Source organism: Ruminococcoides bili (genome assembly GCF_040093295.1).
Taxonomy (GTDB): Bacteria; Bacillota; Clostridia; order Oscillospirales; family Acutalibacteraceae; genus Ruminococcoides; species Ruminococcoides intestinale_A.
The window spans coordinates 1-45,735 of the sequence record NZ_JBBNJY010000016.1 but is presented as its reverse complement, the minus strand read 5'-3'; the positions used below and the strand labels follow the sequence as shown (position 1 = coordinate 45,735).

The following is a 45,735-nucleotide window of genomic DNA, read 5'->3' as shown; positions in this document are numbered from 1 at the left end:
ATACCCGCAATTTTTGAAAAAATTGAGTAAACTTTTTTGTTTTTGGGAGGATAATTTAGCGTTAGCTAAATTTCAATCCCCAACCGACACTATGCTAAACCATAATTTACCCCAACTATTGACATAGAGCCTATAAATTTTATAACAATATAAATAAAAAAAGCAGTATCCTCATTAACTGCAGATACCACTAAAACATATAAGATACTATCAAATTTAAAATTAAATCTCGTTGCCTAACATCTTGCTCCCTCTCTCTTTAAACATCAATATTGCCGATTACTCAGTTTTTATAAATCTCAAGATGTCAGGCAGAACGGATTTACATCAGTATGAGGAAATATGAATTTATCAACGCTATGTGCTCCGGTATCTGAAATTTTTTCAGATTATCGGTGTCTTCGTCCCCACCGAGCGCTAATAAAGGCATATAACCAAAACACTCTATATACAACAAATTTCCATGTTCATTAACAGCTTTATAATACTGATTCAAGGAAAAAAATTCGTTTAAAAAGCTCTTGTCTGCAAGTCTTTTTAAAAAGAAATCAAAATCTTTGAGCATCAGTTCACATTTTCCGTAGCGAAAATACATTATACTTATATACTCGCCGCTTTCCAAGGTAATTATGTCACCAAATGCAGTTACAAAAATTGGAACTGCGTCTTTATACGGAAAGTATGAATTATCAATTATACTTTGATAATCATCGGGATTAATCACTTTAATATATCCGTTCATAAAAGTGCCTAATCCGTAATTTTGCCAAATTTTAAGCAAAGTTTCAGGAATTTTATTCTTGAATTTGTTAATAACATTGTCATTAACTTTTGCATATGATTAAAAATCCTGTAATGCAACTGTATTCAAGAGTATTTCTCCCTTTTTATTTTATACAAACCTCCGTACCGTTGCACAGCACCGCTTTACTTCACACATCATATCGCAGATGTATGAAGTAGCTGTGAAGTGCCATAATCAAAACCGCTAAATACAAAACTTCTAAATGTACTTGTTTTTCCTCTATTTACTGTTTTTATTATAGCACAAGGATTTTCATTTGTTACAGTTTGGGCAAAAACGCATTAAAAAAAGTCAAAAGTGATGTTTTTTATATGACAAATTAAAAATTATGTTGTATAATATCTTCTAAAGGGGGAATTTCGGTGCTTAATATTCTGCTTTGTGATGATGATAAATCAATACTCGAAAAAGTACGGTCACTTATACGTAATCTTCAAAAAAACTATAAAATAGAATTTAATATAGATATGCGTACCTGCGGTGATTTTATTTTTAAAGAAAAACATTCTTACGACATCGCTATAGTCGATGTTCAAATGCCTGCCGTAAACGGACTTGAGGTATCGGAAAGATTAAAACAATTAAACCCTGACATTATTATTATGATTCTTACCTCATATCCGGCTTACCTTGACAGTGCAATGAAAATTCAGGTTTTCAGATATCTTTCAAAGCCGATTGACACTGAAAGGTTTAACAGAAATTTTCTTGAAGCCGTTGACTATTACAAGAAAATCAGTAAAAGTATTATAATAGAAAAATATGACGAAATTTTCACCGTAAAAACAAGGGATATTCTCTATATTGAAAACAGAAAACACGGTTCACTTATCGTTACTAAATACAAATCATACGAAACCAATAAGAAACCTGCCGAATGGTACGAAATAATCAATCAGCCTAACTGCTTTGTCCAATCGCATAAAAGCTATATCGTAAACTTACAGAATGTAATTAACTTTGATAAAAGTTCAATTACATTTCAGGGGGCCAATGAGAATCTTATGGAGCATTGCATTTCGCAAAGAAAATACGCAGAATTTAAAAAAGCCTTTTTTGATTTTGCGGGAGGTATTGTATGATAATTTTCAGCTATGCGACGGTAACGGTATTTGGGGCAATCATTTCTTACATATTTATTTCCAGCAAATTTGCTCAGAAAATGAGCAATATGGGTTTATTTTTATGTTTTTCATTGTCTGCTGCACTGCAATTTATAATAAATACGGTAGGTGTCGAATATTCAAATATTGTAGCATTTTTAGCTTGCAATCTGTTGCTGTGTATTTTTTGCTTTAACACAAATGTTTTTCAAGCAATATTTACTTCAATTCTTCTCACATCTATAACTCTCATAACAAAAATGACTCTGCTGTTTCTTGTAATGGTAACTTTTAATATTGATATTAAAGGAATCACTGAGAACGGTATGATATTTTTCTTATTAAGCGGCAGCTCGCAGTTATTTTTCTTCTTTATTGCATACTTTGTATCTAAAATTTCCGTCAAAGAAAATAAAGAAAATTTGAAGCTAAATAAAACAGATATGCTTTTCTTTCTGCCGATGGCGTCAATACTTATAATATGCGGTATGTCATACATTTCGCTTAACTATAAACTTGACGAATTTACATATGTTTTGTTTGCGGTAGGCGCTCTGCTTTTAATGTATTCAAATATAGTTGTTTTTCTTGTACACGAAGACGTATTGAAAACTCAATACGAAAACACGGCGCTAAAGCTGCAAAAGCAAAAATCAGAAATTGATACCGAATATTACTCTATTTTACAAAATCAATACGAAAATTCTAATATTTTAATTCACGATATAAAACGCCACTTGCTTTCAATAAAAGAACTTTCAAACGAAAAAGACTTTGAAAGCATAAACAAATACATTGACAGTCTGTATGAAGATTATCAGATTAAATACTTAAAGAAATACAGCGATAACAAACTTATAAATGCAATCATAAACAGATATGTCAGTGCTTGCAAAGATAAAGAGATTGACTTCTACTGCGATATTCGAGATATAGATTTTTCTTGCATTTCAAATAACGATATAACATCATTACTTGATAATATTCTTGAAAACGCTCTCGAGGCAACGCAAAATGCCGATAACAAAAAAATTGAGCTTACAGTTAAGCAAACGAACACAAACTATATTGTAATCAACATATGGAATTACTGTGCAAGTGCTCCTAATCTTAAGGACGGCAAATTACAGACAACCAAAAGCAATAAATTTATTCACGGCTACGGAATAAAAAGTATAGAACGAATAGCAAAACAATACAACGGTAATGTAAGTCATAATTTTGACCCCGAAAATATGAAATTCACTCTCGCAGTTGTTTTGAAAATTAAATAAAATAATAACACAAAAAAGCGATGACTGATAAAAAAAGTGGTTCATCACTATTTTTGTGGGATGGTGAACGGACAGAAGGAATATAAAGATAGCGAATCAAGGTAAAGAAGAAGTCATCATCAAGCCAATCATTAATGGTATCGTCTATTGCCAAAGGAAAACGAGCCTATAAGCTTCCTCATAGGCTCGCAAAGCTATTTCAGGAACTACAATCAAACAGCTTTTAAAATCACTACATCTTAGATTCGATATTGCTCAATCAGTGGGACTTGATGTATTCAATAAACTCTTTACAATTAATTCTACCATAGATACTATCATTTCCAGCAGTCATAATACGTTTAAGGCATTCTGGAACACCGTCTTCACTTCTGAAATGAATTCTGTCTTCAGAACCCCAAGCACCCTGATTCTGATTATCCTCATGAATATTATAGTCAACATTAGCAGGAGTGTTCTTAATATATTCAATAGCTTCGTCACGTTCTTCCACAGAATCAAAATGAACTTGACCGTTCTTACCGAACACAAGTTTTTCCATTGGCTTTTCACCTCCGTTCTATAATAACATCTGATTGTAGTCAGGAGAATATCAAGTTGAATAAGCTAAGTTTATCGCAGTAACTAAGCCGTCATAATCACCGTTTTCAATTTGACTAAATGAATCACTTTCAAGACCGATGAACAGAACATACAAGAACTTTTCAAAAGAGTAGATTGGTTCGGAATGGTGTTCTATATCATATCTTATTGTATCAGATTTTGCTAGCAAGCAGATATGTTGATATTCACGATTGATTTTTTGAGTATTTCCATTTGGGTGGGCATAATTCAAGTGTTGCGTAGGCGTTAATGCAATCAAATTTTTGATATAGTGGCAGATCGTAGGATAGTCAGCTTCGGGGAATATGTGATGGATATGCGTTGCTATATCACCGATATGCTGCTTGTCATAAGTAACTTCTGTATTGCCTGCACGGAACTGATCGTTATAAATGCGAACAATTTTCTTCGCTTTTGCAGACATATATTTTGTAAGATTTTTGTTTACACTGATTTTTGCAGTTTTCTCATATTCTGAACGAGTCATATCTTTGGGCTTATCGGAATAAATGTCCCTGAAGTTATCACGATTATACATTAACATATCGTAAGTAATCTTATGCTTAGAGAGTCTGCCTTTTTCCGTCCCCTCTGTTCCATGAAGAAACGCAAGAGGGTTAATAACTTTAGTGAAAATTCTTCTGCACTCTGTTCTTCCATTTATAGGAGTATAAGCGATGATGAAATCTTCATAGTTTTCTTTGAGATTATCAAAATCCTCTTTACTTGTATTGTTAAAAAAGCCATTAAATAGCTTCATTAATCCTGAATCAGTTAAAACCTTAGATATATAACACTGCAAAAAGGTCAAAGCATTGTAATCACGCAAGGATAGGTATTCCATAATCTCCTCATTAGCAATGCGATAAAAGTTTCTGTTTTTATTCTTTTTCTTTTCAAGGATACCTGCGTAAGCCATCAACTCCATAGGTTGCTGAAAGAATTTATCATATTCATTTCGAGCTTTTGATTCATCAGGATTAGGTTTCTTGAAAATGTTTTCTACATATTTAACGGTGTAGTCATTATGCCAAATATCCATTGACGAGAAGAAATCATTGCCTTTTTCAGCAACATAATTCACAATGCAGTCAGCAATTATGGAGATAACATCAGGAGTACACTTCTGATCAATCCACCTTGCGTTATGTGATAGTCGGATGTCATAATTTTTTTGAGAAAGAAATGAATTAATCTCCTTTTTACTTAAAAATCTCATATTATACCTCTTTTAGTAAACCAAAGAAGAAAACTGAATTACTATCAACATTGAGGGAACGAGTTTGATAATTTCGTGCTATCTTATAGAATGCTCTATATTCTTCTGTTGAGAAATATCCTCTTTGGGTGTCATTTATTGTATAACCATCTTTTAGCGTTAATATTGCAACCGAACCATTAACAAGCACATATGGGGGCTTTTTTATCAGACGTGGCTTATAAGTCATATTGGGGGTTAGGTATACTGTGTCATTTTCATAATAAAAGTAAACGCTTAACCTCCTAGCATCTTCCGAAGATATATAGGAGTCATAACCCTTTATATCTTCAATTCTGGTTCCAGAATCGTTGATATTACGAGATTTGATAACTCTTATATCACCCTTATCGGAAAGTAATTTATTAGTAATTTGTCGATCTCTAAACACCCTAAAAACATCAAAAACAAGTCTTTTGGCTATGGTATCAAAAAAATCATTTCGATAGATTAACCAATATGGAAAGTGATGATCGGTAATGTAACTCTGCTTTTGAATTATGGTTATTTGCTCAGTTATTGACCGTACAATTGTTTTAGCTCCTAATTCCAAAGTATTAACATTAACGCATATTGTTTCAACCAAAACGCCTTTAAACCCATTTTCTCCAAAATCAATTATAGAATCTATACGTTTTTTTTCCAATATCTCTCTTGTTTTCTTGAATTCGGGGGTATTCAAAAGAAATTTAGGAACGATTAAAGAAACATAGTTACTGATTTGTACTGCTTTCTCCAAAAAGAAAGAGAAAGTATTGGTTGTATCTGTGTTTACCGCCTGTGCTTTATATAGTTTCAAAGTACTATTATTTGAGCTTAATTTATTGAAAGGAGGATTACCAATCACTAAATCATAATGAGTATTAAACTTATGAAGCAAGAAATCATCATTGATGAAATTGATTGTTATATTAGCAGGGAGATTAAACTTGTTAATAATATATTTTAAGACCGAAATAACACTAGAATCAATATCAACAACATCAATTATGATTGATTTGGCAGAAGCGTACTTTTTGATAACGAATGGTATGAAATTGCCTGTTCCAACGGAAGGCTCAAGAATATGAATTACATCTTTGTTAATATCGGGGAGATACTTCATTATCTCATTAAGTATAGACTTATCTGTAAAAAAAGCAGCATTATGCTCACGCTTAGCATTTGCATACTCAACAACCTTTGAAATAGATGATATGCCAACTGTATCAAAATTAGCAGAAATATAGCCAATGATACTATCGAGTGAACTTAGATCTGTTGTGTCAATCAGCTTTTTAACCTCTGCATCGACGAGGTGCTGCTTACTGAAAAAAAAAGCAATCTTATCAGCAATGCTATCAAAAATAGCTGTTGGCACAGCCTCTCCTAAGCATTGTCTAATTTTTATCTCCTCTTTTTTCAGAAAAGCTCGTTTTTTCTCAATAGAGAGGGAATTAAGTGTTTGTTCAGATATATTAGTCCACCTAAAAGAATTAGGAATTGTCATCATCAGCATTAGTTCTCTAATGCTGAATACTCGATCATCACTTGGGTGTATAGTATTCTGACTTGCAAGCTGGTCATTCCTTGTATGAATACACGGTCCAACCTTATCCCAATATTGCCTACGATATTTATCTCCGTTTTTGCGAATATTTACAACTATCTCACCATTTACGACTTTATGGGGAACTTTGTGTATATCGGACTGGTCAAATGCGGATTCACCCTCTTTTAAGTCGGCAATCCAACTACGCATATGTTCAGGATATACCCGAAAAGCGTGATATATGTCGGTATTACTTATTTCTCCAAAATTTTTCAGAGCTGGCAAGTTACCTATAACATTTCTCAAAGTCTTTTCTTCTTGATAGTCAGGGAATAACTCAAAGGGAGAAATAAAGTCTGCCAAGTCCTTTCGAACCCCTATGACAATAGTTCTCGAACGACTTGAACACGCTCCATAGTTCTTGAAGTTGATGACTTGTGAGTAAGTAGCATATTTAACTCCCAAGTGTACATCTATTGCTTCTGATATTTGCTTTTCTGTCCCATCAGTATCAGTACATATAGTTTTCATAAAAGAAGGAACATTTTCAAATATGAAGAAAAGAGGATTGATCTCCTCAATAATTTTTATAGACTCAATAACAAGAGAGTTTCTGACTATCTCATTATCAGCCTTTTTATGATTAGCTACTGACATTCCTTGACACGGAGGTGTAGATATAATAACAGTCACATTGTTGATTTTTTCATTTTTTTTCCAACGCTCAACCTCGCCGAGTAAATGCTGTTTAACGCTATTTTCTGTAATATCACCACAAATATAGCCAGTTTCATATTTACACTTATTATTAAACTTCTGTACATTTATACGGCGCTCAACAATTTCATTTGTTGCGATACACTCAAATCCGTGCATCTTAAATCCATAGCAACCGACACCTGCACTGCTAAAAAGGCTAATATAGGTTAATATATTATCTTTGAATTTTTTCATATCAACCACCATTCATATACTTGCATTTAAAAAAATATATAAAATATAGCAGCTTAACGACTGCAAGCTATATCTTATTATTATACTATAATAAAGTGCTGAAGTCAATGATTTTTTTCTGAAATTCACACATAATCCATCTGCGTTGTGAATAGATGTGACCCAATTTGTGCAAAAAATAAAAGCAGTTCTATGGTACAATGTTTTTGTCCGCCTTTGGAATGGAGCGTAGCGGAACGGAAAAGGCGGACAAAAACTTCGGCTCACGCCGCAAGTTTCTCTGTCAAGATCTGATTTGGACTCTTGTAGCCAAGCGCCCCTCTCCTCTCATAGGCTTTGTCAAGAAAAGTGTGCAAGCTATTTCTTAACTTACACACTTTATTTTACAAGTTCTTATCTTGCATTTCGTTCAGAGAAGCCCTGTTACTCAGACTCTCTTTTCTTAACTATGGAAAGAGAACCTATTACATCAAATGCAATAAAAATGCTATTCCAGCGTTTAAAAATTTCATCAGGCATAAGTCTGCTGTATCCGCACTTGTTAAGACATACATTTGCAACGAATTATATTATCAGGGCGGTAATCTTGAAGTACTCAGGGTCCTACTCGGTCATAGTTCTATCTCAATCACTCAAATATATATTCATTTGGCTGCACAAATGCAATTAGTGAATAATAAGTTTGATAGTCATTTAGACACCTTGACTTAGACCCCTTGATTTTTTAACACTCCAAAAAGAAAAGCACCGACTTCAAAAATCGGTGCTTATGGCTGGGCTGGCGGGATTCGAACCCACGGGTGACGGAGTCAAAGTCCGTTGCCTTACCGCTTGGCGACAGCCCAATATATAATTTTTGTGTAAAACGCTTATTCTAATCAGCGCAACTTAAAAAGTTGTTTGTGCAAACTACCGACAGTGTCTTTTACATTTATATAAGTAAAGCCGCAAAGGCTATATACCTTGCGGCTTTATGGTGACCCATCGGAGATTCGAACTCCGGACACCTTGATTAAAAGCTACCACTATATTGAGCCAATTTATTATCATATTGACAAAATAATTTATCAATATGACTATGATAACGCTGATTTAGTATTCTTTGTTGTGTAGCTAAATGCACATATTTCATTGTCATTTGTAAACTTGTGTGTCCGAGCAATATTCGCAGTTCTTCAACATCACCGCCATAAAGGATATAGTTAGTCGCAAAAGTGTGGCGAAGTAAGTGAGGGTGCAATCTGATAATTCCTGTGCTTTCTTTTAAATCTTGAAAATACATCTTGATTGTATTATCGGTAATCGGTGTACCATCTTCTTTTTGGAAAAAGCGTTTTTCATATTCGTTTCTCATGTGTGAATAACGATTAATATATCGCTTAGTTTCTTCACCAAAAGGTACTAATCGCTCTTTTTCTCCTTTACCTTGCACTAACATAGTGTTGTTATGCATAAATATGTTTTTTGATTCAAGACTTACTACTTCTCCTCTTCTCAGACCTGAATCAAGCATAAACATTACCATTAATTTATTGCGAATACCAAAGTATGAGTTATCAAAATTATTGAGAAGTATTTTTACTTCTACATCTGACAAAGGAACTATATTGGCAATTTCAGCTTTAATAAGTTTCAACTTACCCACATTTTGAATGAACTCATTTTCATTTAACCATAATAAAAATGTTTTCACTGCTCTTGTATAAGTTTGCAGTGATATTTTTTTAGTACCGTTTTTATTTTCAATTAAATAGAGTTTGTAATCTTCAAATAAATGAGTATAAACATCTTCGACATTTTCTATTTTGTTATCTACACACCATTCAATGAACTTCGGTAAATTATATTTATAATATTTTAAAGTTTGTTCAGTTACACCTTCAGAAATTTTTTCTTTCAAGAACTGCTGATAAGCAGCACATAAAGTCATAAAATACACCTCGTAAGCAATCAGGTAACAATATTGTAACATATTGTAATAATATGGTCAATATTCAACAACTTTGTTTATGAGGTCTTTTTTATATAAAAAACAGGAGGCAGCTATGAGTATATTAAGTTTTGAAGAACCATACACAGACAATGAGGTTGTCGGATATTATGAAGATAAACTTATTGTCAAGCGTGAGGACGGCGAATTATTTTTCTGTGAAATACCCGAAAATCTTATTGAAATAGGAGAAACTATTTCTCCAAAAGATTTAACAAGTATTGCAGAATTGCCGTATGATGTACAAAAAGGGATTATAAATCAATATGCAGATTGAGAGGTGTTGAATTTGGCTTACGATCCGGCAAAATCAGAACAGACAAAAGAAGAAATGAAACAAAAGGTCATTGAACTTGCTAAGAACTTTAAAGATAATCCGCAGAATATGATTGAATACTTGCAATTTTCAACTCGTTTTTATAACTACAGTTCAAGAAACACAATGCTTATTTATCAGCAAAATCCGGGTGCAATGTTTTGTAACAGCTATAAAGCATATCAGGATATGGGTTATTCGGTTAAGCGTGGCGAACACGGAATGAAAATACTTGTGCCAACTATAAAGACATACCTTAATATTGACGGCAGCCCTGTTCCTCTCAGTAAAGCTACAAAAGAACAGAAAGAGGCTTACAAGCAACATAGAATTGAGGCAGAGCAACGAATACATTTTAAAGTCGGTACTGTTTTTGACATAGCACAAACAAATTGTCCTAAAGAAGATTATCCTAAATATTTCGATCTTGGTTACACATCAGAACAGCATAAACAGCTATACGAACTTATGAAAACATATTGCGAAAAAGAGTTGAATTGTAAAGTACACGAAAATCAATTTAATTCAGTATCACTGCGAGGCTTCTTTGATCCTGCAAGCAATTCAATTTCGCTTAGCGGTATGTTTGACGATTCAACAAAATTATCAGTACTTACACACGAAACCGCACACGCTATTTTACATAAAGAGCTTGATAAAACTCAAATTAAAAGTGAAGCTCAAATGGAATTTGAAGCTGACGCAACATCGGTAATGTTGCAGTCATACTTTGGCTTGCAAATACCTGAGAGCAGGCAAAGACATCTTGCCGATCAATACAAAACAATGTGTGCAGACAAAAATATCTCTTCGGCTGACATTACAAAATCACTTGATCACTCTCATAGAGCATATAAATCAGTTGCGGATAATATCAACAATAGTCTAAAACCTGAACTTACACCATCAATTAAAAATGTTCAGGCTGCACAGGTGACACAACCCATTTTACCAAATCAAATAGCAATGCCCGATATGGGAATGGCTATGATGATGTAATTATGACTGCTTTTTCGAGCAGTCTTTTTATATTATTCAAACTAACAAGTGTCCCACGGTGGGACACTTAGTAAAAAATTTATCATTTAATCGGGGGAACGAAAAATGAAAGAAAATAACAAAGCAATAAAAATTGCAGTATCAAATCAAAAAGGTGGAGTAGGAAAAACTACAACTGTATTAAATCTCGGAGCAGCACTTGCTGTTAATGATCGCAGAGTATTACTTGTTGATTGCGACCCACAGCACCATTTATCAAACTGGCTTAATTGGGAAGCCGATGGCAAGCCTACAACATCCGATATTATTTTCAGCACAGTTACAAAACAAAATGTAAATTTTAAAAATTGTATTCGTTATTGTGAAAAAGAAAACTTTGACTTTATACCGTCAATTAACTTGCTTGCCGGTATGCTTGGAATTATTGCTGCAGATGATAACAGTTCAACTGTAATTTCAAGAATTTTTGAGAATGACTACTTTAACGAAAATTACGATTACATTATATTTGATTGTCAAACTGCTCTTGATTTGCTTGTTACAAATGTTCTCAACGCTTGTGATAAGCTGCTTATTCCTGTTCAGGCAGATTTACTCAGTTATGAGGGCGTAGAACAAATGCTTGACAGTTTTATGCGAATTAAGAAAGATACCGATATTCGTAAATATCTTCTCGGAATGCTTGTTACTATGTATCAGACTAATACAAGACATTCCGCTACAATTTACAACGCACTTAAAGAAAGTTATAACGATCTTGTTTTTAATACATATATATCATATAGAACAGAAACAAAAAACTCAGTAGGTTTTCATCGTAGCAGCGTTTCAGACTGCAAATCAGTTGTAGGTGCTCAGTATATAGAAGCTGCACATAGGATTATGGAGGAATGTGAAAATGCCTGATTTTTTTAAACCCAAAAAGCAAATATTAAAAACACCGGAGCAGGCATACTCTGAATTGCTCGGTGGAAGCACGGAAAATCAAGTTGTAGAAATTGACATATCATTGATTGATGAAATAGATGACCAACCGCAGAGTATACATCAAGATAAAATAGATAATATAGCAGAAAGTATGAAACACATAGGACAGATTGACCCTGTTACTGTTGTGAAGTCAAAAAAAGAAGGCAGATATGTTTTACTTGCAGGCAGGCACAGAAAAAGAGCATGCCTACTGAATGGGCAAAAATCTGTTAAAGCAATAATAAAAAGCGAAACCGACCCGGACAAGCAAAGGCTAATCTTATTGGCCACTAATAATGACCGCAATACAGACTATCTCCCTTCTGAACTTGCTTTCAGTTATGCGGAACAATCCGAACTATTAAAAAAACTTGGCAGTAAATCTACCGTATCAGCTATAGCAGAGCAAAACAACACAAACAGAAAAGCTGTTCATCGACACATCAGACTTACATATCTCATTAAACCTTTACTTAACAAAGTTGACAGCGGAGCAATTACAGTCGGTGCAGGATATGAACTTTCATTCCTTTCAGAGGAACAACAAATCTCATTGCTTAATTTTATTCTTAATAATGCCTCGGTTTGCCAAAAGATTGATAAAGACATTGCAAGAAGAATAAGACTTGAACCTGACAATCTGCAAGAAATCTTTTATCAAAAAGTTGATGTGCCGGTATTATTTGAAGAAGAAGCTGATATTGAGGAAGAAAATATTGAAATTGAACCTCTTAAAGCAGAGAAAGAAAAAGTTAATAATTCATCTGAAAAGGCAATTAATCCTGAACCAAACAACCACAAGTGTCCCACGGTGGGACACTTAAAGGAAAAAGAGCAGTTACCGAACGAACTGACTATGACCTTATCAGCTACAGTTTTAAACTGTACAAGCTCGGTATTAAAATATTACGCAACTGCATTTCCTACCACTGCCGAATCAGTTAATATGTTTAGTCAACGATTTAAGAATTTTTCTGCAAACGGTAATACACAAAATTATGTTCCATATCAGGAATATCAAAATTGCGAATACAAATTAAAGTTTCTTAAAAAGCAGCTTGAATTTTATCTTAACAATAATAAATATACAGTTGCTTACAATGAACTTGATGAGTTTATACGCAGATATTTAAGAAAATTTTTCCCAAAAGAAAGACTCATTGAAGTTATATCAAACACTTAAACAGCTTTCTTCTCATCGTTCCCCGATGATAGAAATACAGGGCTGTTTCAAAACATTTGGAACAGCCCAACACCCCACAAGGAGGTAAATATGAAAATCAAAAGAATAATTTGTGCTTCATTAGCAGTACTTAGCTTATCAACAGCATTATTATCATCACCGGTAAACGCAGCACCGAAAATGGGTGATGTAAACCTTGACGGAATTATTAATGTTGTAGATGTATCATTAACACAACAATATCTTACAGGAGATAAAAAAATAAAATTCTATCCTGCTTACGCTGACTTTGACCGTAGCGGAATATTGGATATTAACGACATATCTTTGCTACAACAATATCTATCAAAATCAATCATTGTATATGGTGATTTTATATTTCAAATGAGCAGTAATTCAAAGTTGATTTCTCAATCATATTTTGGCAATGATACAAATGTAACAGTACCGGGATTTCTCCCCGGCTACAACTATGTAGTTACCGAAATCGGTTCTAATACATTTTCAAACAATTCAAAAATCGCAACAGTAACTTTGCCTCAAAATATCGGAAAGCTTAACGATAAGGCTTTCAATAATTGCAGCAAACTTACAACTGTTTATGCTTATAATAAAAACCTCAAGTGGAGCAATTCATTTTATAATTGTCCAAAATTCAAGTCAATTCAGTTTAAGTGAAATTAAAGAATAAACCGCACCTTACATACCCCTTCTCCTTTTATTAAAATGAAGAAACACTGCAGTTAGTGCGGAACTGCAGTGTTTGTACTAAACTGTTTTTATTGCAATTCTTATATTCTTTTATTACTGCGGATTATATAAAAACTATCAACAAACAAATTATTGACAAACAAAAATGTTAATTGTAGAATAGAGGTGAAATATATGCACTTTGATATAAATAAATTGATAAATTGGAGCAATATGATGGATTGGGTTGTTTTTTGCAGTTGCCTTGTACTTTTAACCGGAGTTATCATTGATATAGTTAAATCAGTAAAAAGCAACAAGGAGTTATCTAATGAACATAAATCAATAAAAGAAGGCCAAAAAGATTTAAGTACTGACAACGAAAAAGTTAAGGACTTAATTCGTAGCGAAAATAAAGATACACAACAAAACATAGAAAAGGCACAAAAATCATTAGAAAATAATGATAACCAAATTTACAGTTTATTAAATAATGTCGATAAAACGCTTATTAAAGAAATTGAAAGGAGTAAATATAAATATGAAAATCTAACTGATGAGCAACGCAGCATAAAAAATTATGTGGAATCTATCAACAACTTAATGAAAGAAGTTGAACGATTGCAAACACTATCTGTTGAGCAACAGAAACAAATACTTGAATTGCAGTCAGAATTAAATCAAGCACAACATTTTAACAATAATTTTACACAACATATGTAATACCTGCCATTCAGCCTAAAGGCTTTATGGAGTAGTTGCAGAGGATATAAGGCGGTTAGCACTCCCGAATAAGGGGGTGATATGTATGACCGAGTTAGTATTACTGATTATTTTGTTAGTAGAACTTCTTGAGATCATTAAATACATAAAAAAATAATCGCCCAACAGCCCGCTAAAACTTGTTGAACGATTATTTTATAATTTAATAAACAAATGTGGCTAACCGCTTTAAACGGTTTCCTCTGTAACTACATTATATATTATAAAAATTTAAAAGTCAATATGACAACACATTAATAAAAAGAGGGATACTATGAATGAACTAACTTCCGGAATTGTAAGCAGTGCAGTTTGGGATTTAATAAAGAAGGGAACTTCTGTTACAAAAGACTTTCTCAAAAATAAATTATCAAATTGGATACTGGACGATAAATCACTTGATAAAATATGTAAATATATAAATAATACACCTGATGTATATTTGAAATCCGAAGGATTACTTAAAGAATATATTAATATTGACGAAGAAATCCAAAAAACATTAGAATTTGCTAAATACATAAAGCCAACTGTTTCTCAAAATATAGGTGTTGTAAACGGTAATGTATTCGGTAATATTGAAGGTGATGTTATTAATAATTATAATAACTCACAAAAGCCCAAAGAAACAAATAACAGTACATTTTATCTTACCGATAGATTTAATGAATATTGTCCAATACAAATTGTAAAATCGTATGATGTAACAAGAGATATTTGTAATATAGAAAACGAAAGTAACGGCCCTGTTATTAAAGCAAAGATTACAATGCCCGAAAAAGTAAAGCAATTGCCCGGATGCCAATTTGCAATGATTTTACTTTCTTTTACCCCTTTTATAAATTTAGAAAATTACTACGATGAAAATTATAATTTAGAATTTTCACTTGATACTTCTCAAAGTATTAAATTAGTACAATTTCAAATAAAGAATGTACAGCAAAGTCAATTTATCGACTTTCCGCTTGAAAACAAGCATCACATTATACCATTAGCAAAAATGTCTTCCCGGGATTCATGGAAAGAAATAAAAGAAATTTGTTTTACCGTATTTGCCGATGACAGATATATAACAGATGAAATTGGATATATTAAAATTTCAGGATTGCGTTTAACAAAATAATTTTATATCACATTTAAGCAGTTAAGTATTAAAACTTGACTGCTTTTTTATTACAATTCTTGTATTTCTTCCAATACACATACTATTACTGCGGATTGTATAAAAACAATTAACAAACAAATTATTGACAAACAAAAATGTGAATTGTAGAATAGAGGTGTAACGATATGAACTATTATTATGTTTCAATAATTATATTCGCTGCTTTTGTAATATTTGCAGCAGGTACGATAGTTTCATTATCAATAGAAGTGTTCAACACTGTAATAACAGTAAAAAGGCAGAAAAATAAAGCTTTTTATCAGATAACACTGTTAGCACATATTATTGAAATACAAATACATCTATCGCTGTTATGTTTTCAAGCAGTATGTATTATACAAATGTATAATAGTATAGCGGGAGGAAATTATGATATGGGGTTAATGACCGAAATATTTATAAATATCGGTTGTAGTATTGCTACATCGGCTATATTGACTGTTATTGTATATTTTAAATTTTTAAAGCATATTCCGGAAGAAACAAAAAAGAGTATTGATGATTTACTAAACTCAAGATTAGGATACGAAACTACAAATCATAATGCAAATCTTGAAAACACTAATATTGCAAAAGAATCATTGTCACGAGAACACAGCGAAATCAAGCAAAATATTTCTACTGTAAATAATAACATATTTACAGTCAGTAAAGATGTTATCCGCATAAAAGATGAAATTAGAACTGACAGGAAATTAAAAGATTTACAGTATAACTATTTAAATGATAATGACAAAACAGTCATTGAAAGCATAAATAAAATCAAAGTTCTCGGAGATAGTTTGCAAAAAGTAAATTATGAAAACCAAATTCTTAAAGCCGAGAACGAAAAACTCAAGTTGGAAAACGAGCAGCTTAATTTGGCACTAAGTATACAACAAACGCAAACAAACAATTTTAAACCACATATGTAACGCAGCCATTCAGCCTTTTGGCTTTATGGAGTAGTTGCAGAGGAGTTAAAGGCGGTTAGCACTCCCGAATAAGGGGGTGATATGTATGACCGAGTTAGTATTACTGATTATTTTGTTAGTAGAACTTCTTGAGATCATTAAATACATAAAAAGATAACCGCCCAACTGCCATTGGACGGTTATTAGAAATATAGCCTGATTACGGTGGCTAACCGCTTTAAACGGTTTCCTCTGTAACTATTATATATTATTAAAAAATAAAAGTCAATATACCAATCGGAGCAGTTAAGTGAAAACTTAGCTGCTTTTTTACACATCTGAAAAGGAGTTATCTCATATGAAGTACGAATACCATAAGACAATTTGTGAAATATTAAATGATTATTTGCAAGAAAATTATCCAAATGGTTGTCGTAAAGGAACAATAGAAAAAGCTACCTATAAAATTTATGATTATACCGAAGGAGCTTATTTCTCGTCTGACTGTTCCAAAGTTCCTATGACTATGATAAATGGTTCGATTGAGTTTTCTCCAAGTTATGATGAGTTACTTAACTTGGATTTTATACTTTTTATTTGTGGTAATGAAATTATGTATATGTATGATGATTACTATTAAATTAATAACTAATATTTTTCATTTTTAAAAGCATTTTAATAACTTTATTTGATAATACCGTTTTTTTGAAACTTAACAAAATATTATTTTCTGATTTTATCATTTTAATAATTTCTTCTAATTTTTGTTTCTCCTTTTTGTTTTCACTTTGGATTGATAATAATTCGTTGTTTTTATTTATCAAATTATTTAATTCTGATTTAAGTGTGTAATTTTCATTTATACACTTGATATAATTAATGTATTCATTCGACGATGGATTTGACAGAATTTTTCCATATATTTTTTCAGACAACATATTTGTTACAAAGTTTTTCCTATCTATTAATTCTTTACTTGATGTAACATTTTCAAATGATAATTTTTTACTTATGGTATGTTCAAAAATTGGGATACCTTCATAATAACAATTTTCTTTCTTTATTGTATCAACAGCGTGTGTGTGGTTAATTTCAAAGCATAGTCAGCCTTTCCATTTATATAAGTATTCAGCAGGTTCTGATTTATTAAACATTATATAAACATCTGCAATGTAAACTTCACCATTAGCTTTAAATCTATATTCTATTTCTGAGAAAGCCGGATATATTTTAACAATTTGTCCATCAATAAACAAGTTTAGCACTTCTAACTCACTTATGATGTCTTTGTATATACTGTGAGATATAGTTTCTTCTCTTGATACATATTGATTAACATTTGTTTTATCATATTTAAAAAAGCAACTTTCCGTAGGAGTTCTTTTATGTACAAATGACATTTTTAATTTGTCATGTTTGTGTGTACTATATAATTTATCTTTATAATTGTTTTTGTAATAATCCTCTATTTCAAGTTTGGTATTAGGATTTCTTTGACAAAATTGTTTATAGTTATCTATAATATCAAATACACTTATTAGCTTATATTTTTTACAATCTTCACTATAATTGGCAAAAAGCTTCATTATTAAACTCCTTTATTATATATATAGTTTATCATAACAAAAACATTTCATTCAGTCAAACAATATTTAATAATAGTTATTCTAAGCGAGGTTTTAAGATGGAAAATAAAATAAAGACAATATCACAAAAAATATTAAAAGAATACTTACTAAAACACTATTCGAAATCATATTGTAACGGCGTAATAAATAATTCATCTTATAGGATCACTGAATGTAGAAAAGGATATTTTGTACCATATGATAATATTAGTATGGGAAATATAATTTCTGCTAATAGTAATATGAATATCCCTGTTAATATGATGAATGGCGTAATAACCTATTCACTTAACAAAAGTGATACAAAACACCTAAAATTCACAGTGTATGAATATAAGGAAAAAATTATGTTCCTTAAAAAGATTTAATAGTTAAATGGAAAGCGGATAAGTATTTTATTGTTAAAAAACTTAGCTGCTTTTTATACTTTAAGGAGATTAGTTTTATATGCAAGAAGAAACGATTTTCAAAGCACTTTTTAATGCAATAGCACCTTATCTTTTGATTATAGCAAATTTCATTGTATTTGCTTGTATCTTAAGAACATTATGGATTATAATTAAAAACAAAAGTAGAACAGTTAGTTCTGAAACCATTGCTTTCTCCTGCTTATGTCAGTTTTTTTATTACATAATGATGGACTTAGACTTACACTTATGGTTATCTATTATATTTTTATCAGCGTATTTAATAGTTTATAATAGTGTTAAAAGATTACAAGATGGAACATACACTTTTCCAACACTGTTATTGATGACATTTGCTATGTATTTATCTATAAGTGAATCAATTCCAATATTTTTTGTTGCAATACTTGTATCTCTCCCCATTCAAATAAGAACGCTATGGATTGAAAACAAAGATAAAAAATGATATAATTTGTCCAAAGGTGATGAATTATATGATGAATTTTATTTTTATGTGTTTTGATATTCCTTTTACATTTATATGGAAATTTCAAATTAAAATAATGCAGTTAAGTTATCACTTAAAACCTAAAATAGAAAAGATTATATCAAATAATAAAGTTAGAGCAGTTAAAAAAATATTGCTTGTCCTTTTAGGTTTAACAGTAGCAATATTGGGCTGTTTCAAAAGCTATAAAGGATTCTTAATAAGTGGTATTATTTTTTTCTGCTATATTTACCTATTAGATATTTTTGAAAATCTATCAAAGTATATTATTACGCCGTTTACATCACTAAGAATGTTCATAATTGCTTCTATACTTATTAATTTTTTTATTTCAATAATAGTTATGAACTACACTAAATCTTTATATGTTTTTCCGATACTCTTCATAATAATTAACCTTATTGCTAATACAAAGGTAGCAAAAACTTGCAATGCTATAATTGAAATTTCATTAGGTGTAATTTCTTTAATAAAAACACCTCTTGCCTATTTTATTTGCAACAAACAGTTTCCTTCTATATTAGATTATCATATAAACAATTATGATCTGTTCTCATATGTTGAAAATGTTATAGTTATAAATATGGATATTATATTATTCCCATTATTGGTTATTAACGGTATTGCTTTATTAATATGCGAAATTCACTCTTATTGGATTGATAAGTACAACGGAGGCAAAGAAATTACACACGATATTAAGAAATTAAAAGAATACATAAAAAAATAAGTATTGCAAAATCTCAGCTTAGAAAATTCTTTGCTGAGATTTTTTGAATTTAATAATTAATATTTGACAAACAAAAATGTGAATTGTAAAATTAAGATATAAAGACATATACGAAAGGGGTCAGAAGTATGACTACACAGGAAATGAACACAAACATTACAAATACGAATGAATCAGCAGAGAAAAAAACGAATAAGAAAAAGGCTATTGGTATTGTTGCGGTTGCGGCAGTAACGGTGGCGGCGGTCATTATTGCTATGCTGACCGCTTGCGGAAATAAACAGCCTACGGCAACGGCAGACGAAGTTATCGGTACATCTGTTCAGACTGTTACACAGGTTGTGACGGACAGTCAGGGCAATACACATATTGAAGAAGAAACTAAGGTTGTTGAGGTTAAGCAGACACAGCCTGCGGAGAAGTCGGAAAAAGCTACGGAAGTTAATGCACAGAATGCAGCAAAGACCGACAACAAGCAGAACAACGGCGGTCAGAGCAACAATAACAGCAACGGCAACAGCAATCAGAATAACAACAATAATAACAATGCCGGCAACGGTCAGACAAGCAAGAGCAACGGCTCATCAGGCAGCACAAATAAGCCTGCAAGCAATTCAGGCTCAAGCGGTTCATCAAGTCAGAGTAAACCGTCAGGCGGTTCATCAAGCAGCTCAAGTCAGAGCAAGCCGTCAAGCGGCTCCGGCTCATCATCTTCAAGTAAGCCTGCACCGGCACCGGCTACACAGCCTGCAACAAAAGACCCACACGAGGGCAAAACTTGGTACGATGCAGAGTATAAGACCGAAAAAGTGTGGGTAGTTGATGAGGAAGGCTACACTTGGCAGAAACCGATTTACGAAACACACGATAGAACAATCTGTAATACCTGCGGTGCAGATATTACAGATAATTGTAGTGAACATATAGAAGCTCATATGGATAAAGGAGAAAATGGTAGTTATCGTAATGAAATGGTTGATACTTTAGTTGGTTATGAAACAATAACCGTTCCCGAAAAAGGTCATTATGAAACAAAAACAACTCTCGTAAGAGCAGCAGGTTGGTATTGATATATATATGAAAATTAAACACATCAATTAAAGCAGTTAAGCAAGAGCTTGACTGCTTTTTTATATTCAAAATGTATGATTTTTTACATCTATTAGAAACGGTGATAAAATGAAAAGCAAAAGTATTAAAAAATTAAAATCCGTCATTGAGCCTTTAGAGGCTTATCATAATTATTTTATAGATTATGATGAGGTTAAAGCGAAAAGAGTATTGACAAAATTTTATTTTGAACTTAAAGGTTTTACACCCGAAAAACAAATAATAATAAAACGACATAGTTACTATTCTTTTTATATAAATCTTTTGCTTGTTATGCAAGCACTTGAAAAGAAAAAGTATTCAGAAGCTTGCCACGAAATCTGTACCCTTAATTATTATGAATCAATACTTCAAAAACGTGTTTATAATTCATTGATGCGTTTATTACATAATTATTTAGAATGATATAAATGCGAACTTTATAAATGGTTAAAAGTTTATATAACATATAAAGCAGTTAAGTATAAAAACTTGACTGCTTTTTTTATACCAAAAAATCTGAAAGGAGCACCAATATGAGCAGAAGTCCACCGCCCCTCACAATACATACTATCTCATTGAAAGGAGAGTAAATCTTAATAATGAAAATTTTTAAAAAGCTTACAGCCGTAATCATTTCGCTTGTTACTGTCTTTGCAATGTTCCCTGCCGTAAATATTACTGCAAGTGCGTATTCATATACAGGACTTGACGAAATTGGCGGCAAGGTGCTTATTGAATCATCAAAAAAGCCTATCGTTCTTGTCAACAATGGCAGTGGCGGTCGTTTGGACGCATACAAGTTTAAATTCAACGGTGAAATAGGCTATTGCATAGACCCACAGTCGTATGCTCAGACGACCGGCGGTCAAACTGTTGAATTTACAGACTTCTATGGAGATACAGGTAAGGAAGTTATCAAGCTTGATCCAAATTCGAGCAATGCTTCCGAAAAAGCACTCATTGTTGGTGAAGAGTTGCTGTATGCAAAACATTTCTTTGACAGTAAAGAAATTGTAGTTGAAAACAAGACTATGAAGCAGTATATGTATGACAAATTCATAGGTCCGAAAGCCGATTACAAATACAGCTCATTCTTCTCTGCTGCTAAAATAAGTAATGATGACGCATACTATATCCTAAGTCATTTCGCACTATCTCAGCTTTATCACACAATGCTTAATGATAAAAGCACAGCTTGGAAAACTTGGAGCGGATATAGTGACATCTCTGAAATGGTAAATATGATTGTTGATGTGTGTCAGCGTATTTCGAAGCATAGCGGTAATTACAGCAAGATTGCAAGTTACGCAAGTACAACCAACATTTATATTGCACACCCAAAGCCCAAAAATCCAAAAGACGGAACATATCAGCACCTCATAGTTGAAATTCCGAAAAAAGCTAAATTGTATCTTGAAAAGTCAGGTACAAGCGAAGAAATCAAAAACCTGACAGAACAGACAACTGATAAAGATTACTTGAATTTCGCAGGTGCACAGTACACCTTGTATAGTGATGATAACAAAGTAGTTGCAGTTGCAGAGCTTGATAAAAACGGTAATATTGCAAAAATTAAGTATTCGTACTCCAATCAGGACTGGATTACAAAGAATTACTTTGAGCTTGTTTCAGGTCAGTATTACCTCAAGGAAACAAAAGCACCAGCAAACGGTTACTTCGCTCTTAGCGACAAGAAATACAATGTTACAGTCACAACAGACGATTGCAATAACGAAAGAATACTTGATATTCTTCAACTATCTGATACTGAAATCGTTAAGCTGAAATTCAAAAAAGAAAGCAGTAATCCTGATTTGACAACAGACAATGACTGCTATTCATTAGACGGCGGTATATTTGCTGTCTTTTCTAACGAAAAGAGTGCATACGATTATATATCCGATAACAGCGTAAAGAATAACATCGTCAGGTACTTCATTACCGACAGCAACGGTAATTGCAAAGCTATATCTAAAGACGGCAACTCTTGGGACTATAACGCAAATTCAGACCTGTATAAAATTGCATACAGTGACAGCTACTATGCTGTTGAAATGGTAGCACCAAAAGGTTTTAAAAGCTACAACCGTCCGGTGCAAATGACCATAAATGGCACAAACGGTGGTTTTGTTGTATTATCTGCAACTATTTCTGACACACCTCTTAATGACCCTATAGGTATTAAAATTCAAAAAAAGGACGCCGTTACCGGTCAGACAACCAATATGTCAGGTGCTGAATTTACTGTTAAATATTATAGCGGTTATTACTATTCTGAAAGTGAACTTGCAGGAAAATCACCCGAACGCAAATGGATACTTAAAACTAATCAAAACGGTTATACTGATTTAAGTGAAAAATATCGTGCGGATAGCGACTATGGAGAGCCATTTTATGTAACAAGTGCAGAAAATCCAAACCCGGCTATGCCACTTGGCACGGTGACAATACAGGAAACCAAAGCCCCGACAGGCTACAAAATCAATCCTGAATTGTTTATCCGACAAATTAAGGTTGATGAAGCCACAGGCTCAATCACAACCTTTAATGAGATTGAAGTGCCTGAACCACGAGATACCGTTTACGGCAATCTTACAATCTACAAAACCGCTGATGACAGTAAGCGAGGAGCTAATACTGCTAAGGATGTATGGTTTAATGTCAAGTCTGATGACGGAGTGACAGACGAAAACATAGTAACAAAAAGCAAGGGCATAGACGGTGCAGCAACGCTCAGCGACTTGCCTGTTTACAAAGCAAGCGGAGAATATGTAAAATACATAATCACAGAGCTTGGCTACAAAAATGCAGACGGTACATACTCGATACCTGACAGATATATTCCTCCTGCTAAAAAAACCGTTACGCTAAAGGAAAATGTTACTCTTTCATTTTATTTTGCAAACAGACTGCAAAAGACAGGCTTAATCGTTCAAAAAGAGTCTGAGGACGGCATTGTAAGCGGCTTTTACTTCTCGGTAAAGTCTGATGACGGCAAAACAAATAAGGTGCTTGTAACAGGCGAGGACGGCACTGCTCAGCTTACCAATCTTGCGGTGTATAACACAAGCAATGAAAAGGTTAAATACACAATTGATGAATTAGGCTTTAAAAATGCAGACGGTACATATTACTTCCCTGCTAAGTATGTAAAGCCTGCGGCTCAGACAGTTACACTTGAGGACGGCAAAAGCTTTGTAGTTACGATGAAAAACCTGCTCAAGCGTGGCAGTGTAGAGCTTTTAAAAACAGACGGCAACGGCAATCCGCTTGAGGGTATTGAGTTTGAACTCTACAACACAAAAACAGGCATTGTTAATGTTATAAATAAAAACAGCAGTATTATGTACGAAGCTGCCGACAGCAAGACGGCTGATACGGTAACAAAGCTCGTTACCGGCAGCGACGGCAGAATTATTGTAAATAACCTCTTGCCCGGTGATTATTACTTCATTGAAACAGACAGCAAAGGTAATATGCCGTATGCAGGCAAGATTAACTTTACGATTTTGCCCGACAGCTTAGATACACTTGACATACAGCTTACAGTTAAGAATAACAGTGTATTCATTCCTGAAGCAGGCGGAACAGGCAACAACAGACCGATGTACATTGAAATCGGCGCCGCTGTATTAGCATTTACAATATTGGTAGGTGCTATTGGTTTAGGTATAAGAAAAAAGAAAAAAAGCATCGGCAAAAAGGCTCAACAGTAAATCTGTTGGGCTTTTTCCATACAACGGACAAATTGTCCGCAAAAATTTTTTAAGGAGGGGTTTTCTTATGAGAAAATCAATTAGAAAATCATTCACAGGCAAACTGCTCGCAGTAGTAATGATGTTGACATTACTCTTTGCGGCGATCCCAACAGCAAGTGCGGCTACTGCACTTAAGACAGACCAAAAGGTAAATATCAGTGTAAAATGCACTAAACCGGGCTATACTTTTGAACTTTTCAGAGTTGCGGACCTCAAGAGCACAACAGCTACTCCGTTCAAAACAGAGTACACATCTCTTGTAAATTCAATCAGCGCAGAAATTCTTGCAGGCGATTCAAAGGCTGCTCTTGACGCACTCGATAACGCTGATTTAAGTACGGCAGTATCACAGGGTACATTTACTTCATCAGCAACAAATACAACACAGAGCTTTTCAAACCTTAAACAGGGTATTTATTACATCAAGTGTGTTAAGTACCCTGCCGGTGTTACAAGTATCACAAACTCTGTTCTTGCTCTCCCGTATTACAATAACGGTGAGTGGGTATATAGCTACGCTGAAATCAATCTTGCAAGCAAGGTAGCTGACAGCACACCGTCAACAGAAAAGTCAATTACCAACAGCACAAAGAACAATACTAACTATACAGATGTAAGCCTTGGCGACACTGTAAACTTTAAACTTAAGAATACAGTAGCAGGCTCAAATGATATTAAGCTCACAACATATGCTGTATATGATGATATGAGTGCAGGTCTTACACTTAACAAAGGCTCATTCAATGTATATCTTGCTGACAGCAAGGTTGCAAAGATTGGCAAAAACCTTGTAAACGGCACAGATTACAAGGTGAATGTAACAAGCGAGGGTGCAGGCAAAAACACAAAGTTCAATGTTGCTCTTACTCCTGAATACCTTGCAAAGTCAGATTTTTACACAAGCGGTGCTAAGTATGTAGTTGTTACATACACAGCAAACCTCAACAAATATGCCGTTAAAGGCACTGCAGGCAACCCAAATGAAGATGTAAAGCTTGAGTATGGTAATGCATCAGGTGTTGACAGCGTTCCGGGCAACAAGGTTTATGTTTACACATACGGCATTGGTGTAAACAAGCTTAACGAAGCAGGCAATCCGCTTGCAGGTGCAACCTTTGACCTGTATAACGATAAAGCTCATACAAATGTTATTGGAACGGGTACATCAGACAGCAACGGTAATGTAATTTTTAAAAATTCAGCAAATGAGGAAATCTCATTACAGAGCGGAACATATTACATTGTAGAAACTGTTGCTCCTGCAGGCTACAATGTTTACGGCAAGGTAATTGAAGTTGAAATCCCTGTACAGTATAATTCAGTATTCACTAAAAACACTTGGGTACAGAACGCACCTGATAACGGCACAGTAGAAATTACTGTAACAGATACAATCGTATTCTTCCCTAAGACAGGCGGATATGTAGGCTTCATTAGAGTGGCTGGTATGGCTTGTGTAGGCATTTCTCTTGCATTGGTACTTGCATATCTCATCAAGAAGAAATCAGCTAAGACAGCTAAATAATTAAACTATAGCAAAAGGGCTGCCGATTTATCGGTGGCCCTTGCTCACAAAAAGTTATGAAAACTAAAATATTTTTTATATCCCTCTGCGTTCTTGCTGCGGTCGGAATAGGCTTTATAGTATATCCCAACATTGCCGATTACATCAACAGTAAAAGCAATGAAACAGTTATAAAAAACTACAGTGAAAGCACTCAAACAATGTCTGATTATGAAATCGACAACGAGCTTGCTAAGGCTCAAAATTTTAACGAATTGCTCGCAAAGAGTGCGTTAAACGATGAAGAAAAAAACGAATACAATGCAGCAATGTCAGAGTATGAGAACATTCTCAACTATGACGATATAATGTGTACTATCGAAATTCCGAAGATAAATGTTGACTTACCGGTGTATCACGACAGCACCAACAGAGAAGAAAAACTCAAAAACGGCTGTGTACATTTGGCAAACACTTCCTTGCCCATTGGCGGTGCAAGCACACACGCTGTTATATCCGCTCACTCCGGTTATCCTGAACAGGTGTTCTTTGATGAGTTGGACAAACTGCAAATCGGAGATACTTTTAAAATAAATGTACTGAATAAAGCACTCACATACAAGGTGTGTGAGATTAATATAGTTGACCCTGATGATTCAAGTAAACTTGAAATTGAGAACGGCAAAGACTATGTGACATTGGTCACTTGCTATCCGTACTCAATTAATACGCACAGATTGTGTGTGCGTGGCGAAAGGGTTGAAGATACGATTACTGATACTGCAACAGCTGATGAGGTGATTAGCAATGATAATCATAATGATTTAACGCTTGTGTTTATCATTTTAGGTATTAGCTTGTTAGTTGTTTTAATTATTTGTATTAAGAGAACAGTTTGTAAAAGGAGGTAAGAATGTGATTGAAAATATGATAGGTAAAAAAGTTTTCTTGACTGATGATTGTGGTGACGGAGAAATGCTAATGTGCAGTGATACCGTTACCGCAATTCTTATAGAAGAAAACAGTATGAGCGTAAGGTGCAAAACATCAGGCGATGAATTTTGGACTGTTGGTAAAAATGCTTTTTTCAGCGAAAGTGAAGCTAAACAAGCATTTAAAGTGAGGTGTGCATAATGGCTTTATTTTTCGATGTAATGAGTTTTTTAGCAATAGCAGATACATTTATAGTGTACACACTGTTTATTGCTTCAAATAAATGTGATGATTTATTAAATAAAGGATTAATGGATAAATGAAAATAAAAAATATAATAATTGGTGTAATTACGAGTATTGTACTTATCAATTGTGGAATGTCTGTACTTGCAACAGGTTTTGATATTAATGCGGATAATAAAATTGATGTGAATGATGTTACATATTTGCAAAATGCTTTGTCTGATTTTGCAGAAGATACAAAACTTGATTTGAACAGCGACGGCAGAATTGATGTAAACGATGTATCGTTTTTACAAATTGAAATCAGCAATCAGAGCGTAGAAAATAATACGCAGATAAGTATATCAACAAAAGAATATTGCAAAAATGTCGGTGATACTTTTACGATTTCTGTTGATACAAATAATGATGTAAATGAGATCACCTTTACATCATCTGACAGTTCTGTTGCTAAAATTATTTCAACGGAAAAAAGTTTGGCAAAAGTAAAAGTGAATAAAGTCGGCAATGCAACTGTTACTATAAAACAATGTAATAAAATAATTACAACAAAAGTAAAAGTTGAAAAAGCGAAGTGTATTGATATTTCCGAATGGAACGGTGATATTAATTTCAACAAAGTAAGAAATACAGGTGTCACTTGCGTTATTATTCGTGCAGGCTACGGCAAAGACCCGAACCAAGAAGATAATAAATTTCAAGAATATTATCGTCAAGCAAAGTCAGCAGGCTTGAATGTTGGAGCATACTGGTATAGTTACGCAACATCGGTTGACGCAGCTAAAGCAGAGGTTAAAAACTGTATGAAAACCATTGGCGGTAAGGAATTTGACCTTCCTGTTTTTCTTGATGTAGAAGAATATAGGCAAGCTGTTTTGCCACGCAGAACACTGACGAACATTATCTCTACTTTTTGTGACGGTATGAACGCAAATGCTTTTGACAGTGGTTTGTATAGTGCTAAATCAATGCTAATGGATAGTGCTTATCCTGATGAGTTGTCAAATAAATATCTAATATGGCTTGCAATACCGAATACATCTTACTCTGATTTGCCGTCATATGTTGACATTCATCAGTATTCGTGGAATGGCAAGGTTGACGGTATAAGAGGTGATGTTGATTTAAACTACATATATAACTTAAATTAATTTCGATATTTAGGAGCAGTGTATTAAAATATGCACTGCTTTTAATATATAACAAATAAAAAAGGAGGTATAGATCATCAAGCGAAAAATCAACCCTGTATTCGTTATTGTATGTGCAGGAATTATTGTAGTAATGATTGCAGTTGTTATAATCGTAAGTCTTGCGGTTAATGGCAAAACAGAGAAAGAAGAAGTAAATACTACAGCTTCTTATTCAAGTTCAGTTATAAAATTCACTAATGCCGCAGAAACAACACAAAGTATTTCTAAGTGGCAAAACAGCAGTGAATTAGCAACACAACAATCTTCTCAAAGCGTTAATAGTGAACGCTCCGAAAGTTCAGAATCGCAATCAAAAAGTGAAAGTAAATCTGAAGATTCAGAGCACGAGCAATCACAAGAACCTAACGAAAACAGCATAAACAACAGTTCTCATAATTCATCACAAAGCAATAACAACTATTACCGACCACAGCAATCTGAAACACCAAAACCTGAACCGACAAAGGTTCAAGAGCCTCAAACGACTAAAAAAGTTGAGAAGTCAACTTCAAAACCTACTGTAAAACCGCAAGAAACAACTAAAGATAATATATATTTGTCTTATTCGTCAGTTTCTATACATACAGATGATGTTTTGTTTCTTAACTTAATCGGAGCAGATAACGGAGTTTCATGGTCAGTCGGTAACTCGTATATTCTTCAAAATTATGGAGGAGGTGGAAATCAATGCAGCTTTAAAGCATTGAAAAAAGGGTCAACAACAGTAACAGCAACATATAACGGTAGGTCATATACCTGCTATGTAACAGTTAATTAACGGAGGTAATTTTTATGAATCTTAAAAAAATCAAAAACAAAGTGTTATCATTTTCAATCACATCAGCACTGATTTCATCTATAACAGCAATTAATGCTTATGCTGCCGATAACAACGCCGGTGTTGATATTTCGGGCGGCATTAATAAAGCAATTAATGAAGTAAAAGTACAATTTAAAGATGTAGTCGCAGTCATTTTTGGATTTTTGACACTTGTAGCATTAACAGTCGCAGTTGCAAAGCTTGTTAAAGGATTGCTCAGCCATCGTAATCAGGGAACTGAAATTCCATGGGCAGGAATCGGAATGGCATTTGGTGCTACTATTGTTTGTGGCGTGGTTGCCGGAGCAGGCTTCTTTGGTTGGTTTGGTTTAAGCTAAAAGGAGCAGCATATGATAGATTCTTTACTTTTAATCCTTGCTGATATATTTTGTATGGATTTAACAAAAGACTTACACTATACAATTGCTCAGTTTATGTCTATTGGTCTTGCAAGTTGGTCAACCGACATAATCAATCAAAATAATAATTATACAACAAGCCTTTTTGATAATAGTATGGTTACAAATTTTTTGTTTTTTATAGAAAGCTTTGCCGGATTGCTTTTAGTGTCCGGTATAGCTTTTGCAGTATTTGACTTTGCTGTTTCAGTCGGTGAGGGAGAACGAGTTTCTCCTATTAATCTCCTGCTTAATATTTTCAAAGGTCTGTTAGCTTCATTACTAATAACTACCCTGCCTGTATCCTTGCTGATTTTTACAAATCATATTTGTAACATTATTTGTCAGGCATTTACAGATGATATTACTATAAATTTTATCGTCCAAATAAATTCAGATAACAGTACAAGTTCAGCAAATTTCTTTTCCGGGTGGGGATTCGCTATATTTATGCTGATTACATTTGTTTGTGTAATTAAAGTATTCCTTGCAAATATAAAACGAGGCGGAATTTTAATAATTCAAATGTTTGTCGGTTCTTTGCACTTATTCAATGTACCACGAGGATATTTAGATTCGTTTTCAGGGTGGTGCAAACAAGTAATCGGCATTTGTGCAACATCTTTTATATCAAATATACTAATCGTTTTAGGTGCGGTTGTATATTGTACTCAAGACGGCGCAGATGTATGGGATTTGATTTTAGCCACAGGTGTTATGCTTGCTGCGGCAGAAGCTCCGAGAATTTTACAGCAATTCGGACTTGATACAAGCGTAAAAGCTAATGTATCTCAAGCTATTTTTGCTACAAGCGGTATTACATCAATAATCCGCTCTTTTGCTCACTAAAAGGAGGCTAAAAATGAGAAAATTTTACTATCCCGATAATCTTACGGCAGTAAAGCTATATAAATACTGGACTATAACAGATTTATTTGTAATGGTAAGTATATTTGCTTTTTCAATAATAATGTTTTTGTCATTGCATATTTGGTTTTTTATAGCTTTTCTGCCTGCATACGCATTTTTGTCTGCCCGCTTTGTGGATTATTCAGTAATCAGATTATTTGTGCTGTTCATAAGGTTCTTGTTTACTGATGTACTTATTTTGAAATGGAGGCGATAAACTTGTCAAAAAAAGATCGCAAACTTAACAAAGCAATTAAGAACAATAATACAAGAGTGCAGAATTTCTTTGAAATAGCTGAGATTAAAGAAGATCATATTCTTACTACACGCAATGAGGAAAAATATTTTCTTGAAGTTAAGCCCAAAAATATTACTGTTCTCTCAAAGCCCATAAGACTTGGTATTATTGACTCACTTACAAATATCATTTCTGAACTGCCTAAATCTGAAATTTTGTGTCTTAATAATTCACAAAACTATGAAAATAACATAAGACATCTCGAAAATCTGAAAAGCAAAGAAAATAACGCAGCTATTGCAGCTCTTGACATCAAAGACATTGAATATATGAATAATATAAAATCTGCTATGTCAACAAGCAGATCATTTTTTATTATTTTAAGAACTTCTCAGCAGGACAGCAGACAGCTTGTAAATCACGCATTGCAGCTATGTGCCGAGCAAAATTTCAATGTACAGCTTGCAGAGAAAAAAGATATTAAAAAGATGTTGTCGATTTATCTTGAGCATACATCATACGATGAAGAGTTGCCTGATTATGACGGCGAACAATACGGATTATCTAAAAATGAAAGCCTTAAAAATTTTGTGGATATAATTGCACCGTCAATTATGGACTTTAAGCACAGGCGATATTACATAGTAGGTAATACATACAGAAAAGTTTTTGCTATCAGAAGATATAAAACCGAAACAGAACAAACTGCAATACTGTCTGAAATCGGTGAAATGGGCGGTGTAACATTACATATATATAATGAAAGAGTTACACCGTCAGAGCAAGAAAAAATCTTTGAAAAAGCAGAACGAAAAAATATGGGCGATATCGCAGAGGCAAAAACTATGTCTAAGTCAATAGACAGCAAGGAAAATATTTTAGACATAGAAAAAATACTCAAAGAATCGCACCGAACAAAAGAAGAGTTTATACATTGCTCTGTTTATGTAGAAGTAATAGCTAATTCTCTTAATGAACTAAGAGATATGCAAATAAAAGTATGTTCAACGCTCAATAAAAATCATGTAAAATACGATGAATTGTATATGCAGCAGCGTGACGGTTTTGCTTCGGTAGCTCCTTTTGGACTTGATATGTTTGATAAAGAATTTGCAAGAGTATTACCTGCAAGTTCAGTGGCTAACCTCTTCCCCTTCAGCTACTCCGGCAAAACAGACCCTAAAGGATTGTTCTTTGGTCGAGCCGTATACGGTGGAAATATTCTTGCCGATATTGACCATAGAGATACCGATAAAACCAACGGTCATATAGCAATTTTCGGTAACTCCGGTGAAGGTAAGTCATTCCTTATAAAATTGCTTATATGTCTTTTCCGACAACAGCAGAAAAAAGTTTACAGTATGGATTCTGACAAAGAATGTATAGATGTAACTAACGGACTCGGCGGCACAAACATTGATATGCTGTCAGGCAAGTATTTTATAAATGTAATGCAGCCTCGCCTTTTGAATGATCCTCTTGATGACAGCTATACTGATGATGAACCTGTTGCGTTTAAACATAAAACAATTATTTCTCAACATATAGCATTTCTCAAAGATTTCTTTAAAACATATAATCCTGCTATTACAACAGCTGAACTTGATACTCTTGAAATAATGCTTGAAGAACTGTACAAAAAATTTCATATTACAGACCGTACCGATTTGAACAAGCTTACAAATGTTGATTATCCTATACTTTCAGATTTGTTCAAGGAAGTTGAAAGGCAGCTTAATATTTATGATGAAGTTTCAAAAATCAACGGAAAAGAAATGCTTTTTACAAAAGATACTCTCCGTAATCTTGCACTTTGTATTCGTTCAATATGTATCGGTACGGACTCTACATTCTTTAACGGTTATACAAACATTCCGAATGCAGACCACATAAATTTTGATGTAAAGAATTTATTAAACACAAACGAAAACTTAAAAAATGCAATGTATTTCAATATTCTTTCGTTTATGAATAATAAATTTTTGACGGAAGGCAATACGGTTGTAATTGTTGATGAGCTGCACGAGGTAATTAAAAGTTTAATTGTAATTATGTATCTGCGATCATTTGTTAAGCGTGGCAGAAAGAAAAACAGTAACCTTGTTATCGCTTCACAAAATATTGAGGATTTAATGATTCCGGGGGTTGTTGAATATACAAAGCCGTTCTTCTCAATACCTACTCACCGTTTTCTCTTCTACCCCGGCACTGTCAATATTAAGGAGTACAAAGCTATAACTAATATGCTTGATGAAGAATGGGAGCTTATACAAATAAGTAAAAGAGGTCATTGCTTGTACTGCTGCGGTAATGAACGCTACTACTTACAAATTATTGCACCGGAATACAAAAAAGAGTTATTCGGCACAGCAGGTGGTAAATAAATGACTACAGCAGTTAAGTATTTTTTACTTATCATTAATAACAAGAAAGCAAGAAATACAATTATAGGAATAGTCATAGGTGTTATAGCCGCCGTTTTATTTCTGTTGATGTTTACATATGAATCTACACAACAAAATGCAGCACCAATTGCAGAAAAAGCAAAAGAAGAGTACAGCTTTTGGCAAACTCACACTCCAGGCAGTCAAAATTTATCCTGTCAAGGTGAACGCTATTGCTCATATTTTAAATCTTCTGTGACAGATTGGTGCTGTTATTTTGTCGGTTACTGTATTCAGGAATCAGGCTATGAAACCAAAGATTTTGGCTTTGCACCGGGAACTATTATGTGGACAAACAACCTAAAAGAGCTTGGAAAATTAAAAAGTGCCGATAACTATACACCGCAAGTCGGCAACTTAATTTTCTTCGATTACGGCGGCAGAAGCCATTATAAAGCAACCGGTAATGTAGACCATATAGGCATAGTTGTTGAAGTAAAAGATAATTCAGTTACAGTAATTGCCGGCAATGAGTACAATGGCCAAACCTCCAACTGGGCAACTGTAAGTTATGTAAATAAATACACATTACAATTAAACGATGACAGCATAGCTTGCTATGGAGCGGTTGGTTCAGCAATTGAAAAAGGTCTTGCAAATGTAACAAGAAATGTTATTACTCACAATGAAGTAGGTGTATTTTACAGCGAACTTGATAACAGTGATTTCGGTTCAGTTATAGCTAATGATAACGGTGCTCTGTCAGTAGGTGCATACGGTTGGCACGGTAATAACGCATTATCACTCTTGCAAAAAGCATACAGTATAAGCAATGCAGAAATTAGCCGAGTAGCTTTATCTTACTCAAATACCGGTAGGAAAGTTATTGCCGCTATAACAAACGGAAGCGATTGGTCAAGTTATGTCCCTGACAGCTATACTTACTCATGTATTAAAGCAATGCTGCTTACGAATGCAGGCATAGACGCACAAAATCAAACATCAACAGAAAATGCGGAAGAATATATCGCAATTTGTCAGGAAAATAATATCAATGATAAGCGAGCTATCGTTTACTGTGCAGATATATTAAATCAATTTGGCACAGGTTCATTTGATAAAAATGTTTACGGCAACGGTCATAATGGTGTTTTATACGGTGTATCTAACGCAACTCTTGATTCTGTTTATTCTTCTAAAAGGGCTTGGAGTGACAGCAACTACAGCTATGAAACAAGACGAAAATGGACATATGACTACCTAAATGGCTTATCTGACACGGATTTCAGCTAACAAGTGTCCCACGGTGGGACACTTGTTGCTGCTTTGGTATATGAAAGGAAGAAAAATGAAAAAGAAATTTATTATAGCAACGGTCGTTATTTCTGCAATAACAGTTATTGTAACAGGGTGTGGTTTGAAAGATGATACTAATAAAACAGAATCGGCTACTGCTCCTGTTACAGTTGAAACCACAACTATGAACACAGAAAATTTGCAGCAAAGGATTGAAGAATTGGAAAGTGAAAAGCTCAAATATGACAGACTGTTTAATATTGAAGTCAAAGATGTCATTGATAAATATTGTCAGCTTTACCTCTCCTATTCCGGGTCACAAAGTAATAATATTTCTCAGCTCAAGGATTACTTATCGGATGATTATTATAATCAATTACAAACAACAATAGGTCACAGCACATACGATGATAATTATGAGCAAGCTACAGGCTTGGTACAATTGTATGTTTCTGACTATGAGGATAACGGTTCATTTAATGTTATGGCTATTTGCAGTCAGACAATCATATACAACGATGAAGTGTCAAACTCAAATGTAACATACAATTTCAATATGGGATATTACGATAATATATGTAAAATTCGTTCAGTCGAGAAAATCTTTTAAGAGGTGATTTTATGATACAGTCAGATAGATTTTTTAACAAATTAACTTTAACCAATGATAATATACCTGATGATAAATTATTAGGTTCTTGCTTTTATCTTACATCAAAAGTAATAGACGAAACTGCTGTTAAAGCCAAAAATATTCTTAATTCAAACACTCTTTCTTTCGTTTATAACGCTTCTGTCGAATATTTATACCAAAAATATCTTGAAGATCCCGAAAAAATAAAAAGTATTTTTCGAGAAGAAAGAGAAAAATTTGATATAATTACTAAAAAACAAAAAAGTCTTTATATTACCAAAAAGAGTTATAGAATGCTGATGTTTCTTAAAAGAGAGCTTTATATTTCAAGAGGATTTGTAATGCAAATAGCAATTGAGCAGTATTATAACTATCTTTGTTCAGATGAATACCTTACACTTTTAATTAATAAGCGTAATGAAGTTTTAAAGGAGAATAGCGTATGCAATCAGTAAACAAACAGCAGATAAGCGTTCAATTGCCTTTATCAACGATAAATAAAATTGAGAGCTTAAAGAAACTTGATGACGGCAAAACAAGCAGAAATAAGATAATTGAATCAGCTGTTGATTTTTACTTTGGCTATAAAACATCTGAAATTACGCAAGATTATCTATGCTCTATCGTAGGACAAAAAATTGAAGGTATGATAAACAATGCTTCAAACAGAACCTCAAAGCTGCAATTCAAAGAAGCTGTTGAAATTAATGTGCTTACTCGTATCGTTGCAAGTATGATGGAACTTGACAAAGACTCATATGATAAAATGCGTAGAAAAGCTGTAGAAGATGTTAAGGCAAGCAAAGGTATTATATCAGCATATGAAGCTCAAACATAACGGAGGCTGCTATGGTTGGCACAAGGTTTATTTTAAACTCCGGTTACTTTCATATAGCCAAACCCGGAGAAAAGCTAAGCGATCACGCCTTAAGCGGTGAGCATGCAGCAAATCTTGTACGGTATTGCGGTACAAGGGAAACTGTTGACAAAAACATTGATATGGCAGATGATTTACCGATTACTTTTAAGCAAAAAGTATCTGTTAAAGATTTACTTAATCTCTATACAGAAAAAGGTCTTAGTGCAGAGTGTGAAGAATACAAAGTTTATGAAGCTAATGCTACAAGAGCGAATGCTTCAAGTTTAATGCTGCATTTGGCAAATAAGCTTTCTGAAAATACTTCATTAAATCTATCGGAACAAAACATAGTAAATGAAGCTATCAGATTGGCACAGTTTTATGATGTTAAAAATCGACCTGCAACAAAGAAACAAAAAGAAACTATTAAAGAATTTCTTGAACAATTAAATTATAAAGATGATGAGGATAAACCGTTGGAATACACCGATTATATTAATAATCCGACTATGTCAAATGCTTCTGACCTTATATCAAGACTTGCGGAAGAATTACTGTTCAACGAAGCAGGAAATTTGATAGAATATGCAGCTAAAAGACCGGGTGCTTATAAAGTCGGTGAGCACGGTTTATTTTCATCATACCCTGATGTAGATCTTGACAGAGTTGCAGAAGAAATATCAACTCATGACGGAAACATATGGACTGACATTCTCTCGCTCAGACGAGAGGACGCTGACAGGCTCGGTTATGACTGTCAAAAGCTATGGAAAGATTTAATAATGTCTAAAGTTGATCTTATCGCAGAAGCTCACGGTATAAACATTAATAATCTGCAATGGTATGCTGCTATGCACAATACAGGTCATCACCCGCATGTACATTTATTCGTTTACTCAACAGACCCAAAAGAAGGCTTTTTGTCTAAGAAAAATATTAAGAATTTAAAATCAGAGTTTGTTAATGAAATTTTCAAAGATGAACGACAGGAAATATATATTAATAAAGACAAATACCTCAATGAGTTAATCAGTCAGAGTAAAGTTTTGCTTGAAAATTTGTTATCAAATCCCAATCAATATATTTCTAATGATACTTTAAAATACTTAGTTAATCAAATGTTGACCCTTTCATGCAAAGATTTCAGCAAAGGAAGAAATACTTACGGCTTTTCTTCACCTGACAAGAAAAAACTTGTAGATGATATTCTAACCACACTTGTAAACAATAACAACCAACTGTCAAATCTTTATGATAAGTGGTGTGATGAAAGCTACAGTTTGAGTAAATACTATTCAAAAAAAGAATTTGTAAAGCCTGACATTTCCAAAATTGATAAATTTACACCTATCAAGAATTATATCTTAGAATGTGCAAAATCTATGAATCAAAGCGGAACATTTATAACTGCAACTGATGATATTACGATTTCTCACCCACCGAATATTACAGCTCCTGCAGAAACAGAACCGCAATCAGCAGATGATGATAACGGTTTTATTGATGATACAAAGCCGGAAGAATACGAATATACAGAGTTACAAAAAATTCCCTCATTTATACTTGGAAATGAAGGAAAGGAAGTTATAGATTTTAAAAAAGCGTATCAAATTTCAAGTGATTTGCAAACCAGAACTGCGCAATCTTGCAGAAAACTTGCGGATTGTTATTACTACGGAAAAGGTACGGAAAAAGATTATAATGCAGCTCAAATGTGGTACGGCATTGCTGCGGACAGTTACGGTGACAGTATGTCTGCATATAAACTCGGACAAATGTATTTATACGGTACTAAAGATACAGAAATCAATAAAGAACTTGGCAACTACTATTGCAAAACAGCTTTTATTCAATTCAGAGATGGGTTAAAAAACAGAAATTACTTTTATGAACTCGATAACGATTCTGACAATTTGCATTATTACAGTGAAGTTGATTCTTATGAAGCATATATTGAATATCTGTTAGGCCGAATGTACCTTAAAGGTGAAGGTGTTGAACAAGATTATCGCTGCTCAAGTAATGTTTTTAGTCTTGCTGCAAAAAACGGTTATTCGCATGCTTACTACTACCTTGGCAATCAATTTTATTATGGCCTTGGTTTTACTCAAGATTATGAAAAAGCATTTGACTATTACTCAAAAGCAGATAGAAAAGGTGATAAATATGCGGCATACAGACTTGGTAAAATGTGTTTGTCCGGTGAGGGTGTAAATATTGATATACAGCAGGCAGAGCATTATTTTTCAAAAGCAACTAAAACAGTTGTGCTTGCAAATTATGACCTTGCAAAGCTGTATGAGGATTATGCCGATGATTTTAATAATGTTTCAAAAGACTATATTAACGGCTTATATAAAAAAGCATTGGAAGGTATGATAGAACAAGAAGAAAACGATATACAAAATGCTTTTACAGAAATGCGTATAGCAAATATGTATCTTGCAGGAAAAGGCACAGATATTAATATTAATTCTGCAATTGAGTGGCTCAATAAAGCAGCTAAACAAGATAATCCAAATGCAGCATATCAGCTTGGTTACATATACTCTTCCGAAAAATACAATATCATTGATGAGCAAAAGGCTAACGAAAATTATAAAAAAGCCTGCTTGGAATATGAGAAAGCAGAAGAAGAAAACAGTAATGTTACGGCTGAAAGCAGACTTGGTAAGATGTATCTAAACGGCTGCGGTGTTGAGAAAGATATTCAAAAAGCTGTAATTTGGCTAAAAAAGGCTACATTAAACGGTAGTGCTTCATCTGCATACACGCTTGCAAAGCTATACGAAAACGGTGAAGGCGTCGAAAAGAATATTGAAGAGGCATACAGTTATTATCAAATATCTGCTGTACTCGGTAACTTCTACGCAAACTATCAAGTCGGTAAAATTTCTCTTCAAAAGGGAGAAATTGAAAAAGCTGTTGAGAATTTTCAAGAAGCAGCAAAAGGAAATATATCTCACGCTTGGTTTAAACTCGGTAAAATATATTCAGACGAAAGTTACGGACTATATGATATTTCAAAAGCTCAGCTATGCTACAGTAATGCTTTAAATCTTTACATAACAGATTATACCCAAAATCCTGATGACTTTACAGCCTATAGACTCGGAAAAATGTATTTTAACGGTTTAGGTACTGATATTGACATAAATAAAGCTATACATTGGTTTTCACAAGCTGAAAAACTCGGCAATACAAATGCTGCCTATCAGTTAGGTAAAATAGCATTTGAAAACAATGATATTGAAAATGCTATAAAACATTTTCAATATGCAGCACAAGGAAATATATCTAACGCTTGGTTCAATCTTGCTAAAATTCATTCAAATGAAAGTTATGCCCATTATGATATTGCAAAAGCTCAGCTATGCTACAGTAATGCTCTAAATCTTTATATAACAGATTACAATCAAAATCCTAATGATTATATTGCTTATCGTCTTGGTAATATGTATTTAAAAGGGTTAGGAACCGATATGAACATTAATCAAGCTATATATTGGTTTTCCGAAGCTGAAAAATTTGAAAATGCAAATGCAGCTTATCAGCTCGGTTATATCTATCACTCCGAAAAATACGGATTACAAAACAATGAGCTTGCAAGTAATTATTTTAGAAAAGCATTATCGGCTTATCTTATCCGGTTTAATAACAATCAAACAGATTCAGAATTAGCTTTGCGAATAGGTACTTTTTATCAATACGGATTGGGAATCGAACGAGATATTGAAAAGGCTCTTTTGTGGTATAAAAAGGCTGTTGAACTCGGGAATATAAAAGCACAACAAAAAATTGAAGAAACTAACACTCAACAGCAAATAACAGTGCTTAATCTTGCCTCTATAGCTGCTCATATGGGCAAAATTATAAACACAGAAACAATTGCCGCCGCAAAGCAAAAATACACATCTGATTCAAAACAGCTAAGAGATGAAAAAATACAAAAAATAAAATTAGGTCACGCTGTATCCGACAATCCAATCAGCTATGACTATTAGGGAGGTTAAAGAATGTCAAAATTTATTCCGTTTACAGATGAAGAGTTGTATCAGGCTCATCATAAAGATATTAAAGAATATCTTGAAAGTATAGGAGAAAAAGTTTTACATAGCGGTACAGAATATATGTGGGAAGCACATGACAGCGTAAAAATACGAGGACATATTTGGTACAGACATTCTACAGATGAATCGGGTACGGCAGTAAATTTTCTGATGACATTTTTTGATTTTAGTTTTCAAGAAGCAGTAATAACTTTGCTTGACGGAAATTACAAAGCTACAAGCAATTCAAAGCCTGTTGATTTTATAAACGAACCTGATATTTACCATAAAAAAGACAGAGTAGTTTTACCTCAAAAAAACACAAACAACAAACGCTTGTATGCTTATCTGTGCAATTCACGCTGTATTGATTACAGTGTTGTCAGATACTTTGTAAAAAAAGGTCTTATATATGAAGATAAATGCAACCACAACATTGTATTTCTCGGCAAAGATAAAAAAGGAATAGTCAGGTATGCCGGATTAAAAGGTACGCTTACTGTTAAATCTTTTAAAGGTGAGATTACCGGAAGTAACAAAATATACTGCTTTAAGCACATTGGTTTGTCTGATGTGCTTTTTGTTTTTGAAGCTTTTATTGACTTATTCAGTTTTATTACTTTGTATCAGCTTGACGAAAACTGGCACACATACAACTATATAGCTTTAGGAGGGCTGAATTTAGAAGCTTTGAAAAAATGTGTTAAAGATTACCCGCATATAAAGAAAATCTATATATGTACAGATAATGATATTAACAGTTCTGACGGCAAAAATCACGGACAGGACTTTGCAAAAAAAGCACAAAAAGTATTTCAGGACAAATATAAAACTGAAATAATAACCCCTAATCTAAAGGATTGGAACGAAATTTTAAAACAAAGGAGTCAAAGTTATGGGAAGTAGCTCAACAAGCGGAATTATTATATTTTCAATAATCGTATTAGTTGTACTTATAGCTGCGTACTTTATATCATCAAGCGGCAAAAATTTAAACTCTATTAAAAGCAAGCCTGTCGGTGACGGCCAATTCGGTGACCAAAAATGGGCCACCAAACAAGAATTAAATAATAATCTTGTTATTATACCATATGAACCCGAAAAGTGGAGAAATGGCGAAAACAGGCCACAGCTTGAGGGCATTATACTCGGTGCAGTAAAAAGCGGTAAAAAAGTATCTGCATACATTGATACATCTGATAATCATACTCTCTCCGTATCTGCTCCGGGTGGCGGTAAAACATCTTCTTTCGTCTATCCTAATCTTGAATTTTTAGCGGCCGTTGGTAATCCTTTTTTCGTCACAGATACAAAAGGTGACGCTCATCAGACATATGCACCTGTTTTGGAAAAATATTACGGGTACAAAACTTATGTAATAGATTTAAGAAATCCTACTCGCAGTGACAGTTACAATCTGATGTATCTTGTCAATAAATACAATGACCGCTATGAATCAACAAAAAGTCTTGCAGACAAAGCACGGGCTGAAACATATGCAAAAGTTCTTTCAAACTCAATCGTACATATGGACGGTTTCAAAAGTGCAGGACAAAATCAATACTTTTACGAATCTGCAGAAGGCATTATTACAGGCGTTATCTTACTTGTATCCGAACTTTGTGAACCTGAAGAAAAGCACATAGTATCAGTTTTTAAAATAATTGAACAGCTCCTTGAAATTGACCCACGAACAGTAAATAAAAAAGGAGTAATGCCTACAACTTATCTGACTGAATTATATACAATGCTGCCGACTAATCATAAAGCAAAATGGTTTATGTCTGCCACAGCCTCCGGTGCTTTTCAGACTACTGCAAGCGTTATGTCAACAGCAATGAGCCGTATGCTTTCCTTCATTGATACAGAAATGGAACAAATGATATGCTTTAACAGTGACCTTGATATTGAAAACTTTATTAACGGCAAACAAGCAATATTCTTTGTTGTTGATGAAAAATCAAGCACTAAAAATTTTTTAGTAAGCTTACTTGTAAGGCAAACTTATAACGAATTACTTTGTGCCTCTGAACATTTTGAGAACAACAAGCTGCCACATCGAGTATACTACTACCTTGATGAATTTGGCACATACACAGCCATAGAGAGAGTTGATCAGATGTTTTCTGCAGGCAGATCAAGAGGTATCATTTGCTGCCCATTTTTACAAACTACAACGCAGCTTGATCAAAAATACGATCAGAATACAGCAAGCGTTATAAAATCAAGCTGTCAGAATGTAATGTTCAGTTACATAGCACCTACTTCCCCTGACGCAGAAACTTTTTCAAAAATGCTTGATAATCAGACGGTAATGTCAGGCTCTGTTTCGCAAAAGCAAAACAGCTTTTCAAACAATAACAACGCAAATTCCGTTACTTACAATATGACAAAAAAGCCTTTAATGACACCGGGGCAAATTAAAAGAATGAAAAAAGGTGACTGGGTGCTTATGAAAACAGGTATGCACCCGGCACAAATGAAACTCCTCAAAAGCGAGGACTGGGGACTATCACTTAACGAAGAACCCTATAAAGCAAAGAAAAGCACTATAAGAGAGGTAAGCTATGCCGACCGCACAAGATTATTTTCGGCTCTATTGAGAAAATATCCTACAGCAAAGGCATATACCCCACCTGTAGGCTCATCTGCAGAACCGGTGCAGACTCACGAAAAAAAGCCTGTACTAAAAACATATATTTAAAACTAAGTCTGTTGCTCTTGCAGCAGACTTTTTTAATTGCTTAATTCACACGGTCTTGAACAATTAAAAAAGTCCGTTTCAAGCAGCTTCAAAATACGGAGGAATTATAATGAAAAAATTAAATAACAAAGACATAGAAATCGCAGTAGAAATTGACGGCGTATATGCACAGGGATTTGGTATGCTTGCTCAAAAAGTTATGCTTGACAAAGAACTGCCTTTACAAAGCAAGGCTATTTATGCCTACTTAGCTTCTTATGCAGGTTCAGGTAAAATTTATCCAAAACGCAGCACAATACTTCGTGACCTAAATATGAACAAGGATACCTACTACAAATATCTGAACAGGCTTGTTGAAAAGAGTTATATTTCAATTTCAAAAGCTAAAGGCTTTCTAAATAAAAATGTGTACACCATATGCAGTAATCCTAATGCTATAGGTTGTCCACCGTCTGCTTCTGCAGAACATCATACACTTTCGCTTGATAATATTTATTCATACGGCTACGGAAATATGCCAAAACTAATTATGTGTGATACTCGTTTATCTGTTAAGGCTCGTGGTATGATTGCTTTATTCTATTCACTTGCTCAATCATCAAACACAGTATTTCCTACAAGAGATTATACTATGGAAATTCTCGGTATAAGCAAGCAGACATACTACAATACACTAAATGAACTTATAGCTTATGGCTATATATCCGTAATTAAGCGTAAGGGAAAAAACGGTAAGTTTTGTGTAAATAACTACATACTTAACACTAATCCTACAGTTATAGAGAAACAGCAAAAAGAAAGTAATAAACCGTGTCCTAAATTTTCGGACAATGTAAAAAATGCGATAAAATCTACACTCTCACCATGTCCTAAAAAACAGGACAATGAAAATAACCGTGTCCTAAAAAGCAGGACATTGCCGTGTCCTAATTCTTCGGACAATACCGTGTCCCAAAATTTCGGACATTATAACAATACCATATATAACAATACCATAAATAACAGTAAATCAGATCATAATCTAATCATTGACAGAATTAACCTTACTGTACCTTTTACAACTGACAATGACAAGATTATTGAATCGATTAAAGAATTGACAGATTATAATGCATATCAAAGCTATGTCGCTTACGAGAACGATATATATTCAAGATTATACTGCAAAGCCGTTGATTTACTTTGCGATATGGCAACCAACACCACTCAGACCTATAATAAAACTACTGTGTCACAGCGTACACTTATTTATTCAATTAACAACTGCATTACAAAGCACGGTATTGCAAAAGCTAATTCATTATGTGATTTGATTTCGGATACACTTTTAAATTATGAAGAAGCAAGCAAAGAATATGAAATCCGTAATTGTTCAAATTATCTCAAAGCGTTACTTTTTGACAACATTACAAACTTTGCGTTTAACTTAGCCAAATTCGACTTGTAAGCGTTTTTTATTGTCTGCTGATGTAATTTTACTCTTATAGGGAATAAATCGAATTTACGCAAAAAGCAAGGCTTTTTCTTTTCTGCTATCGGCATTTTGTCAAAGTTTTGTCTTGAAATTTTAGCAATATTAAAATCAATGTTACTAAAAAGTCAGCTTTTATCCGATAAAAATAAAACAGCAATCTAAAAGTGATATTAAAGGCTTAGTCGATGATATTAAAGTTAATGTTATCGAAAATGTCGGCACTGCCGACATTTGTGACCGACTTAATATTGCTTGCAATATTAAGTCTTTATCCTGCAAATTTTACTACCCTACTTTCCGTGGCAAAATATTGTTTTGGTGTCCCACCGTGGGACAGTTATTGCTTACCTCCTCAAGTGTCCTACGGTGGGACACTTGAACTTAGTAAAAAGCTGCTGTTTCTCAAAAGATTACTTCAAAATCAGAATTACCGATAAATAATTGCAGGCTAAAAAGAAAATATATTCAACGACAGCAGCGTAAAAGCTAAAGTTTGCAAAGTTATCAAACTCGGTAAAAGCCCCTAAAGCAGAGAAAAAAATAGAACAAGACGATTGCTCACAAAAATGCAACATAACTTACGCCGGTAGCTCTCCCCTACACTATTTTAAAGTTGACTGTAAAATAACTTTTGCAAAGTCATAACCTGTGCAGCTACTCGCCTACAATTAAACACCCGAAAGCAGAGAAAAAAATAAATAAACAACCTCTTGTTTGCCCACAAGTGTCCCACGGTGGGACACTTAACTGATATATTAATAAAAAAGGAGTCATAAATATGTTAAATCGAATTGTACTCATGGGAAGACTTACTGCTAACCCTGAACTCAAATCAACTACTACCGGAAAAAGCGTAACAAGTTTTAGTATCGCAGTTGAACGAAATTACAACAAACCCGGTGAAGAAAGAAAGGTTGATTTTTTCAATGTTGTCTGTTGGAACTACACAGCAGAATTTGTATGTCGCTATTTTGCAAAAGGCAATATGCTTGCTCTTGAAGGCAAACTACAAAGTCGTACATATCAGGCCAATGATGGAAGTACACGCTATGTAACCGAAATTGTCGCAGATACAGTATCATTTACCGGTGAGCGTGTGCAAAAAGCAAATAATAATACTAAAGACTCTTCTCCAACTACATCTGAACAGCCACCTTTGCCCTCACAACCCGATTTTGAAAATATGCCTATTGATGATGATTTACCGTTCTAAAGCTGCAACAAGTGTCCCACCGTGGGACACTTGTTGCAGAAAATCATTGACATATTATTCTGCAATGTGTATAATAATATTGTAGGGAGAAATCCCAGAGAAAATACGCTTACTGATCGGCGTTCCTAAATTGACAGTTTGATTGAATATGCCTACCGTTCGGCGTTCCTAAATTGACGGTTTGACGAAAAGGGGCTGTCGCATTAACACCCTCAAAAAGAAAAACCGGGTAGCCCGAAAGGGTTGCCCGGTTAGTGCTTTCTA

42 protein-coding genes, 2 tRNA genes and 1 pseudogene are annotated in these 45,735 nt (G+C 33.8%); 36 read left to right on the top strand and 9 right to left on the bottom strand.

Annotated elements, in window-relative coordinates; translation table 11 throughout:
- Positions 1-322: 322 nt before the first annotated feature.
- On the bottom strand, positions 323-565 hold the full coding sequence (locus tag AAAY30_RS06760; RefSeq protein WP_295026010.1) for a T6SS immunity protein Tdi1 domain-containing protein: 243 nt from the start codon (positions 563-565) through the stop codon (positions 323-325).
- Between the two features lie 63 nt (positions 566-628).
- Positions 629-820: pseudogene (locus tag AAAY30_RS06755) on the bottom strand (GAD-like domain-containing protein); the annotation flags it as partial.
- 347 nt (positions 821-1,167) lie between these two features.
- On the opposite strand from AAAY30_RS06755, the gene AAAY30_RS06750 reads away from it, so the two are divergent.
- Positions 1,168-1,887, top strand: a complete 720-nt coding sequence (locus AAAY30_RS06750; protein WP_252559541.1) for a LytR/AlgR family response regulator transcription factor — start codon at positions 1,168-1,170, stop codon at positions 1,885-1,887.
- Complete coding sequence (locus AAAY30_RS06745) at positions 1,884-3,182, top strand: sensor histidine kinase (RefSeq protein WP_252559540.1); 1,299 nt, start codon at positions 1,884-1,886, stop codon at positions 3,180-3,182. The genes AAAY30_RS06750 and AAAY30_RS06745 overlap by 4 nt, the downstream gene beginning before the upstream one ends.
- A 259-nt stretch (positions 3,183-3,441) precedes the next feature.
- On the opposite strand, the gene AAAY30_RS06740 is transcribed toward AAAY30_RS06745, so the two are convergent.
- Genes AAAY30_RS06740 through AAAY30_RS06730 form a run of 3 tightly spaced genes read right to left on the bottom strand, consistent with a single transcriptional unit; the run spans position 3,442 to position 7,528 of the window.
- Positions 3,442-3,723 (bottom strand): hypothetical protein, encoded by a 282-nt coding sequence (locus AAAY30_RS06740; RefSeq protein WP_302191445.1) that lies wholly within the window; start codon positions 3,721-3,723, stop codon positions 3,442-3,444.
- A gap of 51 nt (positions 3,724-3,774) precedes the next feature.
- Positions 3,775-5,004, bottom strand: a complete 1,230-nt coding sequence (locus AAAY30_RS06735; RefSeq protein WP_370740069.1) for a hypothetical protein — start codon at positions 5,002-5,004, stop codon at positions 3,775-3,777.
- Position 5,005: 1 nt separating this feature from the next.
- Entirely contained in the window at positions 5,006-7,528 is a 2,523-nt protein-coding gene (locus tag AAAY30_RS06730) for a DNA cytosine methyltransferase (RefSeq protein WP_302191447.1), read from the bottom strand.
- 295 nt (positions 7,529-7,823) lie between these two features.
- Between AAAY30_RS06730 and AAAY30_RS06725 the strand changes: the two genes are divergently transcribed.
- On the top strand, positions 7,824-8,198 hold the full coding sequence (locus tag AAAY30_RS06725) for a tyrosine-type recombinase/integrase (protein WP_417425203.1): 375 nt from the start codon (positions 7,824-7,826) through the stop codon (positions 8,196-8,198).
- A 100-nt stretch (positions 8,199-8,298) separates the two neighbouring features.
- On the opposite strand, the gene AAAY30_RS06720 is transcribed toward AAAY30_RS06725, so the two are convergent.
- The 3 genes from AAAY30_RS06720 to AAAY30_RS06710 all read right to left on the bottom strand — a co-directional run bounded on the left by AAAY30_RS06720 (position 8,299) and on the right by AAAY30_RS06710 (position 9,458).
- A tRNA-Gln gene (locus tag AAAY30_RS06720) sits at positions 8,299-8,373 on the bottom strand.
- A 129-nt stretch (positions 8,374-8,502) separates the two neighbouring features.
- A tRNA-Ser gene (locus AAAY30_RS06715) sits at positions 8,503-8,565 on the bottom strand.
- A complete protein-coding gene (locus AAAY30_RS06710; protein ID WP_195410783.1) occupies positions 8,541-9,458 on the bottom strand; it encodes a tyrosine-type recombinase/integrase in 918 nt (305 codons plus the stop codon). Before AAAY30_RS06710 ends, AAAY30_RS06715 begins: the two co-directional genes overlap by 25 nt.
- 115 nt (positions 9,459-9,573) lie before the next feature.
- On the opposite strand from AAAY30_RS06710, the gene AAAY30_RS06705 reads away from it, so the two are divergent.
- The 9 genes from AAAY30_RS06705 (at position 9,574) to AAAY30_RS06665 (ending at position 17,135) form a co-directional block, all read left to right on the top strand.
- Positions 9,574-9,795, top strand: a complete 222-nt coding sequence (locus AAAY30_RS06705) for a hypothetical protein (protein WP_177379018.1) — start codon at positions 9,574-9,576, stop codon at positions 9,793-9,795.
- Between the two features lie 12 nt (positions 9,796-9,807).
- Positions 9,808-10,833, top strand: coding sequence for an ArdC-like ssDNA-binding domain-containing protein (locus AAAY30_RS06700; RefSeq protein ID WP_418525227.1), 1,026 nt, complete (start codon positions 9,808-9,810; stop codon positions 10,831-10,833).
- A gap of 105 nt (positions 10,834-10,938) precedes the next feature.
- A complete protein-coding gene (locus AAAY30_RS06695; protein ID WP_195410786.1) occupies positions 10,939-11,739 on the top strand; it encodes a ParA family protein in 801 nt (266 codons plus the stop codon).
- Positions 11,732-12,985, top strand: a complete 1,254-nt coding sequence (locus AAAY30_RS06690; protein WP_499215917.1) for a ParB/RepB/Spo0J family partition protein — start codon at positions 11,732-11,734, stop codon at positions 12,983-12,985. Before AAAY30_RS06695 ends, AAAY30_RS06690 begins: the two co-directional genes overlap by 8 nt.
- A gap of 90 nt (positions 12,986-13,075) precedes the next feature.
- Complete coding sequence (locus AAAY30_RS06685) at positions 13,076-13,663, top strand: leucine-rich repeat protein (protein WP_419563880.1); 588 nt, start codon at positions 13,076-13,078, stop codon at positions 13,661-13,663.
- Positions 13,664-13,912: 249 nt separating this feature from the next.
- Positions 13,913-14,398 (top strand): hypothetical protein, encoded by a 486-nt coding sequence (locus tag AAAY30_RS06680; RefSeq protein ID WP_303248424.1) that lies wholly within the window; start codon positions 13,913-13,915, stop codon positions 14,396-14,398.
- Between the two features lie 313 nt (positions 14,399-14,711).
- Complete coding sequence (locus AAAY30_RS06675; protein ID WP_295050849.1) at positions 14,712-15,560, top strand: Het-E N-terminal domain-containing protein; 849 nt, start codon at positions 14,712-14,714, stop codon at positions 15,558-15,560.
- 167 nt (positions 15,561-15,727) lie between these two features.
- A complete protein-coding gene (locus tag AAAY30_RS06670; protein ID WP_499215918.1) occupies positions 15,728-16,516 on the top strand; it encodes a hypothetical protein in 789 nt (262 codons plus the stop codon).
- A gap of 337 nt (positions 16,517-16,853) precedes the next feature.
- Positions 16,854-17,135, top strand: coding sequence for a hypothetical protein (locus AAAY30_RS06665; protein ID WP_294657054.1), 282 nt, complete (start codon positions 16,854-16,856; stop codon positions 17,133-17,135).
- A gap of 463 nt (positions 17,136-17,598) precedes the next feature.
- Here the strand turns inward: AAAY30_RS06665 and AAAY30_RS06660 are convergent, their stop codons facing one another.
- A complete protein-coding gene (locus AAAY30_RS06660; RefSeq protein WP_499215919.1) occupies positions 17,599-18,081 on the bottom strand; it encodes a hypothetical protein in 483 nt (160 codons plus the stop codon).
- Positions 18,082-18,179: 98 nt separating this feature from the next.
- Between AAAY30_RS06660 and AAAY30_RS06655 the strand changes: the two genes are divergently transcribed.
- The 24 genes from AAAY30_RS06655 (at position 18,180) to AAAY30_RS06540 (ending at position 45,471) form a co-directional block, all read left to right on the top strand.
- Complete coding sequence (locus AAAY30_RS06655; RefSeq protein WP_302199073.1) at positions 18,180-18,491, top strand: hypothetical protein; 312 nt, start codon at positions 18,180-18,182, stop codon at positions 18,489-18,491.
- Positions 18,492-18,570: 79 nt separating this feature from the next.
- Positions 18,571-18,996 (top strand): hypothetical protein, encoded by a 426-nt coding sequence (locus AAAY30_RS06650; protein WP_302199072.1) that lies wholly within the window; start codon positions 18,571-18,573, stop codon positions 18,994-18,996.
- Positions 18,997-19,024: 28 nt separating this feature from the next.
- Positions 19,025-19,768 (top strand): hypothetical protein, encoded by a 744-nt coding sequence (locus AAAY30_RS06645; RefSeq protein WP_302199071.1) that lies wholly within the window; start codon positions 19,025-19,027, stop codon positions 19,766-19,768.
- 128 nt (positions 19,769-19,896) lie between these two features.
- Positions 19,897-20,838 (top strand): hypothetical protein, encoded by a 942-nt coding sequence (locus tag AAAY30_RS06640; protein ID WP_499215920.1) that lies wholly within the window; start codon positions 19,897-19,899, stop codon positions 20,836-20,838.
- A gap of 109 nt (positions 20,839-20,947) precedes the next feature.
- Positions 20,948-21,283 carry a hypothetical protein gene (locus AAAY30_RS06635; protein WP_249377315.1) on the top strand — a complete coding sequence of 112 codons (336 nt, stop codon included), beginning with the start codon at positions 20,948-20,950 and terminating at the stop codon, positions 21,281-21,283.
- Positions 21,284-21,459: 176 nt separating this feature from the next.
- Entirely contained in the window at positions 21,460-24,576 is a 3,117-nt protein-coding gene (locus AAAY30_RS06630) for a SpaA isopeptide-forming pilin-related protein (protein ID WP_499215921.1), read from the top strand.
- A gap of 67 nt (positions 24,577-24,643) precedes the next feature.
- The gene (locus AAAY30_RS06625) at positions 24,644-26,143 is read left to right on the top strand and encodes a SpaH/EbpB family LPXTG-anchored major pilin (protein WP_499215922.1); all 1,500 of its coding nucleotides are present in this window, start codon (positions 24,644-24,646) and stop codon (positions 26,141-26,143) included.
- A 56-nt stretch (positions 26,144-26,199) separates the two neighbouring features.
- Positions 26,200-27,033, top strand: coding sequence for a class C sortase (locus AAAY30_RS06620; protein WP_484331364.1), 834 nt, complete (start codon positions 26,200-26,202; stop codon positions 27,031-27,033).
- Positions 27,034-27,037: 4 nt separating this feature from the next.
- Positions 27,038-27,256 (top strand): hypothetical protein, encoded by a 219-nt coding sequence (locus tag AAAY30_RS06615; RefSeq protein ID WP_249377319.1) that lies wholly within the window; start codon positions 27,038-27,040, stop codon positions 27,254-27,256.
- Between the two features lie 118 nt (positions 27,257-27,374).
- Complete coding sequence (locus AAAY30_RS06610; protein ID WP_499215923.1) at positions 27,375-28,451, top strand: GH25 family lysozyme; 1,077 nt, start codon at positions 27,375-27,377, stop codon at positions 28,449-28,451.
- 133 nt (positions 28,452-28,584) lie between these two features.
- A complete protein-coding gene (locus AAAY30_RS06605; RefSeq protein WP_499215924.1) occupies positions 28,585-29,271 on the top strand; it encodes a hypothetical protein in 687 nt (228 codons plus the stop codon).
- A gap of 14 nt (positions 29,272-29,285) precedes the next feature.
- A complete protein-coding gene (locus tag AAAY30_RS06600; RefSeq protein WP_252559516.1) occupies positions 29,286-29,651 on the top strand; it encodes a DUF3852 family protein in 366 nt (121 codons plus the stop codon).
- A gap of 12 nt (positions 29,652-29,663) precedes the next feature.
- Positions 29,664-30,560 (top strand): conjugal transfer protein TrbL family protein, encoded by an 897-nt coding sequence (locus tag AAAY30_RS06595; protein WP_186935037.1) that lies wholly within the window; start codon positions 29,664-29,666, stop codon positions 30,558-30,560.
- A gap of 13 nt (positions 30,561-30,573) precedes the next feature.
- On the top strand, positions 30,574-30,837 hold the full coding sequence (locus tag AAAY30_RS06590; protein ID WP_186935038.1) for a hypothetical protein: 264 nt from the start codon (positions 30,574-30,576) through the stop codon (positions 30,835-30,837).
- A 2-nt stretch (positions 30,838-30,839) separates the two neighbouring features.
- On the top strand, positions 30,840-33,242 hold the full coding sequence (locus tag AAAY30_RS06585) for a VirB4 family type IV secretion system protein (protein ID WP_499215925.1): 2,403 nt from the start codon (positions 30,840-30,842) through the stop codon (positions 33,240-33,242).
- Positions 33,243-34,535: a CHAP domain-containing protein gene (locus AAAY30_RS06580; protein WP_499215926.1), complete on the top strand. Its 1,293-nt coding sequence runs from the start codon at positions 33,243-33,245 to the stop codon at positions 34,533-34,535.
- Positions 34,536-34,590: 55 nt separating this feature from the next.
- Complete coding sequence (locus AAAY30_RS06575; RefSeq protein ID WP_499215927.1) at positions 34,591-35,148, top strand: hypothetical protein; 558 nt, start codon at positions 34,591-34,593, stop codon at positions 35,146-35,148.
- Between the two features lie 11 nt (positions 35,149-35,159).
- Positions 35,160-35,627 (top strand): hypothetical protein, encoded by a 468-nt coding sequence (locus AAAY30_RS06570; RefSeq protein WP_499215928.1) that lies wholly within the window; start codon positions 35,160-35,162, stop codon positions 35,625-35,627.
- On the top strand, positions 35,615-36,010 hold the full coding sequence (locus AAAY30_RS06565; RefSeq protein WP_186935043.1) for a hypothetical protein: 396 nt from the start codon (positions 35,615-35,617) through the stop codon (positions 36,008-36,010). Before AAAY30_RS06570 ends, AAAY30_RS06565 begins: the two co-directional genes overlap by 13 nt.
- An 11-nt stretch (positions 36,011-36,021) precedes the next feature.
- Positions 36,022-40,035: a MobP3 family relaxase gene (mobP3, locus tag AAAY30_RS06560; RefSeq protein WP_499215929.1), complete on the top strand. Its 4,014-nt coding sequence runs from the start codon at positions 36,022-36,024 to the stop codon at positions 40,033-40,035.
- Positions 40,036-40,047: 12 nt separating this feature from the next.
- The gene (locus AAAY30_RS06555; protein ID WP_499215930.1) at positions 40,048-40,986 is read left to right on the top strand and encodes a DUF3991 and toprim domain-containing protein; all 939 of its coding nucleotides are present in this window, start codon (positions 40,048-40,050) and stop codon (positions 40,984-40,986) included.
- On the top strand, positions 40,976-42,784 hold the full coding sequence (locus AAAY30_RS06550; RefSeq protein WP_337566400.1) for a type IV secretory system conjugative DNA transfer family protein: 1,809 nt from the start codon (positions 40,976-40,978) through the stop codon (positions 42,782-42,784). The genes AAAY30_RS06555 and AAAY30_RS06550 overlap by 11 nt, the downstream gene beginning before the upstream one ends.
- A gap of 109 nt (positions 42,785-42,893) precedes the next feature.
- Entirely contained in the window at positions 42,894-44,231 is a 1,338-nt protein-coding gene (locus AAAY30_RS06545; RefSeq protein WP_499215931.1) for a helix-turn-helix domain-containing protein, read from the top strand.
- Between the two features lie 805 nt (positions 44,232-45,036).
- Positions 45,037-45,471 carry a single-stranded DNA-binding protein gene (locus AAAY30_RS06540; protein ID WP_499215932.1) on the top strand — a complete coding sequence of 145 codons (435 nt, stop codon included), beginning with the start codon at positions 45,037-45,039 and terminating at the stop codon, positions 45,469-45,471.
- The last annotated feature ends 264 nt before the right edge of the window (positions 45,472-45,735 follow it).

Coding starts and splice junctions, on each gene's coding strand:
- AAAY30_RS06760 (WP_295026010.1), bottom strand. CDS start 565: ATGCTCAAAGATTTTGATTTCTTTTTAAAAAGACTTGCAGACAAGAGC.
- AAAY30_RS06745 (WP_252559540.1), top strand. CDS start 1,884: ATGATAATTTTCAGCTATGCGACGGTAACGGTATTTGGGGCAATCATT.
- AAAY30_RS06740 (WP_302191445.1), bottom strand. CDS start 3,723: ATGGAAAAACTTGTGTTCGGTAAGAACGGTCAAGTTCATTTTGATTCT.
- AAAY30_RS06735 (WP_370740069.1), bottom strand. CDS start 5,004: ATGAGATTTTTAAGTAAAAAGGAGATTAATTCATTTCTTTCTCAAAAA.
- AAAY30_RS06730 (WP_302191447.1), bottom strand. CDS start 7,528: ATGAAAAAATTCAAAGATAATATATTAACCTATATTAGCCTTTTTAGC.
- AAAY30_RS06710 (WP_195410783.1), bottom strand. CDS start 9,458: ATGACTTTATGTGCTGCTTATCAGCAGTTCTTGAAAGAAAAAATTTCT.
- AAAY30_RS06705 (WP_177379018.1), top strand. CDS start 9,574: ATGAGTATATTAAGTTTTGAAGAACCATACACAGACAATGAGGTTGTC.
- AAAY30_RS06695 (WP_195410786.1), top strand. CDS start 10,939: ATGAAAGAAAATAACAAAGCAATAAAAATTGCAGTATCAAATCAAAAA.
- AAAY30_RS06690 (WP_499215917.1), top strand. CDS start 11,732: ATGCCTGATTTTTTTAAACCCAAAAAGCAAATATTAAAAACACCGGAG.
- AAAY30_RS06685 (WP_419563880.1), top strand. CDS start 13,076: ATGAAAATCAAAAGAATAATTTGTGCTTCATTAGCAGTACTTAGCTTA.
- AAAY30_RS06680 (WP_303248424.1), top strand. CDS start 13,913: ATGGATTGGGTTGTTTTTTGCAGTTGCCTTGTACTTTTAACCGGAGTT.
- AAAY30_RS06675 (WP_295050849.1), top strand. CDS start 14,712: ATGAATGAACTAACTTCCGGAATTGTAAGCAGTGCAGTTTGGGATTTA.
- AAAY30_RS06670 (WP_499215918.1), top strand. CDS start 15,728: ATGAACTATTATTATGTTTCAATAATTATATTCGCTGCTTTTGTAATA.
- AAAY30_RS06665 (WP_294657054.1), top strand. CDS start 16,854: ATGAAGTACGAATACCATAAGACAATTTGTGAAATATTAAATGATTAT.
- AAAY30_RS06660 (WP_499215919.1), bottom strand. CDS start 18,081: ATGAAGCTTTTTGCCAATTATAGTGAAGATTGTAAAAAATATAAGCTA.
- AAAY30_RS06655 (WP_302199073.1), top strand. CDS start 18,180: ATGGAAAATAAAATAAAGACAATATCACAAAAAATATTAAAAGAATAC.
- AAAY30_RS06650 (WP_302199072.1), top strand. CDS start 18,571: ATGCAAGAAGAAACGATTTTCAAAGCACTTTTTAATGCAATAGCACCT.
- AAAY30_RS06645 (WP_302199071.1), top strand. CDS start 19,025: ATGATGAATTTTATTTTTATGTGTTTTGATATTCCTTTTACATTTATA.
- AAAY30_RS06640 (WP_499215920.1), top strand. CDS start 19,897: ATGACTACACAGGAAATGAACACAAACATTACAAATACGAATGAATCA.
- AAAY30_RS06635 (WP_249377315.1), top strand. CDS start 20,948: ATGAAAAGCAAAAGTATTAAAAAATTAAAATCCGTCATTGAGCCTTTA.
- AAAY30_RS06630 (WP_499215921.1), top strand. CDS start 21,460: ATGAAAATTTTTAAAAAGCTTACAGCCGTAATCATTTCGCTTGTTACT.
- AAAY30_RS06625 (WP_499215922.1), top strand. CDS start 24,644: ATGAGAAAATCAATTAGAAAATCATTCACAGGCAAACTGCTCGCAGTA.
- AAAY30_RS06620 (WP_484331364.1), top strand. CDS start 26,200: ATGAAAACTAAAATATTTTTTATATCCCTCTGCGTTCTTGCTGCGGTC.
- AAAY30_RS06610 (WP_499215923.1), top strand. CDS start 27,375: ATGAAAATAAAAAATATAATAATTGGTGTAATTACGAGTATTGTACTT.
- AAAY30_RS06605 (WP_499215924.1), top strand. CDS start 28,585: ATGATTGCAGTTGTTATAATCGTAAGTCTTGCGGTTAATGGCAAAACA.
- AAAY30_RS06600 (WP_252559516.1), top strand. CDS start 29,286: ATGAATCTTAAAAAAATCAAAAACAAAGTGTTATCATTTTCAATCACA.
- AAAY30_RS06595 (WP_186935037.1), top strand. CDS start 29,664: ATGATAGATTCTTTACTTTTAATCCTTGCTGATATATTTTGTATGGAT.
- AAAY30_RS06590 (WP_186935038.1), top strand. CDS start 30,574: ATGAGAAAATTTTACTATCCCGATAATCTTACGGCAGTAAAGCTATAT.
- AAAY30_RS06580 (WP_499215926.1), top strand. CDS start 33,243: ATGACTACAGCAGTTAAGTATTTTTTACTTATCATTAATAACAAGAAA.
- AAAY30_RS06575 (WP_499215927.1), top strand. CDS start 34,591: ATGAAAAAGAAATTTATTATAGCAACGGTCGTTATTTCTGCAATAACA.
- AAAY30_RS06570 (WP_499215928.1), top strand. CDS start 35,160: ATGATACAGTCAGATAGATTTTTTAACAAATTAACTTTAACCAATGAT.
- AAAY30_RS06565 (WP_186935043.1), top strand. CDS start 35,615: ATGCAATCAGTAAACAAACAGCAGATAAGCGTTCAATTGCCTTTATCA.
- mobP3 (WP_499215929.1), top strand. CDS start 36,022: ATGGTTGGCACAAGGTTTATTTTAAACTCCGGTTACTTTCATATAGCC.
- AAAY30_RS06555 (WP_499215930.1), top strand. CDS start 40,048: ATGTCAAAATTTATTCCGTTTACAGATGAAGAGTTGTATCAGGCTCAT.
- AAAY30_RS06550 (WP_337566400.1), top strand. CDS start 40,976: ATGGGAAGTAGCTCAACAAGCGGAATTATTATATTTTCAATAATCGTA.
- AAAY30_RS06545 (WP_499215931.1), top strand. CDS start 42,894: ATGAAAAAATTAAATAACAAAGACATAGAAATCGCAGTAGAAATTGAC.
- AAAY30_RS06540 (WP_499215932.1), top strand. CDS start 45,037: ATGTTAAATCGAATTGTACTCATGGGAAGACTTACTGCTAACCCTGAA.